The organism is Eggerthella sp. AM16-19, from assembly GCF_003474385.1.
Classification (GTDB): Bacteria; Actinomycetota; Coriobacteriia; order Coriobacteriales; family Eggerthellaceae; genus Senegalimassilia.
In genome coordinates, this window is record NZ_QUCY01000013.1 from 1 (window position 1) to 57,671 (window position 57,671).

At 63.9% G+C, this 57,671-nt stretch carries 47 protein-coding genes and 6 tRNA genes (1 of these 53 running past the window's edge); 10 read left to right on the plus strand and 43 right to left on the minus strand.

Going from position 1 to position 57,671, the window contains the following annotated elements; translation table 11 throughout:
* Positions 1-88: 88 nt before the first annotated feature.
* Genes recG through DW178_RS06285 form a run of 3 tightly spaced genes read right to left on the minus strand, consistent with a single transcriptional unit; the run spans position 89 to position 4,299 of the window.
* The gene (gene recG / locus DW178_RS06275) at positions 89-2,260 is read right to left on the minus strand and encodes an ATP-dependent DNA helicase RecG (RefSeq protein WP_118350183.1); all 2,172 of its coding nucleotides are present in this window, start codon (positions 2,258-2,260) and stop codon (positions 89-91) included.
* 9 nt (positions 2,261-2,269) lie between these two features.
* Positions 2,270-3,901: a DAK2 domain-containing protein gene (locus DW178_RS06280; protein WP_118350184.1), complete on the minus strand. Its 1,632-nt coding sequence runs from the start codon at positions 3,899-3,901 to the stop codon at positions 2,270-2,272.
* A gap of 50 nt (positions 3,902-3,951) precedes the next feature.
* Positions 3,952-4,299 carry an Asp23/Gls24 family envelope stress response protein gene (locus DW178_RS06285; RefSeq protein ID WP_042434539.1) on the minus strand — a complete coding sequence of 116 codons (348 nt, stop codon included), beginning with the start codon at positions 4,297-4,299 and terminating at the stop codon, positions 3,952-3,954.
* Positions 4,300-4,516: 217 nt separating this feature from the next.
* Between DW178_RS06285 and rpmB the strand changes: the two genes are divergently transcribed.
* Complete coding sequence (gene rpmB, locus DW178_RS06290; protein WP_042434542.1) at positions 4,517-4,708, plus strand: 50S ribosomal protein L28; 192 nt, start codon at positions 4,517-4,519, stop codon at positions 4,706-4,708.
* 88 nt (positions 4,709-4,796) lie between these two features.
* Here rpmB and DW178_RS06295 read toward each other — a convergent pair whose 3' ends face one another.
* The 5 genes from DW178_RS06295 to rpe all read right to left on the minus strand — a co-directional run bounded on the left by DW178_RS06295 (position 4,797) and on the right by rpe (position 9,539).
* Entirely contained in the window at positions 4,797-5,522 is a 726-nt protein-coding gene (locus tag DW178_RS06295) for a zinc ribbon domain-containing protein (protein ID WP_118350185.1), read from the minus strand.
* A gap of 65 nt (positions 5,523-5,587) precedes the next feature.
* A complete protein-coding gene (locus DW178_RS06300) occupies positions 5,588-6,508 on the minus strand; it encodes a Nif3-like dinuclear metal center hexameric protein (protein WP_118350228.1) in 921 nt (306 codons plus the stop codon).
* Positions 6,509-6,608: 100 nt separating this feature from the next.
* The gene (locus DW178_RS06305; RefSeq protein ID WP_118350186.1) at positions 6,609-7,421 is read right to left on the minus strand and encodes a histidinol-phosphatase HisJ family protein; all 813 of its coding nucleotides are present in this window, start codon (positions 7,419-7,421) and stop codon (positions 6,609-6,611) included.
* A gap of 197 nt (positions 7,422-7,618) precedes the next feature.
* Positions 7,619-8,824 carry a cysteine desulfurase family protein gene (locus tag DW178_RS06310; RefSeq protein ID WP_118350229.1) on the minus strand — a complete coding sequence of 402 codons (1,206 nt, stop codon included), beginning with the start codon at positions 8,822-8,824 and terminating at the stop codon, positions 7,619-7,621.
* A 10-nt stretch (positions 8,825-8,834) separates the two neighbouring features.
* The gene (gene rpe / locus DW178_RS06315; protein ID WP_118350187.1) at positions 8,835-9,539 is read right to left on the minus strand and encodes a ribulose-phosphate 3-epimerase; all 705 of its coding nucleotides are present in this window, start codon (positions 9,537-9,539) and stop codon (positions 8,835-8,837) included.
* A 32-nt stretch (positions 9,540-9,571) separates the two neighbouring features.
* Between rpe and DW178_RS06320 the strand changes: the two genes are divergently transcribed.
* Both DW178_RS06320 and DW178_RS06325 read left to right on the plus strand, forming a co-directional pair.
* Positions 9,572-10,132 (plus strand): methylated-DNA--[protein]-cysteine S-methyltransferase, encoded by a 561-nt coding sequence (locus DW178_RS06320; RefSeq protein ID WP_118350188.1) that lies wholly within the window; start codon positions 9,572-9,574, stop codon positions 10,130-10,132.
* A gap of 135 nt (positions 10,133-10,267) precedes the next feature.
* A complete protein-coding gene (locus DW178_RS06325; protein WP_118350189.1) occupies positions 10,268-12,271 on the plus strand; it encodes an NAD(P)H-hydrate epimerase in 2,004 nt (667 codons plus the stop codon).
* A 120-nt stretch (positions 12,272-12,391) separates the two neighbouring features.
* Here DW178_RS06325 and mfd read toward each other — a convergent pair whose 3' ends face one another.
* Positions 12,392-15,892 carry a transcription-repair coupling factor gene (mfd, locus tag DW178_RS06330; protein WP_118350190.1) on the minus strand — a complete coding sequence of 1,167 codons (3,501 nt, stop codon included), beginning with the start codon at positions 15,890-15,892 and terminating at the stop codon, positions 12,392-12,394.
* Between the two features lie 475 nt (positions 15,893-16,367).
* Between mfd and nth the strand changes: the two genes are divergently transcribed.
* Positions 16,368-17,027, plus strand: coding sequence for an endonuclease III (gene nth / locus DW178_RS06335; RefSeq protein ID WP_118350191.1), 660 nt, complete (start codon positions 16,368-16,370; stop codon positions 17,025-17,027).
* Positions 17,028-17,319: 292 nt separating this feature from the next.
* On the opposite strand, the gene DW178_RS06340 is transcribed toward nth, so the two are convergent.
* The 5 genes from DW178_RS06340 to DW178_RS06360 form a co-directional block, all read right to left on the minus strand.
* A complete protein-coding gene (locus DW178_RS06340) occupies positions 17,320-17,895 on the minus strand; it encodes a hydrogenase maturation protease (RefSeq protein WP_118350192.1) in 576 nt (191 codons plus the stop codon).
* Positions 17,896-17,898: 3 nt separating this feature from the next.
* Positions 17,899-18,327 carry a viscotoxin-A3 gene (locus DW178_RS06345; protein WP_118350193.1) on the minus strand — a complete coding sequence of 143 codons (429 nt, stop codon included), beginning with the start codon at positions 18,325-18,327 and terminating at the stop codon, positions 17,899-17,901.
* A 199-nt stretch (positions 18,328-18,526) separates the two neighbouring features.
* Positions 18,527-19,225: a cytochrome b/b6 domain-containing protein gene (locus DW178_RS06350; RefSeq protein ID WP_042434567.1), complete on the minus strand. Its 699-nt coding sequence runs from the start codon at positions 19,223-19,225 to the stop codon at positions 18,527-18,529.
* 1 nt (position 19,226) lies between these two features.
* The gene (locus DW178_RS06355) at positions 19,227-20,873 is read right to left on the minus strand and encodes a nickel-dependent hydrogenase large subunit (RefSeq protein WP_118350194.1); all 1,647 of its coding nucleotides are present in this window, start codon (positions 20,871-20,873) and stop codon (positions 19,227-19,229) included.
* Positions 20,874-20,876: 3 nt separating this feature from the next.
* Positions 20,877-22,157, minus strand: a complete 1,281-nt coding sequence (locus tag DW178_RS06360; RefSeq protein ID WP_118350195.1) for a hydrogenase small subunit — start codon at positions 22,155-22,157, stop codon at positions 20,877-20,879.
* A gap of 351 nt (positions 22,158-22,508) precedes the next feature.
* Between DW178_RS06360 and pheA the strand changes: the two genes are divergently transcribed.
* Positions 22,509-23,363, plus strand: coding sequence for a prephenate dehydratase (pheA, locus tag DW178_RS06365; protein ID WP_118350196.1), 855 nt, complete (start codon positions 22,509-22,511; stop codon positions 23,361-23,363).
* Positions 23,364-23,552: 189 nt separating this feature from the next.
* Here pheA and DW178_RS06370 read toward each other — a convergent pair whose 3' ends face one another.
* The 28 genes from DW178_RS06370 to rlmD all read right to left on the minus strand — a co-directional run bounded on the left by DW178_RS06370 (position 23,553) and on the right by rlmD (position 52,758).
* Positions 23,553-24,155 carry a manganese efflux pump MntP gene (locus DW178_RS06370; protein ID WP_286168550.1) on the minus strand — a complete coding sequence of 201 codons (603 nt, stop codon included), beginning with the start codon at positions 24,153-24,155 and terminating at the stop codon, positions 23,553-23,555.
* A gap of 125 nt (positions 24,156-24,280) precedes the next feature.
* Complete coding sequence (locus DW178_RS06375; protein WP_316244715.1) at positions 24,281-25,174, minus strand: adenine glycosylase; 894 nt, start codon at positions 25,172-25,174, stop codon at positions 24,281-24,283.
* A 2-nt stretch (positions 25,175-25,176) separates the two neighbouring features.
* Complete coding sequence (locus DW178_RS06380; RefSeq protein ID WP_042434577.1) at positions 25,177-25,698, minus strand: RrF2 family transcriptional regulator; 522 nt, start codon at positions 25,696-25,698, stop codon at positions 25,177-25,179.
* Positions 25,698-27,260, minus strand: a complete 1,563-nt coding sequence (locus tag DW178_RS06385) for an ATP-binding protein (RefSeq protein WP_118350197.1) — start codon at positions 27,258-27,260, stop codon at positions 25,698-25,700. The genes DW178_RS06380 and DW178_RS06385 overlap by 1 nt, the downstream gene beginning before the upstream one ends.
* Before the next feature lie 283 nt (positions 27,261-27,543).
* Positions 27,544-28,257: an HAD family hydrolase gene (locus DW178_RS06390; RefSeq protein WP_118350198.1), complete on the minus strand. Its 714-nt coding sequence runs from the start codon at positions 28,255-28,257 to the stop codon at positions 27,544-27,546.
* A 51-nt stretch (positions 28,258-28,308) separates the two neighbouring features.
* Positions 28,309-30,174: an ABC transporter ATP-binding protein gene (locus tag DW178_RS06395; RefSeq protein WP_118350199.1), complete on the minus strand. Its 1,866-nt coding sequence runs from the start codon at positions 30,172-30,174 to the stop codon at positions 28,309-28,311.
* Positions 30,171-32,336 carry an ABC transporter ATP-binding protein gene (locus DW178_RS06400; RefSeq protein ID WP_118350200.1) on the minus strand — a complete coding sequence of 722 codons (2,166 nt, stop codon included), beginning with the start codon at positions 32,334-32,336 and terminating at the stop codon, positions 30,171-30,173. The genes DW178_RS06395 and DW178_RS06400 overlap by 4 nt, the downstream gene beginning before the upstream one ends.
* Positions 32,327-32,974 (minus strand): MarR family winged helix-turn-helix transcriptional regulator, encoded by a 648-nt coding sequence (locus DW178_RS06405; protein ID WP_118350201.1) that lies wholly within the window; start codon positions 32,972-32,974, stop codon positions 32,327-32,329. Before DW178_RS06405 ends, DW178_RS06400 begins: the two co-directional genes overlap by 10 nt.
* Positions 32,975-33,350: 376 nt before the next feature.
* Positions 33,351-33,427 (minus strand) — tRNA-Asp (locus DW178_RS06410).
* A gap of 26 nt (positions 33,428-33,453) precedes the next feature.
* Positions 33,454-33,530 (minus strand) — tRNA-Asp (locus DW178_RS06415).
* 26 nt (positions 33,531-33,556) lie between these two features.
* Positions 33,557-33,633 (minus strand) — tRNA-Asp (locus tag DW178_RS06420).
* A gap of 26 nt (positions 33,634-33,659) precedes the next feature.
* Positions 33,660-33,736, minus strand: a tRNA-Asp gene (locus DW178_RS06425).
* A gap of 349 nt (positions 33,737-34,085) precedes the next feature.
* Positions 34,086-34,796 carry a TIGR03936 family radical SAM-associated protein gene (locus DW178_RS06430; RefSeq protein ID WP_118350202.1) on the minus strand — a complete coding sequence of 237 codons (711 nt, stop codon included), beginning with the start codon at positions 34,794-34,796 and terminating at the stop codon, positions 34,086-34,088.
* A gap of 1 nt (position 34,797) precedes the next feature.
* Entirely contained in the window at positions 34,798-36,786 is a 1,989-nt protein-coding gene (locus tag DW178_RS06435; RefSeq protein ID WP_118350203.1) for a TIGR03960 family B12-binding radical SAM protein, read from the minus strand.
* 25 nt (positions 36,787-36,811) lie between these two features.
* A complete protein-coding gene (locus DW178_RS06440) occupies positions 36,812-37,936 on the minus strand; it encodes a hypothetical protein (protein WP_118350204.1) in 1,125 nt (374 codons plus the stop codon).
* Positions 37,937-37,951: 15 nt separating this feature from the next.
* Positions 37,952-39,151, minus strand: coding sequence for an FtsW/RodA/SpoVE family cell cycle protein (locus DW178_RS06445; protein WP_118350205.1), 1,200 nt, complete (start codon positions 39,149-39,151; stop codon positions 37,952-37,954).
* Positions 39,152-39,166: 15 nt separating this feature from the next.
* Positions 39,167-41,332 carry a penicillin-binding protein 2 gene (gene mrdA, locus DW178_RS06450; RefSeq protein ID WP_118350206.1) on the minus strand — a complete coding sequence of 722 codons (2,166 nt, stop codon included), beginning with the start codon at positions 41,330-41,332 and terminating at the stop codon, positions 39,167-39,169.
* Between the two features lie 9 nt (positions 41,333-41,341).
* A complete protein-coding gene (mreD, locus tag DW178_RS06455) occupies positions 41,342-41,866 on the minus strand; it encodes a rod shape-determining protein MreD (RefSeq protein ID WP_118350207.1) in 525 nt (174 codons plus the stop codon).
* Positions 41,867-41,868: 2 nt separating this feature from the next.
* Entirely contained in the window at positions 41,869-42,873 is a 1,005-nt protein-coding gene (mreC, locus tag DW178_RS06460; RefSeq protein WP_118350208.1) for a rod shape-determining protein MreC, read from the minus strand.
* Positions 42,874-42,888: 15 nt separating this feature from the next.
* Positions 42,889-43,944 carry a rod shape-determining protein gene (locus DW178_RS06465; protein ID WP_042434605.1) on the minus strand — a complete coding sequence of 352 codons (1,056 nt, stop codon included), beginning with the start codon at positions 43,942-43,944 and terminating at the stop codon, positions 42,889-42,891.
* A 285-nt stretch (positions 43,945-44,229) separates the two neighbouring features.
* Complete coding sequence (locus tag DW178_RS06470) at positions 44,230-45,525, minus strand: Ni/Fe hydrogenase subunit alpha (RefSeq protein ID WP_118350209.1); 1,296 nt, start codon at positions 45,523-45,525, stop codon at positions 44,230-44,232.
* A gap of 13 nt (positions 45,526-45,538) precedes the next feature.
* Positions 45,539-46,321 (minus strand): NADH-quinone oxidoreductase subunit B family protein, encoded by a 783-nt coding sequence (locus DW178_RS06475; protein WP_199669255.1) that lies wholly within the window; start codon positions 46,319-46,321, stop codon positions 45,539-45,541.
* 15 nt (positions 46,322-46,336) lie between these two features.
* On the minus strand, positions 46,337-47,248 hold the full coding sequence (locus DW178_RS06480; protein WP_118350211.1) for an FAD/NAD(P)-binding protein: 912 nt from the start codon (positions 47,246-47,248) through the stop codon (positions 46,337-46,339).
* Complete coding sequence (locus DW178_RS06485; RefSeq protein ID WP_118350212.1) at positions 47,238-48,275, minus strand: 4Fe-4S dicluster domain-containing protein; 1,038 nt, start codon at positions 48,273-48,275, stop codon at positions 47,238-47,240. Before DW178_RS06485 ends, DW178_RS06480 begins: the two co-directional genes overlap by 11 nt.
* 206 nt (positions 48,276-48,481) lie before the next feature.
* Positions 48,482-48,886 carry a nucleoside-diphosphate kinase gene (gene ndk, locus DW178_RS06490; RefSeq protein ID WP_118350213.1) on the minus strand — a complete coding sequence of 135 codons (405 nt, stop codon included), beginning with the start codon at positions 48,884-48,886 and terminating at the stop codon, positions 48,482-48,484.
* Between the two features lie 143 nt (positions 48,887-49,029).
* Positions 49,030-50,418 (minus strand): tetratricopeptide repeat protein, encoded by a 1,389-nt coding sequence (locus DW178_RS06495; RefSeq protein WP_118350214.1) that lies wholly within the window; start codon positions 50,416-50,418, stop codon positions 49,030-49,032.
* 48 nt (positions 50,419-50,466) lie between these two features.
* Positions 50,467-51,000: a peptidylprolyl isomerase gene (locus DW178_RS06500; RefSeq protein WP_042434623.1), complete on the minus strand. Its 534-nt coding sequence runs from the start codon at positions 50,998-51,000 to the stop codon at positions 50,467-50,469.
* A 405-nt stretch (positions 51,001-51,405) separates the two neighbouring features.
* Positions 51,406-52,758, minus strand: a complete 1,353-nt coding sequence (gene rlmD, locus DW178_RS06505) for a 23S rRNA (uracil(1939)-C(5))-methyltransferase RlmD (protein WP_353653291.1) — start codon at positions 52,756-52,758, stop codon at positions 51,406-51,408.
* A gap of 49 nt (positions 52,759-52,807) precedes the next feature.
* Between rlmD and DW178_RS06510 the strand changes: the two genes are divergently transcribed.
* Positions 52,808-52,884: transfer RNA gene (locus DW178_RS06510), tRNA-Arg, on the plus strand.
* 185 nt (positions 52,885-53,069) lie between these two features.
* Here DW178_RS06510 and DW178_RS06515 read toward each other — a convergent pair.
* Complete coding sequence (locus tag DW178_RS06515) at positions 53,070-53,480, minus strand: GtrA family protein (RefSeq protein ID WP_114620421.1); 411 nt, start codon at positions 53,478-53,480, stop codon at positions 53,070-53,072.
* Positions 53,481-53,816: 336 nt separating this feature from the next.
* On the opposite strand from DW178_RS06515, the gene DW178_RS06520 reads away from it, so the two are divergent.
* The 4 genes from DW178_RS06520 to DW178_RS06540 form a co-directional block, all read left to right on the plus strand.
* Positions 53,817-54,794: a glycosyltransferase family 2 protein gene (locus tag DW178_RS06520; RefSeq protein ID WP_118350215.1), complete on the plus strand. Its 978-nt coding sequence runs from the start codon at positions 53,817-53,819 to the stop codon at positions 54,792-54,794.
* A gap of 257 nt (positions 54,795-55,051) precedes the next feature.
* Positions 55,052-55,126, plus strand: a tRNA-Glu gene (locus DW178_RS06530).
* Between the two features lie 73 nt (positions 55,127-55,199).
* On the plus strand, positions 55,200-56,543 hold the full coding sequence (locus DW178_RS06535; protein WP_286168551.1) for an MGDG synthase family glycosyltransferase: 1,344 nt from the start codon (positions 55,200-55,202) through the stop codon (positions 56,541-56,543).
* A 32-nt stretch (positions 56,544-56,575) separates the two neighbouring features.
* Positions 56,576-57,671 carry the 5' portion of a DEAD/DEAH box helicase gene (locus DW178_RS06540; protein ID WP_118350217.1) on the plus strand. The gene runs 419 nt beyond the window's last position, so 1,096 of the gene's 1,515 nt are visible here — the first part of the coding sequence; the start codon lies at positions 56,576-56,578; the stop codon falls past the right edge of the window.

Consider the following 57,671-nt stretch of genomic DNA (forward strand, 5'->3'; position numbering starts at 1 on the left):
AGAAAACTTGTCTTACGGGTCTTGACTACTCATAGCTGGTCTCTTTCTGGAACCGCGTCGTCACAGAACGCGGCTCGAAACGTATCGGCTATCTTGCGGGCGCCTGCTCGGGAAACGTGCGACGAAGCTCGAGCGCGAGCGCCTGATGATCGGGCTCGGCAAGCCCGGGGTCTGCCGCCATGATGGCGGCGGCATCGGCGTGCGCGGCCTGGATGACCCGCTCGTCGCGCACGATGTTGACGAGCTTCAACGCGCTCGCCCCGCTTTGCCGATTGCCTAGGATGTCGCCCTCGCGCCGTAGCGACAAGTCGTATTTCGCCAGCTCGAAGCCGTCATCGGTGCGCTCCATGGCGGCAAGGCGCGCCAAGGACTGCTCGGATTTCGAAGTGGAGACCAAAAACACCTGCGCCGGCTTCTCGCCGCGGCCCACGCGCCCGCGCAGCTGATGGAGCTGCGAGAGCCCGAAACGGTCGGCGTCCATGACGATCATGACCGTGGCGTTGGGCACGTCCACGCCCACCTCGATGACGGTGGTCGCCACGAGCACCTGCGTTTCGTTGTCGCGGAACCGGCCCATGACGGCGTCCTTGTCGGCGGGCTTCATGCGCCCGTGCAACAACTCCACATGCCAATCGGCGAACACCGTCTGCTGCAGATAGGACGCTTCCTTGGTTGCGGCCGTGACGTTATCGCCGGCGAAATCGGCGTCCGACTCGATGCTGATGGACGCGAACTCGTAGGCCTCCTCGTCGGCTTCCCTGCCCCGACCTCCGGCCCGCTTATCGCGCGCTTCGGCATCCTGCCCGATAAGCGGGCAGACCACGTACACCTGCTCGCCGCGAGACAGCGCCTCGCGCGCCGCATCGTAAGCCCTGCCCTGATCGGCCTTCGACACGACGTGCGTGGTGCGGCGGGCCGAGTCGTTGGGACGGTGCTTGATGTAGGACAGCGTCATATCGCCGAACACCGCCAGCGCGAGCGTACGGGGAATGGGCGTAGCGGTCAGGTAGAGCGCATCGGGGGCTTCGCCCTTGGAAAGGAGCGCCGCGCGCTGCTCCACGCCGAAGCGCTGCTGCTCGTCGATGACCGCAAGCGTGAGGCGCTTGAAGCGCACATCGGGTTCGAGCAGCGCGTGAGTGCCGACGAGCACGCAGATGCCGCCGTCGGCTGCGCCTTCAAGCAGGCGGGCTCGCTCGTCATCGGGAGTGGAACCCGTGAGCAGGCCCCAGGTGACGCCCACTTCGTCGAACCACTTCCCCAGCGACGCGGCATGCTGGCGCGCGAGCACCTCGGTGGGCGCCATGAGCGCCGCCTGGGCGCCCGTGTCGGCCACGGCGGCAAGGGCGAAGGCCGCGACGGCGGTTTTGCCCGTGCCCACGTCGCCGAGCAGCATATGGTTGGCCGCCTCGGGCGCCGCCATGCGCGCGAGGATATCCGCACGAGCCTGCTGCTGCTCCGCGGTAAGGGTGAACGGCATGACACAGTCGAGCGCCGCCGCGCACGGGCCGTCCACCACATGCGCCGTCGGCTGCGCGCCGGCGGCGCGACGGGCGGCCTGCGACATGAGCGCGAGCTCGAGCAGCAGCAGCTCCTCGTACACCAGGCGGCGGCGCGCTTCGGCGGCCTCCTCCATAGTATGCGGGAAATGGATGCACGACAGCGCGGCGGCGCGCGTCATGAGCCGATACCGCACGCGCAGATCGAGCGGCAGCGGATCGTAGCAGCCTTGCACGGCATCGAGCGCGTTTCCCACCAAACGGCGCATCCACGCTGCCGAGATCTTCTCGCATGCCGGATGCACGGGGATGATCATGCCCTCGGCCACCTGACCGTCGCCGAGCTGCTCGATATAGGGATTCACCATGCGCTTGAAGCCGTAGTCGAACTCCACCTTGCCGGCGACGGCGATACCCATGCCGGGCTTGAGCTGGTCTTTCAGCCAAGGCTGGCGAAAGCATGTGACCATGAGCACGCCGGTTGCGTCCACCACCGCGATCTCGACCAGCGTGAGGTTGGGGCGCGGACGCTTGAGCTTGACCTCATGGACGGTGCCCTGGATAGTGCACGACCCGCCGATGCGCGCGCCGGCGACGGTCTCGCGCTTCGACAGGTCTATGTAGCGTCGGGGAAAGTGCGTGAGCAGGTCGCGAACCGTGCGCACGCCCAAACCCGCAAGCGCCTGCGCGCGAGCCGGGCTGACCAGCTTCACGCGCGACGCGGGTTCATCTAAGGCTAATGTTGCTGCGAGCCTATCGGCCACGTTGCCGCCCTACTCCACGGAGAAGACGATGGGATACAGGGGCTGATCGCCGCGGTGCGCGTCGATCTCCAGATCCTCGTATGCTTGCTCGATGCGCTCCTGCAGCGCCTGGAAGTCCTCGTCGGAGAGGTCCTCGCCGGCGAGCAGCGTGCAGGTGTCGCAATCGTCGGCCTCCATGTGCTCGAGCAGGCCCATGACGACGTCGGAAACGCTGTGACCCACGGCATGGATGGCGCCGTCGGCGATGCCGATGACGTCGCCGTCGGCGATGGCGTTGCCCTCGGCGTCCTTGGAATCCTTGATGGCGGTGGTGACCTCGCCAGTCTTGACGTCGGCGAACGCCTCGGTCATGGCCTCGACGTTATCCTCGAGGGATGCCTCGCCGTCCACGCCGAACATGGCGGCGAAGGCCTGCGGCACGGACTTGGTGGGCACGACGCCCGCCGGGATGTCAGACAGCTCGCAGGCGGACTGGGCGGCCATGATGATGTTCTTGTTGTTCGGAAGGAAGATGACCGCGTCGGCGTTGACCTTGGCGGCGGCATCGAGCAGGTCCTTCGTGGAGGGGTTCATGGTCTGACCGCCGGAGACGACGACGTCGACGCCGAGCGACTCCAAGATCTTGGCGTTGCCCTGGCCGGCGGCGACCGCCACGAACCCGAGCGGCTTGCGCTCGGCGTGCTGCTCGGCCTCGAGCTTCTCGGTGCGCTCCTCGGACTGCATCTTCATGTTGTGGATGAACACCTCGGAGATCTGGCCGCGCTCCAGGAAGTACGCCAGCACCTTGTCAGGCGTGTTGGAGTGCACGTGCACCTTGAACTTCGGGGCCTCGCCCACGCACAGCTCGCAGTCGCCCATGGTTGCCAGGAAGTCCAGCGCCTCGGCCTTGTCGAGCACGTCGGAATCCACCAGGAACTCGTTGCAATAGGTGAACTCGCTGCCCTCCCAGTCGTTGATCTGCTCGATCTCGACCTTCGGAGCGGCGTCGCGCGCAAAGGCCAGCTCGTCGACGAGCGGGCCCTCCTTGCCCGTGAGGGCGGCCACGAAGCCGTCGATGAGGATGGCAAGGCCGTAGCCGCCGGAGTCCACCACGCCGTTCTCCTTCAGCACGGGAAGCAGCTCGGGTGTGCGCTGCACGCTGGCATACGCCTGCTCGACGACGTGGGACAGCGACTCATCGGCCGACATCTTCTTCTTGCGGGCATACTTGGCGGCGGCAGCGGAGTCCTTCAGCACGGTGAGGATGGTGCCCTCGACGGGCTTGCGCACCGCATGGAACGCCACGTCCTGGGCCTTGGCCAGGGCGGACTCGATAGACTCGGCGCTGACCGCGTCGAAGCCGTTGGAGCCTTCGCACAGGCCGCGCAGGATCTGCGAGGTGATGACGCCGGAGTTGCCGCGCGCGCCCATGAGCGCGCCGGTGGTGATGGCCTTGCGGATCTCGGCGGCGGAGGCGCCGATGGGCAACTTGGCCAGGCTTGCAACGACGGATTCCAACGTCAGCGACATGTTCGTGCCGGTGTCGCCATCGGGCACGGGGAAGACGTTGAGACGGTTGACCTCGTCTTTGCGCGCGCTGAGGTTTTTGCTGGCGGCCGCGATTGCGTTGACCAGGTCGTTGCTGGTATAGGTACTAGACATTGATGGGATTCTCCTTCATTGGGGCAGGCGGCAAGGCGCTTAGGCGCGCGCTACTTGCGGACCTTCACGCCCTGCACATGCACTTCAACCCCGTCCAGCGGGACGCGCGCATACTCCTTCAAGACGAACGTGACCTGGTCGACCAGGTTCTGGGACACCGTGTTGATATTGGTGCCGTACTCGATGACGACGTACAGCGCCACGTGCACGCCGGCATCGGTGGCGGTGACCGTCACGCCGCGGCGCAGGCGGCTGGCGGGCAGGATCTTGGCGATCCCGTCGGCAGCGGAAGGTGCGGCCATGCCGACGACGCCGTAGCACTCGAGCGCGGCGTTGCCGACCATGTCGGCCAGGACATCGTTGGCAACATGGAGGTTGCCGGGAATGGTATCGTTCATGGCGTTCCTTTCTGGCTCGCATATGCGGGCTCGAAACTTCTGCTGGCAGTATAGCGCATGCAATTGTGCAGACGGTATGCATGCATGGCGCATGCAAGGCATAAACACGAAATAATCTTGTGATGCTGCAAGTACGTGTGGTATAGTTGGAGGGCTTTTTGTGCAAGAGCGGCGTTCGCGCCGATACATGCAACCTAGGTACATGGAGTGATGAATAATGTCTAAAGTTTGCGAAATCTGCGGTAAGGGCCCCGTTGCCGGTCGTAACGTCAGCCATTCCCACCGCGTGACGAACCGTTGGTTCCGTCCCAACATCCAGAAGGTCACCATCAAGGACGCCAAGGGCCATGTCCGCAAGGCCAACGTCTGCACCAAGTGCATGAAGGCCGGCAAGGTCACCCGCGCGTAACACCTTCGCGGAACATCCCATAAGGGAAATCGAAGGCCCCTGCTCTGTGAGCAGGGGCCTTCTTACGTTCAGGGAGCGAAGCAGCACCTTAATGCGCCTGCAAGATGAGCAGACGGCCGCAGTTGGGGCATGTGGCCACGTTGCCCTGGGAGCACATGTCGATGACGCGGCCGTGCTCGATGGGCGTGCGGCATGCGCCGCAGCGCTCCTCCACAAGCAAGGCCAAAGGCACGCCGGCGGTGGCTGCGGCGGTACGCTCGTAGAGCTTCATGTCGTCGGCGGGCACGCGCTGAGCCATGGCCTTGCGCTTGGCCTGCATGTCGGTGATTCGTTGCTTCAGCTCGCCGCCTTTCTGCGAAAACGCTGCACCGGAGCTGCGTTCGATACCCTCAATCTGCTCCATGGCTGCGGCTATCTGGGCGCGCACCGCCTTGATCTTCTCCAACTCGGCATCGACGGCGCGCATGTTCTCCTCAAGGGCATCCCGGCGCTCCTGGACGCCCGTCAGCTCCTTGGTGCGCGCATCGACGATGCGGAAATCGCCTTGCGCCTGCTCGATTTCGTCCTGGATGCGGCGGGCCTTGCCGGCCAGACCGTCATCCTCCTCGGTGATGCGCGCAAGCTTGTCCTCTGCCTTGGCCGCAAGCTTCTCCACCTGTTCCGCCTTGGCGGCGACGGCGCGCCTCTTCGCCATGGCATCGGCGACGGCCTTGCGCTCGGGCAGCTCCTGGAGCTGCTTCTCGGCGCGGATGATCTGCACATCGAGTTCCTGCATATGCAAAAACGCGGCCAAAACCTCGGAATCGATCCTCATGCGAATCCTTTTCGTTCGGGCGCCCCGCGTGCAGCCGCACCGCGGCGCGGGGCGCGGTTTGCAAGTTACACGCGCACTGCCTCGGGATAAGACCACCTGTCGCGCTGCGACACGACGGCGACCAGCTCATCGGGCACCCCCGCATCGCGCACGCTGGCGGCGAGCACGCCGCAAAACGGCAGCTCGGAGGTATCGTGCCCCAGGTCGATCACGGCCATGCCCGCCTGGGACAGGTCGAGCGCGTCATGGTATTTGACCTCACCGGCAACAAGCACGTCAGCGCCGGCGGCAAGCGCGGCGCGGCCCGTCGGGCCCGCCGAGCCCGTGCAGGTGACGACGGTCCGTACCGCGCGATCGAAGCTCCCCCACACGCGCGGCGCGCGGCCGAACACGCTGGTGCAGCGCGCGGCAAGCTGGCCGAGCGTCATCTTCTCGGCGGGAGCGCACAGCTGGCCGTAGCCCTTCTCGGCGCAGCCAGCCTTCGGCTCAACCACCCCGCGCAGCGACAGCCCCAGCATGCCGGGCAGCATGCGCTGGGCGCGGGCGGAAACGTCGAGGGCGGTATGGAAGTTCATGAGAGCCACGCCGCGCTGAATGGCGCGATACACCACCGCGCCGGAGTTCAGCGCCGGCGACGAAGCCGGCTGAAACGACGTGGGCGGCGTCAGATAAGCCGGGTGATGCGTGACGAGCACGTTCGCGCCCGCATCGGCTGCCGCATCGATGGCGCTCACCGTGGGGTCGAGCGCCACGGCAACCGCCCGCACCGGCGCCGCCGGATCGCCCACCAGAAGGCCCGTGCGGTCCCACTCCTCGGCATCCGCTGCCGGAAACTCGGCCAGAAGCGCCTGTTCGAGCGCGCCCACCGAGAGCTGGAAGCTTTTGGCGCGCAAGCCGCCGACCTCCACGCGCAAAAGCTCAGGTTTGCCCTCGCCCTGCGTCGCCTTCCCCTTCGAGCCTTCGATCTTGATCTTCTTCGAAGCCATGTCCATCAAGTCCTTCCATGTGATGAGGCTTCCCTTGGAACGGCCCGGGCCGCATGCCCCGGCCGTATGCCCCGCCGCTTCGACAGGGACTTTGCCGCCTTTACTCTAGCGCAATCTGACGTCGGTCGCCCGTTGATGTGGGAACCGTAACGCAGCGGTAGCCCGCCTCGTACATGGCCGCAAGCCCGGGCATGAGGTTGCGGTCGACCACGGCCGGGTCATGCGCATCGGTGCCGATGGAGCACGGGATGCCCGCGCGGCAGAACGTGCGCAGAAGGTCGGGCGCGGGGAACAGCTCGGCGCACGCGTACGTGAGGCCCGAGGTGTTCACCTCCACCATGCGGCCGCTCGATTGCACGGCCTCGGCCGCCTCATCGTAGAGCGGCTGGAGATTGAAGCTGGGACGATAACCGAACTTCTTCACCAGATCGGGATGCGCCATGCACGTGAAGGGCATGTCAGTGCAGCTGGCGGCCTGGCACCACACCTCGAAGTAGCGACGCCATACCGAATCGACGCCCACGTCGTGCCAGCGCGTCTCCTGAGCCGGGTCGTCGAAGGCCCATCCGTCAAGATAGTGCACGCTGCCGAGCACGTGGATGAAGTTGGAGAAGTCGAGCGCCGAGAAGTCGCGGTCCTCCTGCGCACCGAGCCAGTCGATCTCGCAGCCGGGGATGACTTGCATCTCGGGATGAGCGGCGGCCGCTGCAGCGATATCGATGAGGTAATCGGGCAGGCGATCCCACGCCATGGAGACCACGTTGTCGGGATCCATTGCCGCCGACATGGGGTAATGCTCGGTAACGGCGATGGCGCCGAGCTTGGCGGCCGCGGCGGCGTCCACCAGCTCGGCCACCGTGCCGTGACCGTGGCCGGTGTAGTTCGTATGCGTATGCATGGTTACCAGTTCCATGCGGGCTCCTTTCGTTATGCAAAACCCGCGGGCGCGATGCGGCGGATACTCGGGCCAGCAGGTTCGTTTGGCGGGGCGTGGCGTCGCGACGGACTCATGCCGCAAGCGATGCGCGACGGTGAAAACCGTTGCGCGCAGCGGATCGACGGCGGGGCAAACCTAGTCGGGGCCGCCTTCCGGCAGCCCCGAGCGATTCCCTATTCCCAGTTCAAAACCGAGTCGATGACGTCCAGGAACGCCTGAACATCCTCGGCGGTGGTGTAGCGGCCCATGGAGATGCGCAGCGCCCCGTGCGCGGCGTCCGCATCGATGCCGATAGCGCGCAGCACGTGGCTGGGCTCAAGCGAATGCGAGCTGCACGCCGATCCACCCGAAACGCCGAAGCCGCGCATGTCGAAGCGCAGGATGAGCGTCTCGCTTTCGAGCGCGTCGACGAGCACGTGAACGATGTTGGGCAGGTAGTCCTGCGAGCCGGGCGTTACCTGGACCGTGGGACGGACGCCGGGCTTTTCGGCAAGCGCGGCGTAGAGCTTGTCGCGAAGGGCCCCCAGACGCGCCTGCTCATCGGCCTGCTTTTCCTGGGCGACCTGGATGGCTGCGGCGAAACCCGCCGCGCCGCAGACGTTCTGCGTGCCGCTGCGACGGCCTGCCTCCTGTCCGCCTCCGAGCATAAATGCATCGAAGGGGGTGCGGCTTTTCACGTACAGCGCGCCGACGCCCTTCGGGCCGCCCACCTTGTGAGCGGAAAACGATGCGGCGTCGCAGCCCCAATCGACCACGTTGACGGGCACCTTGCCAAGCGCCTGCGTGGCATCGGTGTGGAACAGCGCGCCGGCGGCGTGCGCCGTGCGGGCAAGCTCGGCCACGGGTTGCACCGAGCCTACCTCGGAGTTCGCCGCCATGACGCTGACGAGCACCGTTTCAGGGCGCATGACCTGCTCGAGCGCGGCCGCGGTTATGAAGCCGTTGCGGTCGGGCTGCACGCGCGTGACCGAGAAGCCCATCTGCTCGAGGCGCTTGGCCGGGGCCAGGACCGCATCGTGCTCGATGGCGCTGACCACCACGTGCGGCTGGGCGCTGCCCGCGCCTCCGAGGCGTCGGGCGTGCGCCGCCGCCTGCGCCAGGCCGATGATGGCGGCGTTGTCGGCCTCGGTGGCGCCGCTGGTGAGGACCACCTCGTCGGGACGCGTGGCGCCTAGAGCGCGGGCGATGGCGCGACGGGCGTCCTCGAGCGCGGAGAACGCCGCACGACCGGGGACGTGCAAGCTGTTGGCGTTGCCGCCGAAGGCGATGTTTGCGCGGCCGGGCACCATGTAAGGCGCCATAGCCTGAGCAGCTTCCTCGCAAAGCGGGGCAGTTGCCGCGTAATCAAGGTATACGTAGTTTTCCGGGACCTTCGCCACCATGGGACGCCTACGCCTCCTTGGATGCCAGCGCAGCCGCACGAGCCGCCTCGGCGGCCTGCGTGACCTGGGCGATGGCTGCCGCAGGATCATCGGCGCCGCACACGGCCGAGCCGCACACGAGCACATCGGCGCCGGCGGCGGCCACGAGCGGGGCGGTTTTCACGCCGATGCCGCCATCGACCTCGACAAGCGGCGCCGCGCCCACCGCGCGGGCGAGCTCGACCGTGCGCGCAACCTTGCGCTCGGAGCCCTCGATGTAGCTTTGGCCAGAGAAGCCCGGCTCGACGGACATGATGAGCACCATGTCGAGCTGCGCCATAACCGGCGCGAGCACCTCGACGGGGGTATGGGGCTTGACGGATGCGGCGGCCTTGGCGCCGGCAGCGTGGATCATCTCGACGGCGCGCTCAAGCTGATAGCCCGCGGCGGCCTCTGCGTGCACGGTGACGATATCGGCGCCCGCCTCGAGGAACCACGGCAGCTGCTCAAGCGGGTTCGAGATCATGAGATGCACGTCGAGCGGCATGTCGGTGATCTTCTTCAGCTGCTTGACCACGGGCACGCCCATGGTGAGGTTCGGCACGAAATGGCCGTCCATGACGTCGACATGGACGTAGCCGGCGCCGCCGGCCTGAATGGCCTCGATGTCGCGCTGGAGGTTCATGAAGTCCGCCGACAGGATGGACGGCGCGATTTTAACCGGTTGGAACACGTTTGGCCCCTTCCCTTCCAAGCTCATAGGTTATGTGCGTATTCTACCGCACCTACGCCAAGACGGCGGCGGCGCGGGCGCGGCGGGCATATAATGCTGACAAGAACGAGGAAAGGGGCTTCATGGACGGCGACCGCCCGACATATTACAGCTACTTCACCCCCGCCGGCCCCATCACCGTGGCGGCGAACGGACGGGCCATCACGCGCATCGCCCTGGGAAAAGCCCCGCTCGCGGGCGTTTGCGCGCCGAGCGAGCTGACGAACAAGGCCGCGACGCAGGTGCAGGAGTATCTGGCCGGCAAGCGCACGTCGTTCTCCCTGCCGCTGAGCCCCTGCGGCACACCGTTTCAACAGCAGGTGTGGAACGCGGTGGCCGACATCCCCTATGCGCAAACCGCAACGGCGGCCGATATCGCCTGCCGCATCGGGCATGCCGGCGCGCATCGGGCGGTGGGCGCGGCGGCGCGGGCCTGCCCGTTCGCCATCGCGGTGCCGCTGCATAGGCTGGTGCGCGCCAACGGCCAGCCCTGGGGCGAGGGAAAGCCCGCACGCGTGCGCGGCGCTTTGCTCAAGCTCGAGCAAAGCCGCTGATTCCGAAGCGACCTGCCGGGACAAAGGCGGCGACGAGCTTCCCGGCCGCTTCGGCATCGTGCAGACCGCGAATAGCGAGGAAGCCGCCGGCTCGCAGATCATCATCGGCAGCGGCGACGAAAGGAGATCGCGGACATGTCGAAATTCGTGATGCCCATAACCACGGCGGTATTGCTGTTCCCGCTGATAGCGGCGCTGATCACCGCCCCGTTTCTCATCTACAAGTATCGCAAGGTGGGGAGCGTTCCGTGGCTTCATGCCGCAGCGATGTACTCGTTCGTGTTCTACCTGATGTGCGCATACTTCCTGGTGCTGTTGCCGCTGCCTGCCGATCGCACGGCGGTGGTCGCGTACGCTCAGACGCCGCAGCTTATCCCATTCCAGTTCGTGCGCTCGTTTCTGGCCGAAACCACCGCACGCCTCGACGATCCCTCCACCTGGCTCGCCGCCATCTGCGACCCGTATATGTACGAGGCGTTTTTCAATGTGCTGCTGCTAGTGCCGCTCGGCGCGTACCTGCGCTACTACTTCCACCGACCTTGGTGGCAGACGCTCCTGATAGGCTTTTGCGTGACGCTGTCGTTCGAAACGACGCAGCTCACCGGCATCTGGGGCATCTACGAGCACCCGTATAGGCTCTTCGATGTGGACGATTTGATGACGAACACGCTGGGATGCATGGTCGGGTTCTGGCTTGCCGGGCCGGTCATGCGCGTGTTGCCCGATGTCCGCGTTGCCGCACGGCAGGCCGCCGAGCGCGGAACGACCGCATCCGCCACGCGGCGCGCGCTGACGTTCGGACTCGACCTTGCGCTTTCGCAAGCGCTTGCCGGGTGCGGCTATTTCGCCGTGCACGCTGTGAACGGAAGCCGGCTGCTTGCAGGCTTCGGTATCGAGCACGCCACGTTCTGGACATGCGAATGCGCGGCCATCGCCGCGGTGTTCGCCTTGTTCCCTGTGATCACGCGCGGACAGACGCCCGCGCAAAAGCTGCTGCGCCTGCGCATCGTTCGACCCGATGCCGCGCCGGCATCCGGCGGGCAGATCGTCTGCCGTTACGCCACCTTGTTCGCCATCGTGCTACTGCCAGCATGGGCGTTCGGGCTGGTCGCAGGCGTAGACGATATCCCTACCACTCCCGCCGAGCTGCGCGCGCTCGCGTCGCTGTGCGTGCACGATAAGACGGCCTTGACCCTTATATGGTGTGCTGGCGTGCTCGCATGGGCGGCCACGCTCGCCGTGCGCGCATGGCGGGCCTGGCGCGGGCGGGCGCCGTTCATCATGCTCAACGGCCTTATCAGCGATACCCGCATCATGACCGAGGATGGCATCAAGCAGATTCGCGAGCGCACGCACGTGCTCGATGTGGGCAAGGTTGCCGAATTGGAGCAGCGCATCGCGGCTTGCGGAACTTCGCTTGGCGCATTGATGGAGCGCGCCGGATGCGCCATAGCCGACCAAATGCGCTCGTGGGTTCCCGACCCAGCGCCGATCTTGATCTTAACGGGAAGCGGGAACAACGGCGGCGACGGCTGGGTATGTGGACGCGCGCTCGCGCAAACCGGATGGCCCGTTGCGCTTGCGTGCCCGCGACCGCCCGAGCAGCTTTCCGCCGAGCCTGCGCGAACGGCTGCGCTCGAGGCGGTTACCGCCGCCGAAGCGCACGGATGGCCGCTTTCCGTGCTGGTCGCGCCGACGCCGGAAGAGCTGTCGCGCGAGCTCGATCGCGCCAGCGGCGTGGTAGACGCCATCCTCGGGACGGGCTTCTCCGGCATGCAGGTGCGCGAACCGTACGCAACCTGGATACAGCTTGCGAACCGCCGGCGATTCCACGGCAAGCTGACCCGCAAGCGGATAGGCGGCGCGCGGCATCCACAGGCCGGCAAGCGCACGCCGGCTCATGCGAAGGCGGCGGGCAAGGCGAAGGACGCGCCGTTCACCATAGCGGCCGATGTCCCCTCCGGCGTTTCGGCGCAAACCGGCGATGCCGCCCTGCCCCGCATCTATGCCGACGAAACCGTTACCATGATCGTGTACAAGCCAGGCCTGCTTGCCCGCAAGGCCGTCCCCATGACCGGCGTCGTGCGGCTTGCGCCCCTCATCGATGACGTCGAGCGCTACCTTAACGCCATGACATAATCGGGGGCGCGCCATGTGGCAGGGCGCGCGAAGCCGATTCCACCTGACGGTAAAGCGAGTCGATGCTTCGGCACACTTGCCTAGCTGTCTCTCCTCTTCGCTTCCTACGCGCCCCGAACGCTACTCCTCGCCGTGCATTTCCCGCAGGAACTTCGCCACGGGGCCGAACAGGTTGTCCTTTTCCGTAAGGCGGAAATACTTCAGCGGCAGCTGCAGCTTGCGCTTGTCCGACAGATAGCGGCCCCCGGCGCGACGCACGGGCACCATCTTGTCGCGCGGGATGTCGATGGGTTCCACCACCAGCTTGCCGGCCACCACCGACACCGTTTTGATGTGATGTTCGTTGGCAAACGCCTTGATGCGCGCCTTCTCGAACAGGTTCTGCGCCTCCTGTGGCATATCGGGACGCTTGCCCGCCAAATCGTTGTAGATGTCCTCCACGGCGCCGACGGTTGCAGCGCTTGCGATCTTGCGATACCACAGCACCCGCTCGTCGGCTTCGGGCACGTATTCCTCAGACAGATACGTGCGGCCCGGCAGGTTCACCGTGATATCGGACAGCGCCGGCGGTAGCCCCTCGGCGGCCTTCAGGTCGCCTTCGCGCGTGGCGTTCACGGCCGCGCCGAGCATCTGCGCGAACAGGTCGAAGCCGACCGCCGACATGTTGCCCGACTGCTCGGCGCCCATCAGGCTTCCGGCGCCGCGGATCTCAAGGTCGCGCATGGCGATGCGCATGCCGCTTCCCAGGTCGGTATGCTCGTCCAACGCCGTCAGACGTGCCTGCGCCTCCTCGGTAAGGTTAACGTGTTCGGGGAACATGAAGAACGCGTACGCCTGGGTGGAGCCACGGCCCACGCGCCCCTTCAGCTGATACATCTGTGCCAGGCCCAAACGCTGCGAATCCTCAATGATGAGCGTGTTCGTGTGAGGGTTGTCGATGCCGGACTCGATGATGGTGGTTGCCACCAGCACATCAAGCTGTCCGGCGGAAAACTCCTCCATCACCTTCTCCAGCGAGTCCTTGTCCATCTGCCCATGCGCCACGCCCACGCGCGCCTCCCCGGCTGCGGCCTGCACGCGTCTCACTGCTTCCTCGATGGACCGGACGCGGTTGGAGACGTAGTACACCTGCCCGCCTCGGGCAAGCTCGCGCCTGATGGCGGCGCTGACCACATCGGGATCCCACTCGCCGACGTGCACCTCGACGGGGCGTCGATCGTCGGGCGGCGTGAGGATGAGGCTCATGTCGCGCACACCCGACAGCGACATCTGCATGGTGCGCGGGATCGGCGTTGCCGAAAGCGTGAGCACGTCGATGCTCTCGCGAAGGTTCTTCATTTGCTCCTTGTGGCCCACGCCGAAGCGCTGCTCCTCGTCGATGATCACCAGGCCCAGGTCATGGGGGTTCACATCGCGCGACAGCAGGCGATGCGTGCCTACCAGCACATCCACGCTGCCGTCGGCGAAGCCCTTGAGCGCCGCAGCCTGCTGCTGCGGCGTGCGGAAGCGGCTGAGCACCTCGACGGTCACGCCGAACGGCTCGAAGCGGTCCTTGAAGTTCGTGAAATGCTGCTGCGCCAAGATGGTGGTCGGGCACAGCACCATAACCTGCTTCTTATCCTGCGTAGCGGCGAAGGCGGCGCGCAGCGCCACCTCGGTTTTCCCGAAGCCGACGTCGCCGCACACCAGGCGATCCATGGGCTTGGCGCTGCGCATGTCGGCCTTCACGTCGGCGATGGCAGCCAGCTGATCGGGGGTTTCCCGATACGGGAACGCCTCCTCCATCTCGATCTGCGCCGGCGTGTCGGGACCGAAGGCGTAGCCTTGTGCGCTTGCGCGGCGTGCGTACACGTCAACCAGGTCGAACGCGAGCTTTTTGGTGGCCGCGCTCGCCTTCTTCATGGCGCGCGACCAGTCGGCCGTGTTCAGTCGGGTGCATCGCGGCGTGGAGCCCTCGGGACCGACGTAGCGCGTGACGCGGTCGAGTTGCTCGACCGGCACGAACAGCTTGTCGCCTTCGGCGTATTCGAGCAGCAGGTAATCGCGTGCCGTGCCGTCGATCTCGCGACGCACCAGCTCCTTGAAGTGCGCGATGCCGTGCTGCGCGTGCACAACGTAATCGCCCGGCTTATACGGGAACGTGATCTCGGTGATGTCGATATGGCGGCTAGGACGCGCGGTGGAGGCCCCTTGGGTGTCGGACACGCTAACCATGCCGAGCTTCGCCTTCGGGATGATCATTCCCAACGGGATGTCCACGTCGACGACGTTGACGACCCCGCGGCGCAGGCGGCGCTTCTTCTGCCCGTCGGAATCATCGGGGTTTTCCTCGGCATCAAGCCATTCTTGAATGGGAAGGCCGTGATCGACGAAGGCGAGCATCATATCGGCGCGGCTTCGGCGGTTCGGGGCGCTAAATACTACCGTGTAGCCGTCATCGACAAGCGTGCGCAGACGGCCGAACAGCTTATCGGGGTGTCCCGCCGCCTCGACGCGCTTCACCGGCAGCTCGACATCCACGTTTCCGCCCACGCGCATGATGGACACGTACGTTGCACGTTGACACTCGCCGAAGCTGACCTGCGGAGCCGGGCAGAACAGCCCTTCAAGGGCGATGTTGGTGCCCTTGGCCTTCGCTTCCAATTCCTCGCTGGCGTGCATCATGTCATCGAACAGGCTTCGCGGCTCGATAAGCACCGAAAGCGCGTCACGGCGCAGATAGGCGCCGAGCGTGACCGGCTTATCATAGAGGTAGGGCAACAGCACGTCGCTTCCCTCGAAGCGCAATCCGCCCTCAGCGTTCTCCAAATGTTCGGAAACGCTGCGCAACGCCGGATTCGACCCAGCTTGGGCCGCAAGCTTCTTACGCGCACGTGCCAGACCCGATTTGCTGCAGGAGAACTCGACGACGGGATAGATATCGACGTTTTGCAGGCTTGAGATGGTCTGGCCCGTTGACGGCACGATGCGGCGGATCTCGTCCAGCTCGTCGCCGAAGAAGTCAAGGCGAACGGGGAAGCTCAGGTTTCCCGGGTACACATCCACGGTGCCGCCGCGCGTGCAAAACGTGCCGGGGCCATCAAGCTCGCCGGTGTTGGAGAACCCGCGCGATTCCAGAGCATGGATAAGACCGTCGAAATCCTGGATGCCCGTAGCCTGCGCGCCCGGCATGTCTGCCAGCTCCTGGCCGCAGACGAAAGACAGCGGCGTCGATGCGTTGGCATTGGCCGGCGGCAAGGTGCGCAGCAACGCCCGCGCGCTTGCGACAACGACCACCTGCCGTCCGGTCTGCAGCGCATGCGCCGCCTCCATACGCCGAGCAACGGTGGCAAGATCCGCGTGCTTCTTGTCGAACGGCAGATCGGCGCGCTCGGGGAAGCGCAGCACCTTGTCCTCGCCCAGATAGGCCGACAAGCTGCGAGCGAACGACACCGCCGCATCCTCGCCAGCCACCACCGCAAGCGTGGACTGCGGCTTATGCGAGAATCGCGCGGCGACCATGAACGGCCGTGCGCTGTTCGCGATGCCCAACGTGCCATCGTCGCCGGCATCGAGATTGGACCAAAACCCATCCAAGCATTCCGAGCGCTCGAGCGCGAAGCGCAGAGAATCGATAAGCATATGCTGCATTCCCCCATCACCATCGGCCAGCCCGGATACGGCCATACGCGTCCGGGCCTGCTTGCGCAGCTTTCTTTCGATGAAGCCGCGCGTTTTTCAAGGTGAAAAGTGTATCACGCACCTTCTTCATCGCTCGAGACGCCAAGCCCAAGCCACACGTAAACAGCAACATCTGTTCGTGTTCCAAATCTTCACGGCAGCTTTCCATTAGAACGAGCAAAGCCGTTACACAAAGCCGAAGGAACCGGCCAGACAGCCGCGCCAAACGCCCGAACAAGCAGGTTTGATATCAGAAGGAGAACACAAGGTGAATTCTTGATTCATCTGGTTTTATTCGGGTTCTCCTATGCCTACTCTGTTGGCTTCGGTGTTGTTTATATATCCAGATAACATAACGATTTTACAGCGTAAAAGCTGCGTACAATATCATTCGATATACTGCTGTTGAAATAACCCGGAATCGGAAGGATCGCCCATGCCGCGCGAGTTGATGAAGGAAAAAAGGGAACGCGCGATAGCCATCGCCCAGAGAATGGACGAGCACTTTCCAGCCGCTGAGTGCGCGCTGCATTATTGGGGTGACCCCTTCAAACTGACTATAGCGGTATTGTTGTCAGCGCAAACCACCGACAAGGGTGTCAATAAAGTCACGCCAGCATTATGGGAACGTTACCCAACGTCGCATGCACTAGCCAATGCCGATGTAAACGAAGTAGAGGAGATCATCCGCACCATCGGCTTCCACCATGCGAAAGCCGCGAACTGCGTCAAATGCGCTCGAATGGTGATCAGCGACTTCGGCGGAGAGATTCCACAAGATATGACGTTGATCCAAAAACTGCCGGGCGTGGGACGCAAAACCGCCAACGTGGTGCTCAATGAAGCCTTCGGCATTGTGGAGGGCATTGCGGTGGATACGCACGTGTTCCGTATCGCGCACAAGCTGAAGCTGGTGGGACCCTCGGCGGATACGCCCCAGAAAACTGAAGACGCGCTCCTAAAGCTTTATCCGAGGCAGTACTGGGGACCGATTAATCACCAGTGGGTGCTGTTCGGCCGCCAAACATGCATCGCCCGTCGCCCGAAATGCAAAGAGTGCTTCTTATGCGATCTTTGCCCGAACAGCGGAAAATGAACGAGTTAAATGAGGCGCCTAAAACCCAGTAAAGCTATAAGTGAACCAATAGTCGTTCGCATTAGACTCCATCAATTATCGCGAACGCATGCAGATGAGGACGGTTCTTTGCAGCCCATGAGCTATCCCGATTAGCAATCACTTAAGCAAGTGCTTCCGTTTAACGAATATCTTCCCCAACCTGCCCGTTTGGGTGATTATGTTCAAAACAAAAATGGGCGCCTCCCAATAATGCAGGGAGACGCCCAGAAACCTACGAAATAACGAGCGAAAACCAAATAGGCTCAGCAGACTACTCTATCGAAGCCTTCGGAGATAACGGGAACCCCAGTCGTGCCAATTCACCAACCACAACGTCTACCAGCAGCGGCAACGCATCATGCACAGGCCTGGTAAGCCCTTCGGTCGCTTCGGCAGGAGAAGCGTTTTCCACCTGCATACCCAAACACAGGCCCTCAGCCTGATATCCCAATAGCGCGGCGGAATCGAACAAGTCGATCAGCTTCAAGTCATGCAAGCTTGCCGTGATACCGACATGGCGCGCCATCGCATCGGGCGCATAACGAAGCACCGTGCCAGCAGGCTGACCGGAATCATCAACTGCATCGACAGTCAGGATCACGTCGAATTCTCGCACACGATCGATCATGGCTAGAGACAAACAACCAAGGTCCAACAGCTCAACGTTATCCGGGATGTCATACGACGCCATAAGCTCGTCATAAACGGCAGGCCCGACGCCATCGTCAAGCATCAATCGATTGCCAACGCAAAGGACCGCCACACGCTGCGGGCGCAGTTCCTCGGGAACTGCCACATTGCTGGCGACGTATTCGCGCAAACCCCAGCTATCCTCCTCGCAAGCCATGCTTTAACCCTCCATCCCCGGACGGATCATCAAGTTGTACCACGTAGCGAAGCCGAGCATCGCAAGCCCAATCACAATGCATACCACAGCCCAGATACGTTCACGACGCACGTACGTTTCCTTGGAAACGCCTCGAGCTACCGCACGATGCGCCGCAAAAGGCTGGCTCAGCCGAGAAAACAAAAACGTGACCGCAACCAACACAAGGCCGATAATCACAGCAAACGCAATCGCAAGCGGCGTGCGTTCAGAGTACGCAGCATAAAACAAATTATCGGCAACCAGCCACAAAGGATAAAACAAGATGGTAGCCCAGAAGCCATGAGCCGGACCCCAAACGGGAGGCAGGAACAGCGCGCCGATGTTCCAACGGGGAATATCTTCAAGGAACTTCTCTTCGCAAGCAATCTGCTCTTTGGTTAGCTCAGCCATACATAACCAATCTATCAGGGGATATGACGCACACAATAAGATTTCAGATAATTGTACCCACACGTCAGCGCATTGTCGGCGCAAGGCAAAAATCGCCACAGGATTCCATGCACGACCCCGTTACCTCAAGATGCAAAAAAAGCCCGACCGCCGAAGCGATCGGGCTTTCAAATCAGCTGCAATGGCAGATAGCTAAAAACTAGTGCTGCTTGCCGTGACCCATGTCATCCTCGCCGATGATGTTGTGGATGTCGGGATCGTAGACCAGGCCGCCATGCTCCTTATGGAAGAACATGAGCAGCGTAGGAGCGATACCCTCAACGTTGGCCAGGTAGATGTGGATGAACATGAAGCAGATGAACACGAACATCATGAAGTAGTGGATGATGCGCATGCTCATGATGCCGCCCACCAGAGACGTGCCCGCTGCGAAGAACGGGATCTCAGAGGTGGGAACCCACAGAGCCAGGCCCGTGTAGAACATCAGAATGATGAGCACGGGGATGAACAGATAGCTGATCTTCTGCGGAACGCCCAGCTTAGCGGACAGCGGGTGATCCTTCTTGAAGAACAGATAGTACTTGATCCACTGCGGACCCTGATGCAGGTTATCCTTCTGCGGAAGCCACGTCTTGTAGTCGGTAACCTGCTTGCGGGTACCGCCGGTCGGTGAAGACTTCACGATGAAGGCCATGATCAAACGGCAGATGCAGTTGATGAACAGCACAAAGCCGAAGAACACGTGCAGACCGCGGGCCATGGACTCAAAACCCCAGAAGAAGGGGTAGTGAATATAAAAGCCGGTGAAAATCAGCAGAACCATGGCAACAAGGTTGATCCAGTGCGTGATCACGAACGGCATCGGATGAGCTTCACGATAGTGTGCCAGATGCGCCATGTTACTTCACCCCCCAAGGGCTCGTGACGGTTTCGAAACGCTTGCCCGTAGCAGGCTCGGAGATATGAACCGAGCAGGCCGTGCAGGGGTCGAAGGAGTGCACCGTGCGAAGCGCGTTGATGGGCTTCTCGATATCGCCCACCGGCACGCCGATCAGAGCCTCCTCGAGCGGACCGTGCTGGCCCTTCTCGTTCTTCGGAGCCAGGTTCCACGTGGACGGGATGATGATCTGGTAACCCTGGATCTTGCCGTCCTTGACCGACTCGCTGTGGTAAAGGGCGCCACGCGGGGCCTCCCAGAAAGCGGAGCCTTCGCCAGTGTTGGTCTCAGGAGCGCGGAAGTACTCGGAGTCGCCGGACTTCACGGCCTCGATCAGCTCATCGACCCACTCCTTCATGCACGTGGCGATGTAGAGCGTTTCAATCTGGCGGATGGCGGTACGGCCGAGCGTGGACTGAGCCACGGACAGGTCGCCCTCATGGCCAAGGGCCTTGAGGAACGCATCAACATGCTCCTTGATGAACGGCACGTTGCGCTTGTAAGCTGCCAGGACACGGGAAAGGCTGGTGGCCTCCATGGAGTTGCCGTTGTAGGTCGGGCACTTCACCCACGTGTAGCGATCGTTCACGTTGTAGTCGGTGTACTGGGGCTCGGTGGTGAAGTTCGGCGCCTGATAGGTCTCGGAGCCCTTGTACCAGGAACGGCCGACCCACTCGGCGATGGCCTTCTCGTCAGGCTCGGAGAGGTTGAGGTTCTCGTCGAGCACGCCGGAGGGCAGGTAGCGGTTGGACATCTTGAAGTCCTCGCGCTCGAAGACACCCCAAGCGATGTAGCGACCCGGGCCCTTGCCGTACCCGAAAGCATCAGCATAGTACGGGGCGATAGCCAGCACGTCGGGGATCATGGTCGCCTCGACCCAGTTGTACAGCTCGTCGACCAGCAGCTTCAGGTCGTCGAGCTTCTGGTCGGTGGGCACGAAAGCCGTACCGCCCGGACGCAGGGTCATGATATGCGGCATCTTGCCGCCCAGCAGGGCGCTGATCTGGGAAGCCTTGGCCTGCATGCCCAGGGCCTCCAGGTAGTGGGCCGTGCAGATAAGATCGAGCTCGGGCGGCAGCTTGAAGCCGGTGCCGTCCTCGGCATCGAACCAGTTGCCGCTGAAGATGGACAGCTGGCCGTTCTCGGCGAACTGGGACAGATGCTCCTTCAGAGCAACGAAGTCGCTGTTCATGGAAGTGCCGGCAGCACGAGCCAGATCCATGGCGTCGGCCGGGTCGGCCTTCAGCGCGTTCAGCGGGTTGACGTAGTCAAGGCCGGCCAGGTTGTAGAACCACAGGATGTGGCTGTGCAGGAACTGGGCGCCTTCCTGGATGTTGCGGATGATGCGGGCGTTGTTGGAGATGGTGATGCCATAAGCCTTCTCGGCAGCGATGGAGCTGGCGTGGGCGTGAGACACGGGGCAAACGCCGCAGATACGCTGCACGATCTGGGCAGCGTCCTCGGGCGTGCGGTTCTCAACGACCAGCTCGATGCCGCGGAAGCAGCCACCAGATACCCAGGCGTCGGATACCTTGCCGTTCTCGACTTCCATCTCAACGCGCAGATGGCCCTCGATACGGGTTACGGGATCGATTACGGAACGCGTCATGGCTTACCTCCCTTCCTTGGTTGCATTGGGGTCGTCGTGACCGGTGTCTTCCTTGTACATCTTCTGGCGCTCGGCCTCGGACACCTCGTAGGTGCCCACGGACTTCTCGGGGTGCTTGGCATCCCAGGCGCGCTTCTTCTCGAAGTCCGCGCCGCCGTCCATACGGCCGGTGGCCTTCATGCCGAAGCCGTGCACCACGAGCGCTGCGGCCAGAAGGCCGGTCACGCCCACGGCGATGGTGGTGGGCTGCACGTCCCAGTCGCCGATATGCAGGCTGCGGTGACGCTTCAGGAACGGGGTGTTGACCTCGACCCAGTTCTGGCCCGGGTCGTTGGGGTTTGCCTCGCAGCAGCCGATGCAGGGGGCGCCGGCCTGGACGCACCAGCTGCGACGGTCGTTCCACATGACCACGCCGCAGTTGGACTTGGTCTGGGGACCGCGGCAGCCGAGCGGATACAGGCAGTAGCCCTTCTTCTCCTCTTCGGAACCGAATTCGTAAACGAACTCGCCGTTCTCGAAGTGGCCGCGACGCTCGCAGTTGTCATGGATGGTCTGGTTGAAGATGCCGGCCGGCTTGCCCTCGGAGTTGAGGTCCAAATCGGCGGGCTTGAGCTTCATGAGCACAACGTCGACAAGCAAGCTGGTGAGCCACTCGGGGTTGGCCGGGCAGCCGGGGACGTTGACGACGGGCACGTTGATGCCGGCCTTCTTGAGGTACTGTTGCACGCCCATGGCATCGGTGACGTTGGGCTTTGCGCCCATCCAACCGCCGTTGACGGCGCAGGAGCCCAGCGCGACCACGGCGTTGGCGTTCTTTGCGGCCTCGATCAGGTGCTCGGTGCCGGGCTTGCCAGCCACGCGCAGGGCGTTGCCGCCCCACTTCTCCTGAATTGCGCCTTCGTAGATGAGGATGTAGTCGCCGGCCTCGATGGTCTGCTCCTTGGCCTCCTCCATGGAGTAGCCCGCTGCAGCGGACAACGTCTCGGAGTAGTTCAGGGAGATCATGTCCAACACCACCTCTGCGGCGTTGGGCGTCTGAGCCTGGGCGAACGACTCGGTGCAGCCGGTGCAGGATGCGCCTTCGACCCAGATGACCGGGTAGAGGTTACCCTTCGTGGCGCCGATGACGGACGTCTCGAGAGCCTGGGCTACCTGCGGGACCGTCAACTGGGACAGCCCGGCAGCAGCGGCCACGGTACCGCACAACTTCATGAAGTCGCGACGCGTGACCCCCCTGGCCTCGAGCATGTTCGCGAACGCGGACATTGCGGCCTCTCCTTCCATACGCACACCTCCTTACAGGTGTATCTCGTCTGACCTGTTTCCAGGCCCTTTTGCATATGGAGCAAAGATACGCAAAGAGCGCGCGGCCAATGCTCGGCTTATGCCGGCGATCGAGCTTGCAGCCTGGATGGCGCCGCACGCAACGCGACGGAAAGCGCGGGGCTTGCAGAACCCGGGCCTTCCGTCGTGAAACGCGCGCACGCGCCTTCGCCGATTGGGGATGAAATCGCAGACTTCCATCCCCAGTCGTCTCCACTCCTGTTCATTATGTTATCACTCGCGCTTTTTTATACAGAACCGTTATCATATCTTCGCAAGATAAATGAATAAATCTGCATGAAGGAGCTTCGCATGACCGCTGAACCCCCATCCGCGTTCGCTTACCTGGGCCCCGCCGGAACCTACCACGACGAGGCTGCGCGCGCATTCGCCAAACGTTTAGGCATAGACGACCCGCAGCTGATCGAATGCCCTTCGCTGTCCGAGGTGTTCGACTGCGTGGACCGCGGGAAATGCGAGTACGGCGTAGTGGCCACGGAGAACGCGCTTGAAGGGCCGGTGACCGCCACGCTCGACAATTTCGCGTTCCGTTCGAGCGCCACCATCTTGGGCGAGCATGTGCTTGACATCCATCATTGCCTGATCATGCATCCCGAGGCCACCCTGAACGACGTGAAAACGGTTGCCAGCCACCCGCAGGGCCTGGCCCAGTGCCGCCGCTATCTCAACGACAACCTCCACGGCATCCCCACCGTTACGGTTGCGTCCACCGCCGACAGCGCGCGACGCGCGGCGTCCGACAAGTCCGTCGCCGGCATCGGCAACGCCTTCGCCGCCCAGCTCTACGGGGCACGCGTGGCCGAAACGGGCATTGAGGATCACTTCGGCAACCAGACGTCGTTTGCGCTCATCGGCCGCCAGGGCCATGTCCCGGTGCTGACGGGCAGCAAGTTCAAGACGTCGCTGGCCCTGTTCCTGCAGGCCGACCGCCCCGGCGCGCTGCTCATGATCTTATCCGAATTCGCCTACGCCGGCATCAACCTGGTCAAGATTCAAAGCCGCCCCACCAAGCAGGCGCTCGGCGATTACATGTTCTTCGTGGACATCGAAGGCTCCACGCAAGACCTCGAGGTGCAAACCGCCCTGAACTGCCTGCGCCTGAAGCTGCGCGAGGTGAAGGTGCTCGGCAGCTATCCGGTGGAGTAGCGCCCCGGAAGCGCTGCGCGAACGGGATGGAGCCGAAGTGGAAAGCAGCCCGCGCCCCGTTCGCCGTTCACGATGAAAGCGACGAACGGGGCGCGGGCGCTTATACGAACGAGGCTCAAGGTCTTGCGCGCACTTATATATATGCAGCGAAACGAACGCGGCCGCCCCAAGGAGCGGCCGCTTCGCCGTTTATAGGGCGATGACGCCAAGGTGCTCAAGCAGCGTTTTCACGCCGATGAGGATGAGCACCGCGCCGCCCACGATGGTTGCGGGCTTCTCGAAGCGCGCGCCGAAAAAATGGCCGACGGCAACGCCTACGAAGCTGAGCACAAAGGTGACCACGCCGATGATGGCAACGCTCGGCACGATGGCCACCTGCAGAAACGCGAAGGTGATGCCCACGGCAAGCGCGTCGATGCTGGTGGCTATGGCCAGCATGATCAGCTCCTTGAGGTCGAGCCTGGCGCCTTGCGCTTCTTCGCCCTGTTCGTCGTCCTCATGGAACGCATCCCACAGCATCTTGCCGCCCACGAACGCCAGCAGCGCGAACGCGATCCAGTGGTCGATGGGCGCGATAAGGTCGGCAAGCTGACTGCCCAGGGCCCAGCCGATAAGGGGCATAAGCGCCTGAAACCCGCCGAAGAACAGCGAGATGATGGTTGCCTGCCTTATGTTCAGGCGGCTCATACCAAGCCCTTTGCAAACGGAAACGGCGAAGGCGTCCATGGAAAGCCCCACGCCGATCAAGAACAACTCAACGAACCCCACGATGATCCTCTCGTCTTGAACCATACCCCCATCGGGCGCATGAACCCGCACCCCCGAACGGACACATAACGCTACGTCCCCGAAGTGTCACGATTCGGACACTTCGGGGACGTAGCGTTATGTGTCCGGAATTTGCGGGCCGCTGTTCTTTATGGGAACAGGCGCCCGTCCTCCTGGCGGAAGAAGCCTTCCCGTTCCAGGTCGGCGCAGATGCCGGCGAACAGCTGCGGGTCAACCGCTTCCCTTCCGGCTGCGCGCTCCTCAGCGTCTAAGCGCACCGCCGCCTGCTCGACGGCGATGCCCGGGCATGCCAGCACGATGCGCACCAGGCATGCTCGCTTCTGGCGGCGCGACCCCTCGAACGCCGACTGACGCGTGTAATGCGCGCTGCGCCGCGAGGCGTTTCCCACCTGCGACTTCAGATCCGCACCAACATCCAACAGCGCGTAATACCACCGGCGAACCTGGCCCGCTTCGGGACAGCAGGCCGCCACCAAAGGCTCAAGCTGCTTATCCGAAACCGCTTCGCAATCGGGGAACAGCGTGTGGATGAACACGGTGCGAACGTTCGTCTCGATATAGATAGCGGGAAGATTGCGGGCGAACGAGGTGACGCCGGCCGCCGTTGCCGGCCCGATGCCCGGCAGCTCCTGCAGCTGCTCCACCGTTTCGGGCAGGCGCCCGCCGAAGCGCTGCGAGCATTCCTCGGCCGCACGCTTGAGCGCCAAGGCGCGGCGGTTATAGCCGAGCCCCTGCCATTCGGCAAGCACATCGGCGGGCGCCGCGGCAGCCAGCGCATCGGGGGAAGGGAACATGCCCATCCAGCGCTCCCATCGCCCCAGCACGCGCTTGACCTGCGTTTGCTGGAGCATGACCTCGCTCACCAGCACGCCGTAGGCGTCATCGATGCCGCGCCACGGCAGGTCGCGATAGAGTCGCTGCCCCTCAGAGAGCACGTAGCGGCAAAACTCGTCCTGAGACATGGCGGCGCCCGCGGGCCAAACCGCGGACGCCGCAAGATCGGCTATGCTTTTGCGCGCCACGCCTACGACTGCGCTTCCCCGATAGCGGGTTGCGCGCCGCAGCCGCCGCACGCGTCCACCGGGCAGGACATGCGGGCCGTAGGAGGCGCCGAATCGATGGCCTTCCTGATGACGGGGTGCCGGCCACCCTGCTCCATGAGCTCCTTGAGCGTGATGGAGTCGAAATAGCTGTTCAGCAGGCTGTCCGCGCCCATCCACAACTTGTTGTACGAGCACCCTCCGCGACGCTTGCAATACTCGGCGTCCACCGCGCACAGCGAGACGCTGACAGGCCCCTGCACCGCCTCGAGCACCTCGAGCAGCGTGATCTGAGCCGGGTCGCAATCGAGCGCAAGGCCGCCGCGCGCGCCGCGCACCGTCTTGATAAGCCCGCCTTTCACCAGGTCGTGCTGGATGCTGCGCGCAAACGCGTACGGGATGTCCTCCTGCTCGGAGATGTCGGCGACCGACACGTACGAGTCGCCGCTTTCGTATGCGGCCTCCAGGATGCGAAGCGCGTAATCGCAACGTCGCGTGATATCCATTACTGCCCGTCCCCCTTCAACAGGTCGTCCAAATGGTCGAGCTCCCTCCTAAAGTCATCGACCACCGCTTGCTCGAGCGCCTTGTACTCCGGCGAATCGAGCGGCTGATATGCAGCCAGCTTATCGAACAGGTTGTCCGTAGTCACCGGAATGTAGCGCCGCTTGGTGAGGCTGTCCTTATATGCTTCCTCGATGGCCTCACGCGCCGCCATGTGCATATCGAAACGCGGCATGCCCTGCGAGAACCTGACCAGCTGATCGCGGTCGACGCCGCGCACGGACGGATGCTCGCGGGCGATCTCCATCCAGATGTCGGCACGTTCCTTCTCGGTGGGATAATCGATGTCCACCGCCGAGACCGGTCCCAGCAGATCGAAGAAATACGGGTCCACGTCGTTACCGAGCGCCGAAGTGCACAGCACGAACACATCAGGGTCGTCGGCCGAGGAGCGGATGAGGTTGACCGCCTCGCGCGCGCCGCGCGAAAGCGTGGACATGATCAGTCCGCCGATATCCTCGGGTTGATCGAAGGCGGGCGCCGCCCACAGGTCGATGTCCTCGATGACGAGCACCGCCGGCTCCTCGAAGGCGTTGCGAGCCTGGTTGAGCTTGGGCTGGCGGTCAGCCTGGGCCATGACGCACAGCACGGGCATGCCCTGCATGTTCTCCTCCATGCGCATGCGCAGCACCGGAAGCCCCAGCTCGCCGCAAGTGGCCATCATGAACTGGTTGGCGTCCTCACGTGCTGGGCTGCGGATGAGCAGCGCGTCGCACGCGGGCATGCGATCGAGGCCGTGGCGCACGTTGAGCTGGCGAACAAGCTGCTGGAACTCGGGATCCTTCTGCATGCCGAGGCCGAGCGAGCGCACCGAGCGCACCGCCTCGTCAAAGCCCACGAGCTCTTTATAGGTGAGATGCTCGATGGGAGCGAGCACGGGCTGCGCGGCAGCCGGCGCAGGCGCGGGCTTTCCCGCGGGCGTCTGCGGCTTTTCAGACGGCGCCGGGCCGGCGGCCACGGGCCGCTCCCCCGCGGCATCCACGCCGGCCGTCGGGGCCACGGCATTTGCAGCCGCGTCGCCTTCGGGCTTGCCGGCGCCTCCGGGCACGCCCGGAGGCGTGAGGTGTTCCACGCGCAGCATGCGCGGTCCGCCCTCGCCCATCATGTCCTGCGAGATCATGTCGGTCATGTCCTCAAGCTCGTCGCGAGACAGCCCGAACTCCTCGAGCTTGGCAAGGGCCAGCTCCTGAAGCTGGTCCGCGCAGGCGGCCACCTCGTCGCTGGACAGGTACGGCTCCATGCGCTCGAACACGTATTCGGCGATGCTGCGCTCCTTCAAGGTGCACGCCAGACGCCATGCGCGCTTCAGGCCGGCAATGGCGGCTTCGGAGGGCACAGCGCCCTCGGCTGCCTGACCGCGCTCGAACGCCGCCAGGTACAGATGCAGCGCCAGCATAAGGTTCCCCTGCTCAGCAGCCTGTTCAGCGCTGTTCAGGTATCCGGAAACGGAGCTGGACGGCTCATCGCTTCGGCTGGGCATATCGTTCATGTCGTTATCAAACATCGACCCAACCTCCTTCAAGTGTCAAAATAGCTATAGTTCGGTATCATTTTACCGGAAGCGGCCACAATGCGGCCGCAAGCCAAGAAATCGAAACAAACCTGTCACCCGGGCAAGCTAAGGCGAGCCTGCCATGTGGGGACGCAACGACGGCCCCATCGGCAGAACACGCCGATAGAAGCCGTTTCTCCAGCGCACCGCAAAGCCCCCCGTCGCCCGTAACAACGTGAGCAGCAGACCCCACCCAAGCGCTACAGACGATTCCCGGGAACATGCCCGAAAGCGTTTACCACTCAAGCACCTGATAGCCGCGTTCGCGGGCGGTGCGCCCAAGCGGGCGGTCGGGGCATACGGCGAACCCCTGCTTGGCGCCGGCGAGCAGGGCGCGATCGGAGTGATGGTCGCCATAGGACGCTGCCAGCTCCCAGCCGCCTTCGCCCCACTTCGCGTTGGCGAAACGGCGCAGCTCGATCATCTTGCGGTCGCCTTCCACCGGCACGCCGTCCACCTCGCAAGCGTACGTGCCGTCATAGTTCACCTTCATGCGCGTGGAGATCTGGTAATCGAAGGGCAGGTCCCGCATGGCGCGCTCGATGATGGGCTCGAAGGTGGCCGATACGCATATCACCGTAACGCCCTGCTCGTGCCACGCATCCATAGCCTGCCTGGCCTGCTCGCGCACATGCGGGGCCACGCATTCGTCATAGAAATCATGAAGGAAGGCGTCCACCTCGGCCTTGGGCTTGCCGGCGAAGGCGCGGAACACCAGCCCGCGCACCCACGCCTCGTTCTGCGGCAGGCGCAGCTTGTACGCCGCGGCCCACAGCCCGATGCGCAGCAGCACCGTGGGGTTGAGCATGTGAAGCTTTGCAAGATGCTTCACCAGCATGACGGGCGAGTTGCCGTCAAGCGAAGTGCCGTCGAAATCGAACGCGGCAAGCCGCACCGGGCCCTCCCCGTTGCGGCTTGCCGTCTGCATTGCCTCTGATTGTGCGGTCATGTGCGCGCGCCTTCGTCCCAAGCCGAGCCGAGCCGCGCGCCCCTCTGCACGCTACTCGTCTTCGACGTCGTCCTCCTCGAACTGAGAATTATACAGTTCAGCGTACACGCCGCCAAGGGAAAGAAGCTCCTCGTGCGTGCCCTGCTCAACGATGTCGCCATGCTGTAACACGCAGATAAGGTCGGCGTTTTTGATGGTGGACAGCCGATGCGCGATCACGAACGATGTGCGACCCTCCATCAGGTTGTCCATGGCCTTCTGGATGCGCTCCTCGGTGCGCGTGTCAACGCTTGAGGTGGCCTCATCCAAGATGAGCATACGCCTGTCGGCCAAGATGGCGCGGGCGATGGTGAGCAGCTGGCGCTGACCTGCGCTGATGTTGCTGGCGTCCTCGTTGATCACCGTGTCGTAGCCATGCGGCAACGTGGTGATGAAATGGTGCACGTACGCCGCACGCGCCGCTGCCTCCACCTCGGCGTCGGTGGCGTCGAGCTTGCCGTAGGCGATATTATCGCGCACCGTGCCGTTGAACAGCCACGTGTCCTGCAGCACCATGCCGAACTGGTTGCGCACGTCGGTGCGCGAGAACTCGCGGATGTCGGTGCCGCCCAGGCGGATGGCGCCCGCGTCAACATCGTAGAAGCGCATGAGCAGCTTGACCATGGTGGTCTTGCCCGCGCCGGTGGGGCCCACCAGCGCCACGGTCTGACCCTGGCGCACCTTAGCGGAGAAGTCGCCGATGACGGGCTTATCGGGATCGTAGCCGAAGCGCACGTGATCGAACTCCACGTCGCAATCCACGTCGGCGGCCTTGGCCGTGGGCTTCTCCGCCTCAAGCTCGGGCTCCTCCAGGAAGGCGAAGATGCGCTCGGCGGCCGCGGCCATCTGCTGCAGCACGTTGCCCACTTGCGAAAGCTGCGTGATGGGCTGCGTGAAGTTCTTCACGTACTGGATGAACGCCTGAATGTCGCCGACGGTGATGACGCCCTGCACGGCCAGCACGCTGCCGGCCAACGCCACGCCCACATAGCCCAGGTTGCCCACGAAGTTCATGATGGGCTGCATCAAGCCCGACAGGAACTGCGATTTCCAAGCGCTTTCATAGAGTTTCGCATTGGTCTTACCGAACGTCTCGGCCACCGCCTGCTCGCGATTGAACGCGCGCACGATGGCATGGCCGGAAAACGTCTCCTCAACCTGGCCGTTGATGGCGCCGAGCATGGCCTGCTGTGCCCTGAAGTGCTTCTGCGATGCCTTCACAACGGTGAAGATGAGCACCAAGGACACAGGCAGGATGAGCATGGTGATGCCCGTGAGCAGCGGGTTGATGGTCAGCATCATGATCACCACGCCAACGATGGTGGTGGCCGAGGTGATGAGCTGTGTCACGCCCTGGTTCAGGCTTTGGCCGAGCGTGTCCACGTCGTTGGTGATGCGCGAGAGCGTGTCGCCGGTTGAGTTGCGCTCGAAGTACCCCACGGGCATGCGGTCGATCTTCTCGGCGATGGCGCGGCGCAGCCCGTAGCAGGTGCGCTGCGAGACGCTCGTCATCATCCAGCCTTGCACGAAGCTGCACACCGCGCTGACCAGGTACAGCACCAGCGTCGCCGCGATGATGCCGGCGATGGCGTCGAAATCGATGCCGCCGGTGCCGCCCACCTTCGCCACCAAGCCCTCGAACAGCTCCGTGGTGGCCTGCGAGAGCACCTTCGGGCCCACGATGTTGAACGCCGCCGACCCGATGGCGAAGATGATGGCGAGCACGAGCGCCGCCTTGAACTGGCCCATGAAACGCACCAGCTTGCCGATGGAGCCCTTGAAGTCCTTGGCCTTCTCACCGGGCATCATGCGCGCGCCCGGCCCGTGCGGCCGGCGGCGCTGCGTGACCTTCTTCAGATCCTCGTTGTTCGCGCTCATCTCGCATCACCTCCTTTCAGCTCATCTTCCGATAGCTGCGACATGGCGATCTCGCGATACTCCTGGCAGCTTTCCATCAGCTGCTCGTGCGTGCCCGCCCCCACGACGCGACCGTCATCGAGCACCACGATCTGGTCGGCGTTGAGCACCGTGGAGATGCGCTGCGCCACGATGACCACGGTCTTCCCGCCCAAACGGCTGGAAAGCTCATGACGAAGCGCGGCGTCGGTCTTGTAGTCGAGCGCGCTGAAGCTGTCATCGAACAGGTACGCGCGCGCATCGGTGGCAAGCGCGCGGGCTATGGCCAGACGCTGGCGCTGACCGCCCGAGACGTTCGTGCCGCCCTGGGAGATGGGGGTTGCCAGCCCCTCGGGACGCTCGGCGATGAACTCGCTCGCCTGCGCCACATCGGCGGCCGCGCGGATGCGGTCCTCATCGGCATCGTCGACGCCGTAGCCCACGTTGGAGGCGATGGTGCCGCTGAACAAAAAAGCCGCCTGGGGCACATAGCCCAACTGAGCGCGAAGGGCATGCTGGCTGACATCGCGCACGTCGACGCCATCGACGGTGATGCGGCCCGACGTGACGTCATGGAAGCGCTCCGCCAGCTTGAGCACCGTGGACTTGCCGCTGCCCGTGGAGCCGATGATGGCCGTGGTCTTGCCCGGCTCGCACGTGAAGCTGACATCCTCGAGCACGCACTCGGCGCCGTCGGAGTACCTGAAGCTCACGTTCTCGAAGGCGATGCGCGCGCCCGGCAGCCCGTTAGCGCCGAGCAGCGCGTCCTTAGCCTTGCCAGGGTCGGGGTCGGCAATGGAGGGCTTGCATTCGAGCACCTCATCGATGCGCTGAGCGGCCACATCGGCGCGCGGCAGCATGATGGAGAGCATGCCGATCATAAGGAAGCCCATGATGATGACCATGGAGTAGGTGATGAACGCGATGAGGTCGCCGGTTTGCAGATTGCCTGCATCGATGGCGTGGCCACCGAACCAGATAATGCCCACCGACACCAGGTTCATGATGAGCATCATGAGCGGCATCATGAAGGTCATCACGCGATTAGTGAACAGCTGCGTCTTCATCAGGCGCGTGTTCGCCTCATCGAAGCGCGCCTCCTCGTGCTGCTCGCGGCCGAACGCGCGGATGACCGGCAGGCCCGTGAGCAGCTCGCGCGACACCAGGTTCACCCGGTCGATGAGCTTCTGCATGATCTTGAACTTCGGCATGGCCACCTTCATGAGCACGCCCATAATCACCGCGATGGCGGCAACCGCCGCGATGATGATCCAGCCCATGGACAGGTCGGTGCGCGCGATCATGATGATGCCGCCGATAGCCAGGATAGGCGCGTAGAGCACCATGCGCAGCAGCATGACGGTGACCATCTGCACGAGCTGCACGTCGTTGGTCCCGCGCGTGATCAGCGATGCGGCGCTGAACGACTGGATCTCGGCATCGGAGAAGCCGACCACCTGGTTGAACAGGCGTTCGCGCAGGCTGCGTCCCACCTTGGCCGCCGTGCGCGACGCCAAAAAGCCCACCATGACGGCGATGACCATGCCGAGCGCAGCAAGGCCGAGCATCTTCGCGCCGGTTGCCGCCAAATAGTCCATCTGCATGGCGTCAAGGTCGTAGCCCAACTGCTCATACTCGGCACGAGCGGCGGCCAAACCCTGCTGCGCGATAAGGGTATCGGCCATATCGCCCATAGATCCGCGCGCGCGGTCGAGCATGGCCTGGATGTCGTCTTTGCCGATCATGCCCTGGTCGTACGCGGCTTTCACCTGGTCAAGATCCAGCTCGGCGATTTGGTCGGCATAGCAGGTCACCGTCATGGGAAGCGCCATGGCGTCGTCGAGCGCGGCGCGATCACGCTTGCCGGATTCCGTCAGCGAATACGTGCCGTCTTCGTTTTGCGCATAAGCGTCGGCGAACATCTGCTCATCGGATTCGGGAAGCATCATGGCCACCAGGTCATGGGTGCGCCCGGTAAGCTGCTCGGCGGCCACGTCCTGCACGCCCTGCTGCTGGATACCCGTATCGACGATGTCGGAGGTGTAGTTGGGCAAGGCCAGGTCGCACGCAGCCTGCACACACAGCAGCACCACGATGAGCAGCACCACCAGCTTGTGCTGGGCAAGGTTCTTGATTATGCGCATGGGTGCCCGCCTTCCGCGGAAGCGGTTTGCGAAGAGACGTCAGCAGCAGAAAAGGCAGCACCCGCGTCCATAGCCGTGCCTACCGCGTGGGATGAGGCCGCACCCGCTTGACCGGCGTCTGCAGTGGAAGCGGGGCTTGCACCAGCGCTCGCTACCGGGCAGCCGGCTTGCGCGCAGCCGTTCTGCTGCGCCCGCACCGCCTTGCAAGCGGGGAGATCAACCAGACGCTCCACGATGCGAACGAGATGCTCGGCATCTTCGGGACCGAGATAGGTGAGCACCTCGTCGATCATCTGCTCATGCAGCTCGCGACCGCGTGCGCTGAAGGCACGGCCGTCCTCGGTAAGATGCACCGTGACCGCACGGCTATCGCCCTTGTCGCGTTGACGCGTGATAAGGCCCTTCTCCTCAAGCGATTTCAAGGTCTGGGACACGGCGCTCGGAGTTGCCTGCCCGCACTTGGCGATGTCGCCGGATCGAACCTTCCTCCCCTCGCCCTCAAGGCGGGAAACCGCCATGATCGCGTACATCTCCGCCGGCGTGATGCCTTTGGGCGTCGGCGGCTCTTGACGTTGCTTTCGCATTCGAGCTGCGGCATTGAACAAACGGCGGCGCAATCCAGCTGCGGTATCGTCCACGCGAATCTCCTTTCGATACTGAATTGTTTAGCTGCTTAATGTTTAGCCCCTAAACCATAGCACGAGCCAAGGAGTTTCAATCGAAACATCGAAAGTATGTTGGAAAGTCCATATACCGTATCCGCCAAACTACCGGAAACGCAGACGCCTGGGGAAGCGAAGGAAAGCAACAAGGCGAGAGTTCGATTCATGGGGGCGAACAAAAGCGATGCGCCTGTCGTCTGACGGGTTCCCGCCCCTATTGATACTCGGTGGTCAAGGCAAGCAACGTGACCATCGGCCGCATACCCTCACCTTGGTTAATGTTCAACGGCTACAGCGAACAAACCCGAAAATATGAAAAAGCCCAGCCAAATGGCTGGGCTTGAACAATCGATGGCGGGATGTACGAGACTTGAACTCGCGACCTCCGACGTGACAGGCCGGCGGTCTAACCAACTGAGCTAACACCCCGCTGGTGCCTGGGCTGCTGAAAAAGATGGCGGGATGTACGAGACTTGCACTCGCGACCTCCGACGTGACAGGCCGGCGGTCTAACCAACTGAGCTAACACCCCGCTGGTGCCTGGGCTGCTGAAAAAGATGGCGGGATGTACGAGACTTGCACTCGCGACCTCCGACGTGACAGGCCGGCGCTCTAACCAACTGAGCTAACACCCCACTGGTGCATGTGCTGCTGAAAAAGATGGCGGGATGTACGAGACTTGAACTCGCGACCTCCGACGTGACAGGCCGGCGCTCTAACCAACTGAGCTAACACCCCGTTCAGCTGCGAGAAAGTACAATACAGCAGTTAACGATTCGATGCAAGTACTATTTTCAAAAAATTGGCGGTCCGGCGGTTTTCCACTCGTAACGACACATTGCGACAGATTCTGGCCCGCGTGGGGAAGCCGAACTCAAGCCGAAAATCGAACAGTCTTCCAGAGCCCACCCTAGCGGCAGCCATCCTAACGCCGTCGAACAGCCTCCCGGCGACTGCCCTAGCATCGGCCGCCCTAGCATCGACGCCGTGCCCGACCCCGATCATGGCAATACGCGCAAGAGCGCCTCCCATCCCGCAATGCACAAGAAATGGGAGGCGACTCAAGGGCGTTCGTCGTTTATTCAGCCTATTTCGCCCGCTGATCGATGCGCGTCATGGACAGCACGCGCAGCGGCTGGTCATCGGCGGGCGGCTCGATGGACTGCGTCCAAGCGTTGTCCACCAGAAACGCCAGCGGAACCTCCTGCTCCTGGCCATCGGGTGCGTTAGCCTGATCAAGGCATGCGGCCAGCAGCTTGTCGGGGCGAAGGCTGCCCATAGGCTTCTGTTCTAAGGTGAACGTCAGCGACGCCCCCTCGAGGAGCATCTCCCCCACCAGGAAATCGGCCACATCGAGCACTTTCTCCTTCTTCTTGCGGATGATATGCACCTGCTCGGGCACCGGCAGCTGCGCCGGCGCGGCCGACAGCAGCGCACGATACGTGCTCAGCGGGAACGCCGCCGAAGCCGCAGGCGCCTTCGGCTCGATGTAAACGCATTCCTTCACCATAAGGTCGGGGACGCTCTCCTTCTGCAGGGCGAGCAGGGCCTCCTCGGGACGCACATAGCGCAGAAGTTGCAGGTCGACCATCTCGTGCGTACCGCCCACGCCCACGGGCAGCGCGGCGCCGAACGCGATCTTCATGTGCGGGCTGAAGCCCTGCGACACGGCGAAGGGAAGCTGGGCGCGACGTACGGCGCGCTCGATGGCGCGCGCCACCTCAAGGTGCGACAGCAACGCCAGGCGACCCTGCTTGGCGAACGTGATGCGCATGCGGAACGTCTGCTGCTCGGCCATGCTACTCCCCTTCCTCGGCGGTTTGCGGACCGGCGGCGGGCTGTCCGCTTGCGGCCTGCTCGGCGGCTACGGCCGCAGCCGCACCCTCTTCGCCAGCCTGTTGCGGGCGAGCGTTCGACCCGCCGGCGATGCGCGGCTGCGCCAGCTGGTTGTCGATGCCCAAGCCCGGGCATGCGCCGCATGCGGCGCAGCGCTCGAAGGTGCAGTCCGGCGTGGTCTTCTCCGCCGCGGCCTTCTTGCGCTCATGCGCCAAAAAGCGCGTGGACACGCCCGTGGAGATATGTTCCCAAGGCATGACGTAGCTGGTGTCGTAGGACGTCTGCGCGACAGCGGCGGGGTCAAGACCCACCTCGACGGCGGCATCGCGCCATGCCTGCTCGCTAAAGTGCTCGGTCCATGCGTCGAAGCGCGCGCCGTGACGCCACGCGGATTCCACCCAGGCGGCGGCAGCGCGCCCGCCGCGGCTCATGACGGCTTCGACGAAGCTGGTGGACGGGTCGTGCCAGTGCACGTCGATGGCGCGATACTTCACGCTGCGGCGCAGAAGGGACACGCGGCGCAGGGCCTCTTCCGGGGCGATCTGGCCATCCCACTGGAACGGCGTCTGAGCCTTCGGCACGAACAACGCACACGACACCGACATGCGGATGTTGCCGCGCTGCTCGACCGGCACGGCCTTCTTCGCCCTATCGTAGGCGCGCTGCACCAGGCTGGCGATGCCCTTGATGTCGTCATCGGTCTCGGTGGGCAGGCCGATCATGAAGTACAGCTTGCAGCGGCGCCAACCGGCGCCGAAAGCCGCGTCCACAGCGCCGAACAGGTCGTCTTCGGTCACCTGCTTGTTGATGACGTCGCGCAAGCGCTGCGTACCCGCCTCGGGGGCGAACGTCAGGCCGCCCTTCTTCTGGCCGGCCACCAATCCCGCCATATCCACGCCGAAGCTGTCAAGGCGCTGGGAAGGCACGGAGATGCGCACGCCCTTGCCCTGGAACCGCTTGTTCAAACGCGTGAGGACATCGGCGATCTGCGAGTGGTCGGTGGAGGACAGCGAGGTCAGGCTGACCTCGTCATAGCCGGTTTGCGCCAGGCCGCACACCACCGAGTTCACGATGTTGTCGGCGGAGCGCTCGCGCACCGGGCGGTACATCATGCCCGCCTGGCAGAACCGGCAGCCGCGGGCGCACCCGCGCAGCACCTCCACGTTGAGGCGGTCCTGCACCACCTCGGTGAACGGCACGATGCACGGTTCCCAGCCCGGGCTTTCCGCGAACCCCTCGAACACGCGCTTCTGGATATGCGTGGGAAGACCCTCCTCGACAGGCTCGATCCAGCTGCCAGCTTGCTGCGCCTGCTCCTCATCGCGCCAGCGGTACAGGCTGGGCACGTAGTAGCCGTCCATGCGCGCGATGGCGCGCAGGATGTCGGCACGGCACGCCCCTTCTGCGCGCAGGCGGCGGATGGCCTGCAGGCACTCGGGCAGCGCCTCCTCGCCCTCGCCGATGATGAAGATGTCGAAGAACGGCGCATAGGGCTCGGGGTTGAACGAGCACGGGCCGCCGCCGATGACGAACAGGTCATCCTCGCCGCGGTCCTGCGCATGCAGCGGGATGCCCGCCAGGTCAAGCGCCTCGAGCACGTTCGTGGCAACCAGCTCGTGGGACAGCGTGATGCCGAGCGCATCGAACTCGGCCACGGGCGCGCAGCTTTCGATGGAGAACAGCGGCAAGCCCTCGGCGCGCATGGTGTCGCAGAACTCCGCCGCCGGCAGGAAGGCGCGCTCGGCCACCATGCCGTCCACGGCGTTCACCACGTTCACCAGGATGCGCAGGGCCTGATTGGCCTGCCCCAGCTCGTAGGTATCCGGATACATCATGCAGAAACGGAAGTCCGCCTCGGGTTTGTGCACGCAGCCGAATTCATGGTTCAGGTAGCGCGCCGGTCGTTCGGCGCTCGCAAGCAGCGGCTCGAGCCGCGGCCACAGATCTGTCACTGATACCCCCCTATTGGTAACAAGATTAACGTCGGGAAATGCGGGCGCACAGGCCCGCGGCGGCATCGGTTGCCTTTTGGCGAACGGCTTCCACGGCGGCCGCGCCGTTGTCGGCGGCGGCGCCCGCGGCCTGCTTCGCGGCAGCGGCGATCACCTTGTCGCGCGCGGCGGAAACATACTCGGCGAACTTCGCCACCGTCGGCCCGCCTTCGTAGAACTCCACGGCAGCACGGCCCATGGCGAGCGTGCCCGAATAGCCAACCGCAACCTTCACGGCCCATCCGAGCACCGGCACAGCAGCGGCAAGCTGGCGTGCGACCGCGCGGCATGCGAACGCGCCGCCCACCAGGGCGGCAAGCTCGCGCACGCGCCCGGCGTCGATGGACTGCCCATAGGCCGCGGCGATTTGAAGCAGCATCTTGGCCTGGTTGAGCGTCATCACGGGAAGGTCGGCGCCCGGGATGAGGAACAGCAGCCCCACGCCGGCGTTCTGCACGGACGTGGCGTTGACCGTTTCCAAGGCCAGCGGACGACGAACGAACGGGAAGGCCTGCGCGAACGCCAGGCGCTTGGCACGGCACGCCGCGCACACCCATTGGCCCATGCGCGCATCGAGCGTGGCCCGCGCGTCGTCAATGAGCTCGATGGGCTCGTAGATGCCCACATCGCCGTTTTCCGGCGGCTTGGGCGCGCCCCACGAGGCCGTGATAGCCGGCCCCTGACCCGCTGCCGTGGACACGTGCTCGTACACCTTCGCCGTGAGCTTGGGCGCCACGATGTCCGCCTCGGGGATGGCGCAACCAGCCGCCTTGGCGATAGCCCCCACCAGCTGCGGGAGCGTGGTGACCACCATGGCGGGCACCCCGGCCTTGCGGCAAGCGCGGGCATAGGCGCCCACGTTCTCGTCAAGGCCCGCCACGATGCAGGCCATGTCGTCTTCGGAGCTGGGCGCGAACTCGCGTCCGTCCAGGTAGATGAGCGAAACGCGCGCCGTGTCGGAAGCGCTGGCGAACGCCTGGCGCACATGCGCGGCAACATCGCCCGGCGCCGTTTCGTCCACATAGACGCTTACCGAAAGCGGCGTGGCGCGGGCGGCCTCGACGTTGACGGCCTCTTCCAACAGCGCGCCGATATCAACAGGAAGCTGCATAGGGCATCCTTTCGCTTAATGCTGCTTGAGCGTCGCGTTGTGGGACCACACCGAGCCGATCATGCCCAGCATGAAGAAGTTCACCACCATAAACGACGATCCGTAGCTCATGAACGGCAACGGGATGCCCGTGATGGGCATCAGGCCGCAGTCCATGCCGATGTTCTCCAAGATTTGGAACAGCCACATGCCCACGACGCACATCACGATGACCATGCCGAACAGGTCGCCGGAGCTGCGGGCTATGCGGAAGCTTATCAAAACCAGCGCAGCGTACAAACCGAGCAGCACGAGCGCGCCCAAAAATCCCAGCTCCTCGGCAAGCACGCAAAAGATGAAGTCGGTGGGCGCCTCGGGAAGAAGGCCTAGCGAATGTTGCGTGCCCTGGAACAGGCCCTTGCCGAACACGCCGCCCGAGCCGATAGCGACCTTCGCCTGCTGCAGGTTGTAGCCTTCATCGGTAGTTGCCGTGCCGGACTGGTCCATGAACACGAGCAGGCGGTTGCGCTGATATTGCTTGAGCAGCTTGTACTCGCCCGTGGAGGATTTGATGACCTCGTCTATGGCGAACACCGCCACGACGGCGGCCACGAACAATCCAAGCGTAATCAGCAGGCACTTCGAGTTAGCGCCTCCCATGACCAGGGCGAACGCCGCAATGCACAGATACACCAGACCGGTGCCCAGGTCGGGCTGCGTCATGATGCACGCAAACGGCACCATCATGATGCCCAAGGCCTTCACATACTCGCGCGGATCGTCCAGGTTGCCGCCGTAGCGCGCCATGACCGCGGCATCCATGAGGATGACGGTGATCTTGGCGAACTCGCCGGGCTGGATCTGCATACCCAGCTTGATCCAGCTTCTCGCGCCCATGCCGGCATCGGTGCCGAGCCCCGGTATGTGCGGCGACATGATGAGCACCACATTGATGATAAGGAACAGCGTGGTGTAATCCGACAAGCGCCGGTAATCGAACCGCCACACCAAGATCATGAATACCAAGCCCACGGCAACGCCGCCGAGCTGGCGGCTGTACTGGTAATCGCCGTCCGCGCGGACGGCGGAATACACGATGATCAAGCCGTATCCCACCAGCAACGTGACCACAATGGCCAGCGGCAGGTGCAGCCACGGGAAACGGCGCGGCTTGGATGCAGCCGATGCCGCCGCGTTGGGGCGGCGAAGCGAATCGATTTGCGGTAACTGCGCCATAGCGCCTCCTTCCCATTAGTCCGAACGTCCGCTCGACGTGCCCTTGCCGGCGCCGGCTTCCGACTTGCCCGAAGAGCCCGCGATATCGCCGACCTCCCCATCCGAGGTGTTGGTCGACGAAAGCGCCGCGGCCATGACCTGCGCGCCGATCGGCGCCGCTACCGATGAACCGCCGCCGCCGTGCTCGACGACGCAGGCGAGCACGTACTTCGGATCATCATAGGGGGCATAGCAGGCGAACCAAGCCGTGTCCTCCATATCAGTGTATTCGGCCGTGCCGGTTTTACACGCAACCGTATCCGGGTCGATACCTTGATCGTTGAACAGCTTGGCGATCTCCTCGTTGTCGGTGGTCACTCCGCGAAGCGCGTTGCGCACCACGGCAAGGTCGGCCATGGAGACGTCAGGCGTGTCCAGAACCTGCGGCTGATACGTAAGCGCCACATCGCCGCCGGCGTTGCGCACCTCTTTGAGCAGATGCGGCTTGACGATGTTGCCAGACGCGATGGCGCCGTAGGCTACCGCGATCTCCATGGGCGTGACCAGCACGTAGCCCTGACCGATGCACATGTTCGTATAGTCGCCGCCCTTCCACTGGGCATCCTCGGGAGTGTCGCGGAAATACTCCTGCTTCCATTCGGGCGTGGGAATGCGACCCGAGGTTTCGCCGTTAAGGTCGATGCCGGTGGTTTGATCCAAGCGGTAGCGTTTCAGGAAATCCTGCAGCAACGTTGCCGACTTGCCCTTGTTCGCAGCAGCGTCCCAGAACTTGTAGCCGATGTCGTAATACACGGTATCGCACGAGTTCACGATGCCGCCGCGGAAATCGAGCGTGCCATGGCCCTGCTTCTTCCAGCACTTCTGAACATCGCCCGAGCCGAAACCGTCCCAGCTGCCGGTGCAGTCCCAGGTCTCGGTTGCCGTGGCCATGCCGTTTTCAAGCGCCGCCAAGCCGGTGAACGTCTTGTACGTGGATGCTGCCGGATAGGTGCCCTGGATGGCGCGGTTGAGCAGCGGGCTGAACGCGGCCGAGGATTGCAGCAGGTCCAGCTCGTCTTGCGTGATGCCGCCCACGAACGTGGTGGGCGTGAACGTGGGATAGCTGGAAAGCGCCACGATGCTTCCATCGGTGACGTCCATGACCACCACCGCGCCGCCCGTGCCCTTGCCCGAGCCGATAGCGCCGCCATCAGGGCAGATCATATCGGCAAGCGCCTTGTCGGCCACATACTGCACGTGCGATTTCAGGGTGGTGTGCACATCAGAGCCCTTGACGGGCTGCGTTTCGCTGACCACTTCCACCACGTTGCCCTGCGCATCGGCCATGACCTTGCGCTCGCCATGGTCGCCGGCAAGCAGGTTGTCATACATCTGTTCGATGCCGCTGCGCCCCACCGAGTCTCCCAGCTCAAGGTCGCGGCCCTCGGCCACGCTTGCGATGTCATCGCTGGTCACGCTGCCGGTATAGCCCACCGCATGCGCCGCAAGGGCGCCATGGGGGTAATCGCGCACCGTGCGTGTTTGCACGGTGATGCCCGGAAACGCATCGGCGTGCTCGGCGATGAAGGCGACGTTTCGCATGCTGGCATCGCTTGCCACCACGCGCTGGCTTTGCGCGCCGCTCGTCGCATCGGCGATGCGCTTGCGCACGATGCCGCTCGGTACGCCCAGCACCGTGGACAGACGGGCGACGACATCGTGATCGTTTGCGACGTCGGGCTCGGCAAGCACCGTCAGCGACGTGCGGTTCTTCACGATGACGTTGCCGTCGGCGTCCAGGATGTAACCGCGCGGCGCGGGAGTGTACACCGTGGTGTACTGGTTGTCCTCGGACTCCTTTTTGAAGGAGGCGCCGGAAAGCACCTGCATGCTCCACAGCTTCGTGGCGAGCGTGCCGAAGATCAGGCCGGCAACGACACCCATGGCGGTGAAGCGGCTTTTCAGGTTATCGCCGGGGTTTGCCACCGGCTGCGCAGGCGTTCCTCCGCGGGCGACGCCGCCTGCCGGCACACGATGAGAATCGGGAAGCGAGCTGCTCACGCCCACCGATTGGATGGAGCGAACGTCGCGCTTGACGCTGACGTTCTCGGTTTTCCGGCTGCGAAGCACCGCATAGACCGCCACCAAGATGGCGGCGACCACCAAAAGGGCTACGAAGCCGGCTACGATAGCTGCGAACATGCGCGCCCCCTATCGCAGTTTCGGCGTGCGCAGACCGCGGTCCTGGGCGCCGCCGGCAAGCAGCCGCGCCATGACGAAGTAGACCACCAGACCCACGGCGCAGTCGTAGAGCGCGCACGGAAGGGCGCGGGTGAACAGCGCCTCCAGAGGGTTGGCGGCAAGCCCGCATGCCATGAGCAGCATGCCGTAGCAAAGCTCGGCCAAAAGCGCGCAGGCCGTGAAGATGGCCAGCGGCATGAACAGCGTGTCGTTATCCACCAGCGAGAACACGCGGGAAGCCAAGAAGCACGCGATGACCAGCAGAAGCGCCATGCCGCCCACCGGGCCCGTGCCCGTAAGGTCGTACAGAAGGCCCATGGCAAACGGCAGCACCGGGCCCGCCTCCGTGGGGATGACGATGGCCACGACCAGCGCATAGGCCAGCAGAAAGTTCGGCTGCGCCGAGAACAGCGCCACGGCCGGAGCCAGCGCGATCTGCAGCACGAACGCCACGATAGCGCCCACCACCAGCACCAGGTTGTTCTTCTCGCCCATGGCTAGCGCCCCCCTTCGTTGGATGAATTGCCGTTGCCGGAGTTATCGGAGCTGCTCGAGCTCGACGAGGAGCTGCTCGAACTTCCCGTATTGGATCCGCTGGAGCTATTGGAGCCGCTTGTGGAAGTCGAGCTGCTGGAGGCTATGGAATCCGAATCGTCGTCATCGGATACGCCCACGCTGGAAACCACCAGCACGTCCTCGAGCGTGTCGATGGAATCGTTCGGGGAGACCACGATGCGTCGGCTGGTATCGCCCTGCTGGGCGTCCACCTTCACCACCGTGCCGATGATGAGGCCGCGCGCGTAGCTACCGCCCAGACCCGAGGTGACGATGACGTCGCCGACGTTGACCTCGGCATCGGCATCCAGGTCCTCAAGATACAGAAGGCCGATCAGGCTGCCACGCAGGATGCCCTCGGCGCGGCTGGACTGAACCATGGCCGCGGCGCCGGATTGCGGGTCGGTGAGCAAGCGCACCGTCGCGGTGCTTCCGCTGGCCGATACCACCTGGCCCACCACGCCGGAGGTCCCGATAACCGTTTGACCGGTCGAAATGCCCTCGTTGGCGCCCTTGTTGATGATGACCGTCTGGCTCCATGCCTCGGAGCTTCGGCCGATGACGCGCGCACCCGTGCCCTCGATCTGGTAGTTATCCTTCAAATCGAGCAGCTTCTGCAGGCGCTGCGCTTCCTGCTTATATTCTTCCATCTGGGCATACTGCTGCTCAAGCTGGCTGTTGTACTCGCGCAAGCCCGTCAAGGTGTTCTGGTCGGCCGTGATGTTCTCCATGGTGTCGCCCACCGTGGAGGTTGCGGCCTCCACCGAGCCGCCCACGATGCGCAGCGGGCTGACGGCGCCCGACACCGCCGACTGCAGCGTGTGCAGCGGGCCGGCCGAACCTTCGCGACCGTAAGCCGTGATCATGATGATGCTTGCCGCAATCAAGCCTATAAGCAGCGCTCGGCGCATAAGCGCCGAGCTTTGTTGTTGAAAATTAAGAGCCATAACGTTGAGGCTGTCCTATTTCGATCGCATGAGCGTCTGCTTGAGCGCCTGCGGGGTTTCGAGAACCTTCAGGCAGCCCATGACCACGTTCGTCAAAGCCGTCTCGCTCACCCACACGGGGATCTCCAGCTTATCGGTAAGGTAGCGGTCCAAGCCGGAAAGCAGGCCGCCGCCGCCGGTGAGCAGGATGCCGTTCTGGATGATGTCCGATGCCAGGTCGGGGTTGGTCTTCTTGAACGTCTCCTTGATGTGCACCACCATCTCCTCGCACGGGGCGATGAGCGCCTGGCGGACATCCTCGGATTGGATGGTGACTTCCTTGGGCTGCTCGGTGATGACATCCTGGCCGGAGATGATCATGTCGCGCTCGCGGCCGTCTTCAAACGGCAGGATGGAGCCGATCTTGATCTTGATGATCTCAGCGGTGCGCTCGCCGATCTTGATGCCCAGAAGGTCACGCAGGTGCATGGCGATGGCCTCATCCATACGGTTGCCGGCCAAGCGCAGGCTGGAGGACGTGACGATGCCGCCCAGGGAGATGACGGCCACCTCGGTGGTGCCACCGCCGATGTCGACGACCATAGAGCCGGTAGGCTCGGTGACGGGCAGGTCGGCGCCCATGGCAGCGGCCATAGGCTCCTCGATCAGGTACGCCTGGCGGGCGCCCGCCTGCACGGCGGCCTCGAACACGGCGCGCTTCTCAACAGAGGTGGCGCCGCAAGGGATGCAGATGACGATGCGGGGCTTGGCCTGCCACGGATACTTGCGCGGCGCAGCCTTGTTGATGAACGCGCTGATCATAGCCTCGGTGACGTCGTAATCGGCCACCACGCCGTCATGCAACGGGTGCTCGGCCGAGAACGCATCGGGCGTATGGTTGATCATATTCTTCGCCTCGTGGCCGACGGCCAAGACGCGATGGGTGCTTTTCTCGATTGCGACGACGGAAGGCTCGTTGACGACTATGCCTTCGCCGGGAATGGCGACCAGGGTATTCGCGGTGCCGAGGTCGATGGCCATGTCGCACGACATCTGGCCAGTAAGACCCGAGAAGAAATCCAAGAATGACATGTAGGCAAACCCCTTGTGCTACGTTTCTAGTGAAATCAGATTCTAGCACAGGCGATTTCACCCGGTTTCCCTGCGCATGGAAATCCATCAGGGGTACGCATTAAGGATGACGAAGGGAGCCTGGCGTCATACCGAGCATCAAGGCAAAGCCGACAAGCGCCGAGCAAACCGCACACAGCGCATCGCAAGCCGCTTCCCCATTGCGCCAACAGGGCGCATTCGACCAGCCCCATCAAGAAGCGGCCCGCATTTCGCGGGCCGCTTTCGTTCACACTATTCGGTTTCCTAGTGCACGCTGCAGCTGAAGCAGGGGTCGTAGGCTCGCACGAGCTTCTCGACCTCGGTGCGCACCTCCGACGCCTCCGCGCCGTTGGCGATGAGCTTCTCGGCCAGCACGCGCATGTCCGACTCCAGGTTCGCGCAGTTCTGCGCCGTGGGGGTCATGATGGTGGCGTGCACCACACGGCCGGCGTCGTCGAGCTCGAGCTGATGGAACACCGTGCCTCGCGGCGCCTCTGTGAAGCCCGTGCCCACGCCCGCGCGCACCTCGAACGGCACCGGAACGCTGTCGCCCTCGAACGGACCGTCGGGCTCGGCAAGCTTGCGGCACAGGTCGGCGCAACGTCCCAGCGCGTCGAGCACCTCCACCGCCTGAGCGACGTTGTTCAAAAACGGGTTGCGCTCGGGCGGGCGCAGGCCGGCCTTGGCCGCCGCCACCTTCGCCTCCTGCGACAGCGCGCCCCATGACGCGTTGATACGCGCCAGCGCACCGGTGAAGTAGGTCTTCCCCGTCTGCCTGCAGCGGGCGAACAGCGCCGCGGAATGCGACACCTCGTATTCCTCTACCTGCTCGCAAGCCCTATCGGCATCGAACGTGACGCCTGCATCCAAGAAGCGCGCCCAGCGGCTGTCGGCAACCGGGTAGCGGCCCTCGGCCACCATGGCCATCATGTCGCCCTGGGTGGCGATATCGGGAACGGCGAAGCCGTTGAACAGGTCGACCACCGCACGGGCAAATTCGCGCTCGGCGTCCAGCTTGTCGGCCATGGCCAGGTACTCGTCACGCGTTGGCTCGTGGGTGAAGCCGCCCACCACCGCGGTGATCGGATGGATGGAGCGACCGCCCACCAGATTGCACAGCTGGTTGCCCAACGACTTCAGGCCCAGCGCCTGGTCGAACAACTCGGGGTTGGCCTTGGCCAGCGGGAACACGCTTGCCATGTCCAAAAAGTCGGGCGCAGCGAACACGAACAGGTGCGACGCATGATTTTGCAAGTAGCTGCCGTACACCAGAAGCTCGCGCAGCGCGCGCGTGCGGTCGGTGACCTCCACACCGAAGATGTGCTCGATGGCCAGGATGTCGGTAATCACATGGCTTGCCGAGCAGATACCGCACACGCGGCTGGCGATATACGGCACATCGGCGAATTTGCGGCCCACCACCATGGACTCGAACAGGCGAGCCGGCTCCACCACGTTCATCTCGCACGTTTCCACCGCACCGTCTTTGATGGACAGATGCACGTTGCCATGGCCCTCAACGCGGGCGATATGGTCTACCGAAATGGCGGTCCTCGTCATATCGATTCGTCTCCTATTCGCGCGCCGACTGCACGCGTTCAACCTGGTTGAACAGCGCCAGCGCCTCATCGAAATCGTCCGGGTCCACGCCCGCGCGCTCGCACGCGGCGCGCGCGGCCTCAAGGTTGGCGTCGGGGGAAAGCCCGCGGCATCCGTTGCAAGCCCGCCCGAGGTTCACGCACTTCGCGCCGCATCCGGCAACCGTCACCAAGCCTAAGCACAGCTGGCCTTGGTCGAAGAAGCAGTCGGTGCCGTTGCGTTTGCACTGCCCGCACATGGTGCCCGTTCGGTCGAACTTGTTCGAACCGTACAGCGCGCGCTGCAGCACGTCGATGAAGTCCATGGTGTCGACCGGGCAGCAGCGCACCGTGTGGTCGACGTCGATGACCGCGCCGACCGGGCGCGGCACCACCATGGAACCGCATGCCGCGGGTACGTCCTTGTACACCTGGCTCGGACGCTTGAAGAAGTTGCGCGCCGCGATGCCGGGGATGCCCGCAGTGGCGGCGCAAGCACCCAAGGCGATGACGCACTTGGCGCGCTCACGCAGCTTGCGCACCGTGGCTTCGGATTCCTCGGTGGTCACGGCGCCCTCGATGACGGCCACGTCGAACTCCTCCGGCATGGGCTCGCTCGAAGCCAGCTGCCAATAGCGCAGGTCGATCTGACCGAGCACGTCGGTCAGGTGCTGCTCGACGTTGGTGATCTGAAGCTGGCAGCCGAAGCAGCTGGCAAACCCGACCACCACAACGCGCGGAAGGTCGCGCGCCTGGCGGTCGTCGTTTCCGCATCCCATGTTCGTGCCTCCCATCTACATCGACCCCTGGATGTTCTTCGCTTCCCAATAGTTGAACACGGGCCCGTCGATGCAGCAGTACTGGTGCCCGATCTGGCAGTGGCCGCACTTGCCCATGCCGCACTTCATGTGGCGCTCAAAGCTCATGTAGATATGGTCGTAGCTGATGCCCTTCTTGCGCATCTCGGCGACCACGAAGCGGTACATCACCGGCGGGCCGCACACCGCGCCGAAGGTGTTCGTCGGGCTGATCTCCAGGTGCTCGAAGGGCTTGGTGACCAGGCCCACTTCGCCATCCCACGTGTCGTCAGGGTTGTCGACGGTCAGGTACAGGTCGAAGTCCTTGCGATGACGCCACATCTCGAACTGGTTGCGGAACATGACCTCGGAGGGGTTCTTCGAACCGTAGATGATGGTGACCTTGCCGAAGTCGCTGCGCTCGTCGTGGATGTTGTTGATGAGGCTGCGAAGCGGCGCGATGCCCAGGCCGCCGGCAACCAACAGGATATCGTGACCCTTCATCTCCTCGAACGGGAAGCCGCGGCCGAAAGGCCCGCGGATGCCCACGATGTCGCCGCACTGCATCTTGTGCAGCGCCTCGGTGAAGCGACCGGCACGGCGCACGCACAGCTCGATGAAGCCGCGCTTGGAGGGGCTTGACGAAATGGAGATGGGAGCCTCGCCCACGCCGAAGATGGTCAGCTCGACGAACTGGCCCGGCTCGTGGCGGAACGCCTCGCGGATGCGCTCGTCGATCAGGCGGAACTCGAACAACTTCTCGGTTGCCGTCAACTCGGTGATGGATGTGATGCGCGCCGGCCACGGGCGATACGGGTTGGCGGCCATGAGCTCCTGCCCCGTCATGGCAGCCGGCTCATCGTGGTACGGCGATACGACCACGGGGTTGAAATCGGTGTTAGCAGGCACCTTCGGCCCCCTTCTTCTCGAAGAACTCCAGCACGCGAATGGGGTTGATGTCGGCCTTGCACGCCTTCACGCAGCGTCCGCAGCCCACGCACAGCATGCGGTCGTAGGTGGCCAAAAAGCCGTTGAGCTTGTGGTACATGCGGTGGCGCACGCGCTCGCGGCCCGTGGGGCGGAAGTTGTGACCGCCAGCCACCACGGCGAACTGCGGCGAAGTGCACGCATCCCAGATGCGCTGACGCTCGCCGGTTTGGCCGTCAGGGTCGAGCACGTCCTGGATATCGAAGCAGAAGCACGTCGGGCACACGGCGGCGCAGGCGTTGCAGGCCAGGCACTTGCTGCCCAGCTCCTCCCAAAACGGGTCGGAATGGAACGCGTCCATGAGCATGGCCACGTCCTGGATCTCGGGGATCTCGGGATTGAACGCCGCCTGGCGCGCACGCGTGGCATGGCGGAACTCGATGCGGTCCTCGTTGGTGGCATCGCGCAGGTCAACGGCGGACTCCAGGATGTTGGCGGCCTCGACGCTGGAGATGCTGACCAGGAACTTATCGCCCAGACGATGAAGGAACAGGTCGTAGCCGAAACGCGCCTCGTCGGCATCCCACAGGTTGCAGAAGCAATCGGAGTCGGGGCTGCACGACACGCCCACGATCAACGTGGCGGCGCGGCGGGCCTTATAGTACGGATCGGGATAACGCCCGTCGCGGAACACCAGGTCCAAGCGGTTGATGGCGTTGATGTCGCACGCATGGGCGCCGAAGATCACGCGCGGGACCACTTCCTCCTGGAAATCGGCCACCTCGTTGGTGGCGGCGTTGTACCGCATGAGCGTTTCGGTGGGAGGAAGGAAGTAGCGCTTCGGCGATGCGAGCGTGGTGTCGTAGGCCAGGTCCATCTCGTCAGGCGAGCTGATGGCCTCGAACGAATAGTGCGCACCGCGCTTCACAGGGGCCACGACCTCGTAGCCGTCCATGAATGCCGACACCAATGCGGGTAGCTCCGCGGCGTCGAAAACTCGATAGAGCATGTTTCATCCGTTTCTCGTCTTACGGCATTGCGGGCTCCGATAACGCAAGCACCCGCATGGTGCTTGCAAGCGGCACGGCCACCCCCTTAAGGCAGCGTACCGATGGCAACACGCGTGAACAGTATTCCAGCATCCCGCCTAATCAAAAAGCCCTTTGCCCGCTTGAGCGGGCAAAGGGCCTCCAAAGATGCAGGATGCCGGTCGGCTTATGCGAAGAAGATGCCGATCTCGCGCTCAGCGGACTCCGGGGAGTCGGAGCCGTGAATAACATTCTCGTCCATAATCAGACCGAAATCACCGCGAATCGTGCCGGGGGCAGCTTCAGCCGGATTAGTGGCGCCCATGAGGGTGCGCACCTTGGAGACGGCGCCCTCGCCGGAGATGACCATCTTCACGACCGGGCCGGAGGTGATGTAGGAGATGAGGCCGTCGTAGAATGGCTTGCCCTCGTGCTCGGCGTAGTTGGCCTTGGCCTGGTCAAGCGTCACCATGCCCAGCTCCATGCGCTCGACGGTCAGGCCGGCGCGCTCGAAGCGGTTGACGATCTCGCCGATGTGGCCGTTGCGCACACCGTCGGGCTTGATCATGCTGTAGGTCTTCTGGATAGCCATGATTGGTACCTTTCTTCTTATCTCTTATCCCAAGCGCCCGTTTCCACGGGCGCAGGTTACCTTGATTGCGGCTTCAATGCTTGACTGCGCATCGAGCCGTTTGGCGACAGGCTCGGACGCGAAGTCCGCAGCTCGTCAAGCCGTTAGTTCTGGCTGGGGAAGTACAGCTCCACGTTGCTGACCTTCCAACCGATGAGGTCGCGCACCATGGATAGCTTGTACTGCATCTGCCCGCCGCCGTCGGTTTCAGCGGTCACGTACACGGTGGAATCGGTCATGGACTTCTCCACGGCGTTGATGGTGGGTGCGGAATCCTTCACGAGCGAGTTGGTCATGGAAGCGGCGGACGTGTCGCTTACCTCGGCGGAATACAGCGCGGAGGCGTTATCCGGATCGGCGAACAGCCGCGTTGCCACGCTGTCCTGGCTGGGGTAGCCCCAACCCTGCGTGTACATGAACAGCGCGCCGCCAAAGGCCGCCACCACGAGCAGGATGATGACCACGAAAATCTTCAGACCCACGTTGCGGCGCTTGCGATCGCGCTTGGCAACGCCCTTGGACCACTGCTCCAGCTCCTCGTCGGAGGCGCTGAAGAAGCGATCATCGCCCGCTGCCGCGCCGTACTGGCCGGCATCGGCGGCGTAGGGGTCGCCGTAATAGTACGGATCGGCCTGCTGGGCCGCGTAGGGGTCCTGTTCGGCGTACATGGCGGAGCCGTCGGCTGCCACATCGATGCCGGAAAGGTCCGCCGAATCGGAGGGCGCTGCGCCGCCGGGAACCGAAACCGGGGCCATGACCTGGGTGATCTCGGACGTGCCCTGGGCGACCGCTGCCACCGCGCGTTGGTAATCAACGCTTGCGGAGTCGGACAGGAAATACGTCTTGTCGGCGATGGACTCCTCGAAGGCGTTGACGGCCTTCTGCATCTGGCCGGTCGCGACGTAGGCCTGGCCGAGGTTGGCGTACAGGCGGTTGCGCATCTCGGGCTGCATGTCGAACTGCAGGGCGCTCTCGTAGGACGACACCGCATCGGCGGCACGATTGAGGGCCATGAAGCACACGCCCAGGTTCAGCAGGGCCTTGGTGGGGTCGGGATTGGCCTCGTCAAGGGCGGCGTTGCGGAACGCCACGCCGGCCTCGGCGGTCTTACCCATCTTCAGAAGCGCGTTGCCCATGCCCGTGTAGGCCTTGTAGGCGGAATCGTATTTCGCATCGGAAGCGGCCGCCTCGAAGTTGGCAACGGCATCCTCGTAGTCGTGCAGGGCGGCGTAGGCCATGCCCAGGTTGTAATGCACGCCGCCGCGGGCGTCGTAGGCCTCGTCGGCCACGGCCTGGCCGTAGGCCTGGATTGCCTCGTTGGGCTGCTTGAGCTTCACCAGGCAGTTGCCCATCTGGTGGTACAGCTGGCCCATCTCGCCGGGGGCGAGGGGGCTGGCCTCGTCCTGCAAGCACTGCCGGTAGACTTTCAAGGCGCCTTGGAAGTCCTTCTGCGCATACGCTGCGCGGGCTTGCTGGAATAACTGGTTGTTCATCTGGATCCTTCGCTATCTTGTACGCTTCGAAATGCTGCGGTTAGCAGGCTATTCGGCGGCGTTCTCGATCTCGATGCCCTCGATCACATCGCCGACGCGAAGCTGGGCGATGACGTCCATACCCTCGATCGTCTGGCCGAACACGGTGTAGCCGCTGTCCAGCATGGGCTGGGCGCCCAGGCACAGGTAGAACTGCGAACCCGCGGAATCGGGGTTCTGGCTGCGGGCCATGGCCAGCGCGCCGTCGGCATGGTGGTTGTTGGGGTTGGTGGAGTACTCCTCCTTGATGCAGTAGCCCGGGCCGCCGGTGCCGAGGCCGGCGAAGGGATTGCCTGCAGCGGCGATGACCTGGTCAGTATCAAGGTCGCGCGTGTTGGGGCAACCGCCCTGGATGACGAAGCCCGGCACGTAGCGGTGGAACTTCAGGTTGTCGTAGAAGCCCTTGGTGGCAAGCTCGACGAAGTTGCCGACGTGGATGGGGGCGTCCTTGCCCGCCAGCTGCACGCGGATGTCGCCCTTGGAGGTTTTGATGACGGCGATCTCATCGCCGGTGGGCTGATACGCGGGAGTGTACAAAGCCATGGGACTTCTCCTTTTCTCAAGCGTGCCCCGACGTTTGCCAGAGGCCTTCGCGAAAACGCCCGCGCAGAAGGCGGGCGTTGCTTTAAACGAATCTCGTGATGCGTAGTTTAGCAGCTTGGGACCGGGCGCGGCGAAACCTGAAAACGCCTGCGGGGAAAAACCGTAGAACGCACAAACGGGGCCTGAGTGCCGGCAAGCGGCCCGGAGGCGCTATGCAGCAACCCCGCACTCCGTGCGAACCCGGGGCCCGCCGCCTTCCAGCCGCACCCCCGGGCCCAGCAACCTTCGGCCCGTGCAAGCCGACCGCGCATCCGCCAGGTCCCGCAACTTGCAACCCACGTGCGCCCGGCTTCGCGGCGCTGCGCGGGCATCGCCCGCCCGGTCTCGGCGCAACCACGCTGGCGCTTAGCCGCGCACGAAGCAGCTGACCAGCTCCACGTGGTAGGTCTGCGGGAACAAGTCGACGGGCTGAACGCGCTCCAGGCGATAACCCACGTCCTCGAAGCGGCGCACGTCGCGCGCCCAGGTTGCGGGGTTGCAGCTTACGTAGACCACGCGCCCCGGGCGGGCGGCGGCGATGTCTGCCGGCACGCCGTCGGCAAGGCCCGCGCGCGGCGGATCGACCACCAGCGCGTCAAGGCCGCCCAGCTCTGGCAGCTCGCGAGCCGCGTCGCCGCCTATGACGTCGATGTCGACGTAGTTCTCGTCGGCGTTGCGGCGCAAGTCGCGCACCGAAGACGCCGCAGACTCCACGGCGATCACATCGGCGCCGGCGCGCGCCATGGCCACGCCGAAGGTGCCGCAGCCCGCGTACAGGTCGGCGACGAGCAACCCGTCGAGCCCCTCGGGGCCGTCCTCCCCCACGCTTCCGCCAAGCATGCGGATGGCCTGCTCCATGAGCTTTTCAGCTTGCGCGGTGTTCACCTGGAAAAACGACGGCGCATGCGCCACGTAGCGCGCGCCGAGCAGCTGCTCCTGCCAGCAGCCCTTGCCGTCGAGCACCTCAAGGCCCTTGATCTTGCGCGCCTTGCCGGGGTCGGCGATGACGCGCACCACGCTCGTGGCCTTGAGCGAGCTTTTCAGCATCTTGGCGGCCGCCGCGCGCGGGAAGCCCGACGGGCGCGTCCACAGCGCGATCTCGGTCTCACGGGTGCGCACGCTCGTGCGCACGCCCACGCGGAAGATGCCCAGGTCATCGGAGCCCTGCAGATAGCGAAGCGCCCCTCGCAGCGCCTTGGGCGCCTTGGCGATGGCGTCATGGGCCAGCGGGCAGGACAGCGCCTGCAACACATCAGGGCTGCCCTCCTGATGAAAGCCCAGGTTGAACGTGCCCTTCGCATCCCATTGCGCGCCCAATTCCAGCTTGTTGCGGTACCCCCACTGGCGCTTGGAGGGCAGGCACGGCGCCACCAGCTCCGCCGCGGCGTCGCCGAAGCCGCCCGTGCGGGCGAGCGCCGCCACCACGTTGGCGCGCTTTGCCTCAAGCTGCACGTCGTAGGCGATATGCTGCCACGGGGCCGCGCCGCTTGCTGCGGGCTCGACCCACTTCGGCATCACGCGGCACGAGCCGGGCTGCTCGAGCTTGGCGATACGGGCGCGAGCGAACGTGGGCTTGTTCTCCACCACTTCCACGCTTGCCACATCGCCCGGGGCGCCGCCCTCCACGAACACGGTCTTGCCGTCGGACAGATGCCCGACCGCTTCGGCGCCGTAGCCCATGCGCTCGACGGTGATGGTTTCGATCATGTTCACACTCATTTCTTTTTCGGGCCCATTCGGGCGATAGTAGCGTATAATCAATAGATACGCCCTAGTAGCTCAGTTGGATAGAGCGTCTGCCTCCGGAGCAGAAGGCCACAGGTTCGAACCCTGCCTAGGGCACCATTTGCATTCTCCTCGAACCCGCTGGATGTCATGTCTGGCGGGTTCGTCGTTTCCAGCATCGTGGTTCGGCGTCGGGCACCCCGTCATCCAACGCACACGCTTTCAGCATCGGACACTTCATCATCCGACGCACGCACCCGCCAGACAAAAGCCTTGAGCAGGCACGCCTTCAGGCGTAGCGACGATTACGCCTGCTGCCCCTGCGCCCCATCGCCGGCGTCCAGGAAGATCTTTCGGGTGACGAAGTTCCACACCATGACCACCGCCGTGGCGAAGATCTTGGTGATCAGGTAATGCACGCTCAGAAGCTCGACGCCCGCCCACATGCACGCGTTGTTGATGCCCAGGCCGATGACCGACAGCACCACGAAGATGATGAACTCGCGACGACGAGACATGCCTTCTTTGTGGGTGAACACGTAGCGCATCGACGCGACGTAGTTGAACACCACCGACACCGTGAACGAGATGGTGGCGCTGACCAGGTAGTTCACGCCGAACGCCTCGGTAAGCAGGGCCAGCAGGCCGTAGTCGATGATAAACGCGATCACGCCGACCACGCCGAACTTCATAAGCTGCGCGATAAGCTTCTTCACGCAGGGCTCCTCTCCATCGCAAGCGGGGGCATCCCGCATCCGCCGGCCTTCGAGCAAGGCCTGGCTCGGTACATCCACAAATGCCGTCGCACACGTCGCGTTGCCGGCTTGAACGCCGGAGCATGGCACCGGCAGCAGGCCGAACGGCCCGTGCGCAAGGCGAAAAACGCTCTCGGCGCAACCTGACGATTATGGCACCCCTTGCCCCATCGGCACAACAATCCCACGCCATCCGCGCATATACTGCGGAAAGCGCGGCATTCACGTAGCGAAACCGCGCGGTTTCGAGTAGCATGCCTAGTACTTGTGCATTCAACTTTCACGAAGGAGCGCCCGGTGACTGAAACCGATAAGGCCGCCCTCACGGGCAAAGGCGTGGCCGTCATCATACCCTGCTACAACGAGGCCGTCACCATCGGCAAGGTGGTCGACGACTTCCGCCGCGTGCTGCCCGAGGCGGCCGTGTACGTCTACGACAACAACTCCTCCGACGGCACCGGCGACATCGCGCGCGCCCACGGGGCTATCGTCAAGGTGGAGCGCCGCCAGGGCAAGGGCAACGTCGTGCGCCAGATGATGCGCGACATCGACGCCGAGGCCTACCTCATGGTCGACGGCGACGACACCTACCCCGCCGAGGCCGCGCCGGCCCTGCTCGCGCCGCTTTTCGCCGACGAGGCCGACATGGTGGTGGGCGACCGCCTCTCGAACGGCACCTACGGCGAGGAGAACGACCGCGCCTTCCACGGCTTCGGCAACGACCTGGTGCGCTTTTTGATCAAGGCCATCTACGGGTTCGAGTTCTCCGACGTCATGACGGGCTACCGCGCCTACAACAAGGTGTTCGCCAAGACCATGCCCGTGCTCTCGCCGGGCTTCGAGATCGAGACCGAGCTGTCCATCCACGCCGTCGACAAGCGCTGGCGCATCGCCGAGGTGCCCATCGACTACCGCGACCGCCCCGAGGGCTCGGAGTCGAAGCTGTCCACCTTCTCGGACGGCTTCAAGGTGCTCATGATGATCATGTCGCTGTTCAAGGACTACAAGCCGCTGGCGCTTTTCTCCTGGGTGGCGCTGCTGTTCGTTGTGCTGGGCCTGGTCGCCGGCGTGCCGGTCATCGCGCAGTTCGCCGCGACGGGCCTGGTGCCCAAGCTCCCCACGGCGCTTCTGGCGGTGGGCCTGGTGTTCGTGGGCCTTCTGTGCTTCGCGTGCGGGCTCATCCTGGACACGGTGGTCAAGGGCAACCGCAAGCAGTACGAGATCGAGGTCACGGAAGCCTACGAGCGTTACGGGCGCTCAAACGCCGCGAAGTAAGCCGGCGGCTTCCCGTGCCCCCCTTTTCCCGTCGAGAAGGGCGTCTCCCATCAGCGCAGGCCAATGCACCCGATCGTTTCACGCCCCCCATCGACGATCATCAGTCTACGGGGGTTTGCGCCGAGCGTGCCCATCCGGTATGTTGAAATAGGGCCAAGTTGTGTAAGAAATATGCACAACACCGCAATCGGGTCTTGCGAAACGAATTGCTTTTTGTCATACTGAACGGGCTGCTTTTCGACACGGAAGCGCAACCCGTCCCCATAGTCTAGAGGTCAGGACGCGGCCCTTTCAAGGCTGAGACACGAGTTCGATTCTCGTTGGGGGCACCATTCGAACGCTAGGGCTGGTCGAGTACCGGCCCTTCTTATTAGTGAAAGCCGGCTTGCCGGCTTTTTCGCTATCTTGAAGGGAAAGGCAACCATCATCGCTACCCCCGCAGAAACCGATCCGCACAACGAACAGGCCGCACCGCTGGTCATCGTCATGCACGCTTCGGTGGGCTCGGGGCATCGCAGCGCGGCCAATGCCGTAGCCCAAGCCTTCGAATACATGAAAGCCGAGCAGGCCGAAGGACGCGAACAGCCCACAGAGGCCTTCCCCGTTGTGCCGAAGCTCCCCGATGGTCTTGAGGTCGAAGTGCTCGATGTGCTCGATTACGGCCGCGTGGTGTTCGATGGCGACAAAACCGCTTCCATGTTCACCGGCCCCACCCGCCCGATATACGACCTGACGTGGCGCTTCACGCTTACCGGCAGGCTTTTATGGGGCGGCGGGAGCATCTGGTCGCACCTGATGTACGGCAAGTTCACCGAACTGGTACGCAAGCGTCGCCCGCTTGCCATCATATGCACGCACATCACCGCAGCCAACGTCGCGGTGGCGGCGCGCATGCTTACCGGACAGCGCTTCCCCATCGTGTGCGTTCCCACCGACTACGAGACCGAGGGCCTGTGGCCGCATCTGTCGACCGACCTGTTCTGCGTGGCCACGGAAAGCATGGCCGAAACGCTGCGCCCGCGTCTGGTGCCCGAGCAGCGCATCCGCATCACCGGCATCCCCACGCGCGAGGATTTCCGCGCAAGCTATGACCGCGAGCAAACCCGGCAACGCCTGAACCTGCCGCAGGACAAGCGTATCGTGCTGGCGCTCGCCGGGGCCTATCTGCCTCGGCCCTACGTGCACTTCCGCACGGCGCTCGACAACCTGCTGCCGTATCTGCACACGTTCGGCGACACCCTGCATTTCGTGTTCGTCGCGGGAAACGACGCCGAGTACGCCGGCCATCTGCGAAGGGCCTGCAGCGACCTTGGCATCTCCGATTGCGTGACAGTGCTCGAGTATGTGGAGGGCATGGCAGGCCTTATGGCGGCATCGGATTTGGTCATCTGCAAATCCGGCGGCCTTACCGTCACCGAATGCCTGTGCGCGCAGGTGCCCATGATCTTGCTCGGCCGCGCGTACGGTCAGGAAAACGCCAACGTCAGGCTGCTCACCGCCAACGGCGCGGCAATGCACGTCACCACCTGGCGAGAGCTGCTCGAAGCGTTGCGACACGTCTCCCGCAGCCCCGAGAGCGCGCGTTCGATGCTGGTCAACGGCAGCTTCCTTCGCCATCCAGACGCTGCGCGCGACATAGCGTACGCCGCCATGGAGCTTGCCAACGCCGAGAAGGACCCGGCAAACCCGCTGTACAAGAAGCACTTCCTCCAATTCTATTGGGGCCATAAACCCGCGCACGTGCGATAACGCCGCGCGCATCTGGAAAGGATCTACCTTACATGACGCATTTCGACGACCTCGGCCTTTCGGGCCAGGCATTGCAAGCTGTGGCCCAGCTGGGTTACAGCACCCCCACCCCTGTGCAAGAGCAGGCCATCCCCAAGGTGCTCGAAGGCCGCGACCTGATCGCCGCCGCGAAGACCGGCACGGGCAAGACCGCCGCGTTCAGCCTGCCCACCATGGACAAGCTCGGGCATGCCAAGGGCAACAAGGGCCCGCTCATGTTGGTGGTCACCCCCACGCGCGAGCTTGCCGAGCAGATCGGCGAGGTGTGCGGCATCATCGCGAAGAACACGCACCATCGCATCCTCACCGTAGTCGGCGGCGTTTCCTACAACCCGCAGATCCAGGCGCTCAACCGCGGCATCGACGTGCTCATCGCCACGCCGGGCCGCCTGGTAGACCTTATGGACCAAGGCGCCGCGCATCTGAGCAGCGTGGAAGTGCTCGTGCTCGACGAAGCCGACCGCATGCTCGACATGGGCTTCTGGCCGGCCATGCGCAAGATCATCGGCGCCACGCCGCAAAACCGTCAAACCCTGCTGTTCAGCGCCACCATCGACCGCACCATCATGAGCACGGCCGGCAAGCTGCTGCACGACCCCGCCATGGTCGAGATCGCCCACAAGGGCGAGACCGCCGACACGGTGGAGCAGTACGTCATGCACGTGCAGCAAGCGGTGAAACCCGAGCTGCTCAAGGGCCTCATGAAAGAGCGCGGCCACAGGCGCGTCATCGTGTTCTGCCGCACGCGCAGCCGCGCGGACGCCACGTGCCGCCGTCTGAAGAAGGTCGGGTACTCCGTCGAGGCCATCCACTCCAGCCGCAGCCAGAACCAACGTCGCCGCGCCCTTGAGAACTTCGCCAACGGCACCACCGACGTGCTGGTCGCCACCGATGTGCTCGCACGCGGCATCGACGTGGAGGAAGTGGAGTATGTGGTGAACTACGACCTGCCCACGCAACCCGAGGACTACGTGCACCGCATCGGCCGCACGGGCCGCGCAGGCGCTTCCGGGTTCGCCGTCAGCTTCGTCAGTCCCGAAACCGCCGACGCGCTGCGCGACATCCAGAAGCTGCTCAAGCGCACCATCC

Excerpts from the sequence above, each read along its gene's own strand:
- DW178_RS06280 (WP_118350184.1), bottom strand. The coding sequence starts at position 3,901 with ATGTCTAGTACCTATACCAGCAACGACCTGGTCAACGCAATCGCGGCC.
- DW178_RS06285 (WP_042434539.1), bottom strand. The coding sequence starts at position 4,299 with ATGAACGATACCATTCCCGGCAACCTCCATGTTGCCAACGATGTCCTG.
- rpmB (WP_042434542.1), top strand. The coding sequence starts at position 4,517 with ATGTCTAAAGTTTGCGAAATCTGCGGTAAGGGCCCCGTTGCCGGTCGT.
- DW178_RS06295 (WP_118350185.1), bottom strand. The coding sequence starts at position 5,522 with ATGAGGATCGATTCCGAGGTTTTGGCCGCGTTTTTGCATATGCAGGAA.
- DW178_RS06300 (WP_118350228.1), bottom strand. The coding sequence starts at position 6,508 with ATGGCTTCGAAGAAGATCAAGATCGAAGGCTCGAAGGGGAAGGCGACG.
- DW178_RS06305 (WP_118350186.1), bottom strand. The coding sequence starts at position 7,421 with ATGGAACTGGTAACCATGCATACGCATACGAACTACACCGGCCACGGT.
- DW178_RS06320 (WP_118350188.1), top strand. The coding sequence starts at position 9,572 with ATGTGCGTATTCTACCGCACCTACGCCAAGACGGCGGCGGCGCGGGCG.
- DW178_RS06325 (WP_118350189.1), top strand. The coding sequence starts at position 10,268 with ATGTCGAAATTCGTGATGCCCATAACCACGGCGGTATTGCTGTTCCCG.
- mfd (WP_118350190.1), bottom strand. The coding sequence starts at position 15,892 with ATGCTTATCGATTCTCTGCGCTTCGCGCTCGAGCGCTCGGAATGCTTG.
- nth (WP_118350191.1), top strand. The coding sequence starts at position 16,368 with ATGCCGCGCGAGTTGATGAAGGAAAAAAGGGAACGCGCGATAGCCATC.
- DW178_RS06340 (WP_118350192.1), bottom strand. The coding sequence starts at position 17,895 with ATGGCTTGCGAGGAGGATAGCTGGGGTTTGCGCGAATACGTCGCCAGC.
- DW178_RS06345 (WP_118350193.1), bottom strand. The coding sequence starts at position 18,327 with ATGGCTGAGCTAACCAAAGAGCAGATTGCTTGCGAAGAGAAGTTCCTT.
- DW178_RS06350 (WP_042434567.1), bottom strand. The coding sequence starts at position 19,225 with ATGGCGCATCTGGCACACTATCGTGAAGCTCATCCGATGCCGTTCGTG.
- DW178_RS06355 (WP_118350194.1), bottom strand. The coding sequence starts at position 20,873 with ATGACGCGTTCCGTAATCGATCCCGTAACCCGTATCGAGGGCCATCTG.
- DW178_RS06360 (WP_118350195.1), bottom strand. The coding sequence starts at position 22,157 with ATGGAAGGAGAGGCCGCAATGTCCGCGTTCGCGAACATGCTCGAGGCC.
- pheA (WP_118350196.1), top strand. The coding sequence starts at position 22,509 with ATGACCGCTGAACCCCCATCCGCGTTCGCTTACCTGGGCCCCGCCGGA.
- DW178_RS06370 (WP_286168550.1), bottom strand. The coding sequence starts at position 24,155 with ATGGTTCAAGACGAGAGGATCATCGTGGGGTTCGTTGAGTTGTTCTTG.
- DW178_RS06380 (WP_042434577.1), bottom strand. The coding sequence starts at position 25,698 with ATGGATATCACGCGACGTTGCGATTACGCGCTTCGCATCCTGGAGGCC.
- DW178_RS06385 (WP_118350197.1), bottom strand. The coding sequence starts at position 27,260 with ATGTTTGATAACGACATGAACGATATGCCCAGCCGAAGCGATGAGCCG.
- DW178_RS06390 (WP_118350198.1), bottom strand. The coding sequence starts at position 28,257 with ATGACCGCACAATCAGAGGCAATGCAGACGGCAAGCCGCAACGGGGAG.
- DW178_RS06395 (WP_118350199.1), bottom strand. The coding sequence starts at position 30,174 with ATGAGCGCGAACAACGAGGATCTGAAGAAGGTCACGCAGCGCCGCCGG.
- DW178_RS06400 (WP_118350200.1), bottom strand. The coding sequence starts at position 32,336 with ATGCGCATAATCAAGAACCTTGCCCAGCACAAGCTGGTGGTGCTGCTC.
- DW178_RS06430 (WP_118350202.1), bottom strand. The coding sequence starts at position 34,796 with ATGGCCGAGCAGCAGACGTTCCGCATGCGCATCACGTTCGCCAAGCAG.
- DW178_RS06440 (WP_118350204.1), bottom strand. The coding sequence starts at position 37,936 with ATGCAGCTTCCTGTTGATATCGGCGCGCTGTTGGAAGAGGCCGTCAAC.
- DW178_RS06445 (WP_118350205.1), bottom strand. The coding sequence starts at position 39,151 with ATGGCGCAGTTACCGCAAATCGATTCGCTTCGCCGCCCCAACGCGGCG.
- mrdA (WP_118350206.1), bottom strand. The coding sequence starts at position 41,332 with ATGTTCGCAGCTATCGTAGCCGGCTTCGTAGCCCTTTTGGTGGTCGCC.
- mreD (WP_118350207.1), bottom strand. The coding sequence starts at position 41,866 with ATGGGCGAGAAGAACAACCTGGTGCTGGTGGTGGGCGCTATCGTGGCG.
- mreC (WP_118350208.1), bottom strand. The coding sequence starts at position 42,873 with ATGGCTCTTAATTTTCAACAACAAAGCTCGGCGCTTATGCGCCGAGCG.
- DW178_RS06465 (WP_042434605.1), bottom strand. The coding sequence starts at position 43,944 with ATGTCATTCTTGGATTTCTTCTCGGGTCTTACTGGCCAGATGTCGTGC.
- DW178_RS06470 (WP_118350209.1), bottom strand. The coding sequence starts at position 45,525 with ATGACGAGGACCGCCATTTCGGTAGACCATATCGCCCGCGTTGAGGGC.
- DW178_RS06475 (WP_199669255.1), bottom strand. The coding sequence starts at position 46,321 with ATGGGATGCGGAAACGACGACCGCCAGGCGCGCGACCTTCCGCGCGTT.
- DW178_RS06485 (WP_118350212.1), bottom strand. The coding sequence starts at position 48,275 with ATGCTCTATCGAGTTTTCGACGCCGCGGAGCTACCCGCATTGGTGTCG.
- ndk (WP_118350213.1), bottom strand. The coding sequence starts at position 48,886 with ATGGCTATCCAGAAGACCTACAGCATGATCAAGCCCGACGGTGTGCGC.
- DW178_RS06495 (WP_118350214.1), bottom strand. The coding sequence starts at position 50,418 with ATGAACAACCAGTTATTCCAGCAAGCCCGCGCAGCGTATGCGCAGAAG.
- DW178_RS06500 (WP_042434623.1), bottom strand. The coding sequence starts at position 51,000 with ATGGCTTTGTACACTCCCGCGTATCAGCCCACCGGCGATGAGATCGCC.
- rlmD (WP_353653291.1), bottom strand. The coding sequence starts at position 52,758 with ATGAGTGTGAACATGATCGAAACCATCACCGTCGAGCGCATGGGCTAC.